This is a genomic window from Mesorhizobium sp. WSM4846 (genome assembly GCF_055811415.1).
Genome location: NZ_JBVVPZ010000040.1, coordinates 1 through 43,818 on the forward strand (window position 1 = coordinate 1; position 43,818 = coordinate 43,818).

Consider the following 43,818-nt stretch of genomic DNA (forward strand, 5'->3'; position numbering starts at 1 on the left):
GGTCGCGTCGACCTTAATCAAGACGCTTCGGTGCGAGTGGATCCACGGCTTCATCGCCGACTTCTTCAACACTATCGGTGGAATGTTGCCATTCGTCTCGTCGACCGGAACGAGCAGGTAGCGCCATTTGTTGACCTTCTTGGTGCTTCCGTAAGCCGACGTTCATGCGCGGCGGGAAGTCTCCCTCAGTGCATGAGTAATTATCGAGAGCCAACAGACGCCGCGCTCCCACGAATCCAGCACTTAGCTTGTGAATCAGCACCCAAGACCTACCCCACTCTATCGGAACGCGACGGACTGCTGCGCGCTCGGCAGGACGCTATTGAGTTGAAGTTGGATAAGCGGCAAGATGATTTCTCGATGATCTGGAGGAAGGTGTGATGAAGGCCGGAACCGCCTGTAAGTCTCGCTCATTTTTCGCCGCCCGCGCCCTCCATGCAGCTATTTTAGCGTTGGCGATTTCGGCAGGCGTCGCTACAGCCCAAGATAGGCGAACTGCGAATGACGTGCGTCTTGACCAAGAGCGGATTGTAAATGGCATACCGACTCATGAATTCCCTGCTGTGGGAGCTCTCTTGAAAGGTGGAGACGCGGCCGTAGCGCATATTTGGTGTACGGGCACACTTATCGCGAGCAACAAGTTCCTGACAGCCGCTCACTGCATTGCAGAAGACCCTACCCCGTCAAACTATACCGTTTTTTTTCAAGCTGCAGGAGCTTTTAATCTCACCGAGATCGATTGGATGGAGGCTGAATACCGTTTTCCGATTGCCGACATTGCTGTGTTGACCCTGAGCACTCCTGTGCTTGGAATTAGTCCAATTGAAATCAACAGAAGTGCCAACCTGCAGATCGGCACGTTCGGAACCATCGTCGGTTTCGGTCGAACTGGTGGCGTGAACTACAACTATGGACTTAAGCGCAAGGGCTATGTTCAAACCTCGGATTGCGCGGAACCTAACCCAAATAACGCGCTTGTGTGTTGGGAATTTTCTCAGTTGGAAGAAGGCGGTTCAGTTCGCTCCAATACATGTAACGCGGACTCCGGTGGGCCGATGCTAGTCGAGCAAGCATCCAACACCGGCTCAACTTATATTCTGGCGGGTGTCACGTCTGGAGGACGGCAGGAAGACTGCTTGGTGGGTGACAATAGCTTCGACGCAAACGTCTTCACTTACCTGAGCTTCATAGACGCTGCACTGGCAGACGCGCCGGCCGTTGAACCAAGTAGTGAGCCAGAGCTTTTTAGCAACAACATCGGCCTCAGTGATATGCTCGTAAGCGAGCGCACCACTATTTCCGTCCCTCCAGACGCTCGCGCTTTCTCGGTCGCAATGAACGGGGAATTTAATTCTGACGACAAGCAAGATTTCGATCTGTCCGTTACACGAGGGCAAGAATCCATCTTAAGTAATCCTGATTGCAAGCGCGACGACGACGGACAATTTGCATTCTGCCGGTTCGACGGAGATGTTAGCGGCGACTATTCAGTTCGCGTGACAAGAAAGTCGGGAACCGGGGCAGCCCAGGTCGTGATGTCGATATTTAGGTAGGCCGTCTAGAGGATGCTGAAATGGTTCGCCTGTGGCTCCAGAAATTCCTTCTTCTTACATTCATCGCGTTTTTAAGCGGAACGACTGTATGCTTGTCTCAGGATGCTCCGTCACCTGCACCAAGTCGGCTTAAGACGTTCGAATCGGCGCTCAACACGCTCTTTGCAAACGACATTACATCAGACGAGCAGCTACTGGGGCGGCAGCTCGAAGAGCTGTCCAGAGCATTCAATGAAATTGCGATCAACCTAAGCGGTACGGATTTCTATTCTGTGCCGTTGGATATCGCAGAATCTTTAAGCGCGCTGGGTGACAGCCAAGCACAAGAGGATACCTCGTCCCTGCTCTATGAAAAGGCGGCCACATTCTACGGATTAGCTGTTAGTAAAGCGGATTCGGACGACGCGCGACGGGACGCGCTTGACGGGCAAATCCGAGCTTTGGCAGCCTCAAAGGGTGCGGAGCGTGGTCAGTTTACCTACTATGGCGATGCCGACGTTCTCCGCTTACTCATCCCGCTACTCGAACAGCATCTTAGGCTGACCGACTCTATTGATGGTCCGGATTCCATCCCAAGTGCCGTAATTAAGCAGACAATTGGTCACCTGTATCAACAAACAAGTCGCGCCCACATTGCCATTCCGTTCTACCGCGAAGCGGCTCGGGTTCTCACTGAAAGCTGGACGGACCCAACCAATCAATCTGAGATTCGAGAGGGAATGCGGCAGTACGCCTGGGATGCCAAACTGGCGCTCTACGACGCTCTAATGATGCAACTGGCGACAGGTGCGGCGCTGAAGGAGCTTCAGGCCTTTGTCGAAACTGTCGCTAGCGTAGACGACCAATTCGGTGTCGCTGAGATATACAATCGAATCGGCATGCACTTCTACTACGCTGGCGAGTCGGAAAATGCGATTGCCTACCTAAACCGAGCCTACCTCATCGCCCGCCAACTTGCAGATAGCGAGCAACTGACGGCAGTGATCCTGGACAACTTGGCCGCCGCTTATTCGGGTCGCAATGACATCCCGAACGCAATCAAGGCAAACCGGAAGGCCCATGAGATTCTCGCAGCGCTGGATCAAACTGATCCCGCGATTCGAGGAGATGTTCTTAAGGTTCAGAATAATTATTCGAGCTTTCTCTTGAAGCTTGAAAAATATGAGGAGGCAATTGCAATATATGAAGAAGTACTCAGCGAGAAACTATCGTCAGAAGCTTTTTGCCTCTCCTGCGGAATCCAGTTTTACAATATAGCTGAGGCCTATTTGTCTTGGTCTGAGGAGCCCTCTGAAAATAAACGCGTCGACGGGGCAATGACTTATGCCAAAAAGTCATTGCAGGTGAATCTCAACGGTGTCGGAGACCTGGCTGGGCAAACAGGTGATGCGTTCGCGCTTTTGAGCCGGGCCCAGTTGCGCGCCAAGGATTATGAGGGCTCGCTCACCAGCATTGAGTCAGCGCTAGATATCTACAACCGTCTGTTTGTTCTCTCTCAAATCGGCCGAAGCGAGTTCGCAGACCATATGCGTTCGGCAGGTATCCAAAAACTCGATGTTTTGTGGGAGCTGCGAGATAGCAGGAAAGACGCGTTCTCCGAGAGCTTGTCTGTAGGACAGACTGTTTCTTGGAGCGCAACGGCTGAAGCGAACGCGTTGTTCGCTGATCGCCTTCTGGTAAGTGACCCGTCTGCCGCCGCGCTGTTGCGAGAAAGACAGGACTCCTCTGGTAAGCTTGAAGAACTCAGGATGCTACTTACCCAGATGGTCGTGAACACGCCTAACGCTGGTCAAGATCCGGAGATCGCAGCAATCAGGGCCCAAATCGCGGCTCTTGAGGCGCACATTGAAGAAGTCGTGAGGGAACTGCGAAGCCTAGGGTCGGAGATTGACGAAGCCCAATTCTCCCATATTGACGTTGAAACCGTCAGGGCCAAGCTACGGCCGTCTGAAGCGCTTGTATTTTTTGTCGTCGGCGAGTCCAAAACATATCAGTGGCTGATAACGACCACCTCATTCAGGTGGCTTCGTATCGATATCAATGAAGAACGATTGAAGCAGAGCGTGCAAGCATTACGGTGCGGACTCGACCGCTATGAGTGGGCACGCCGGAGCTGTAGAAGTCTTCTCAACGTTCAATGGAATGATGGCGAGCCGCTTCCATTCAGTTTAGCGATCGCTAACGAGCTTTATGAAAAATTGTTCGGCCAAATCGAGAAGGACATCGGCGGCAAACAGCTCATTGTGGCAGGCTCTGGACCTTTAACGAGCCTGCCCTTCTCAACCTTGGTAACAAAGCCTTCTGCAGAAAAGGTGTTGACTGCTAATGTAGACGCGGCCGCTCAGCCGTGGTTGATCCTAACACATGCTATTAGTGTCATTCCGTCACCTGCGAGCTTGAATACCCTTGAGCGCTTCTCGCTCGCAGCCGAACCAGCAGGCTATCTTGGAATTGGAAATCCAACGCTTTCGGGTTCGGGGAGTTGCCGCTCAGGTGACGCGAACCGTGTCTCTTGTGAAGAACTGGCGGGCATTGGCATTGACCAAACGAATGGCAAGGGCGTGAACGCCTCGCGTGAATTAAGCGGCACAGCTGGCACCGGGTTCGCGGATCTCTATCGATCTGGTGGTGACTCCCTCAGCGTACTGTCTACAGTGCGGGCAATGTGTCCGCTTCCTGAAACTGAGATCGAGCTGACGTGCGTCTCCGAGATACTCGGGGCATCCAAAAGTGTTATTAAAGTGGGGCCAAACGCGTCTGAAAAAGTGCTCTTCGACCTCGATGCTAGCGGAGAGCTTTCGCAGTTCAAGGTCATACATTTTGCAACCCATGGTTTGATCGCGGGTGATGTTCAGTATTTGACGAAAATGAGGGGTGAACCGGCGTTGGTTCTAACCCCACCCGAAACTTCCACGTTCCAGGGAGAGGATGGCCTTCTCACGTCGTCTGAGATCGCTCGTCTTCATCTGAACGCCGATTGGGTAGTTTTATCGGCGTGTAGCACCGCGGCCGGCGAAGATGTTGGAGCCGAAGGTCTGACAGGCTTGGTAAGAGCTTTCCTGTACGCGGGGAACCGTGCATTTGTGGTCTCCCATTGGCCCGTTTTGACCGACGTGGCTGTGCGCGTCACAACACAAACCTTCGCAAACTTGGCACGCACGCCAGATTTGGGACGCTCTGAAGCACTGCGTCTTGCGATGATCACGTTACTACGCGACAGCGACAATAAGTCGAACGCGTCGCCTTCGGTATGGGCACCACTATTTCTCATCGGCATCTGATCCCGTCACGGATTAGGTCGACTCGCGCGGCATCAGCAATGTGAACTTCACTCATACTTCAGTGATTTCGACCATCAACAACTGCGGGAACTAAGAGCCACGGGTTCCACGGGTAGCGCAATGGGTTGATGAAGATCGGCTCGGGTCATGAGTGCTGGTTCGGCTGAACGTCCGTTTCCGCGATGCCGATTGGCGGCAGGAAGGTCCGGTCAGGGTCATGGGCGTGAATTCAGCCGGGGGCGAACGAGCTTCCGCTTAGGGTCGGATCGCGACACTCGCGAAGTTGGCCGTCAACATCGGGAAATGGCGCAATCGAGGCGACCCTTCCTGGGGTCACGAGTGTATGAGCAGCGCCAAAGACCGGCTCTCGTTCGTTGAGTTTCAATCGCCCACGCTGGTCGACAAAGCTCCGGAAGGCCGTGCATGGCTTCACGAGATCAAATACGACGGCTACCGGACCCAGCTGATCGTCGAGGGCAACACAGCCCGAGCCTTCACACGGCGCGGCTACGATTGGTCTCACCGATACAAAAGAATTGTCCAGGCGGCGGCGGGCCTGCCGGTGAAATCCGCTATCATCGACGGCGAAGCTGTAGTCCTCGGCGACACTGGTTTGCCGGACTTTCAGGCCCTGGAGCGGGAGCTGGGCAATCCAAATTCGCCGATGCTTACCTTCTATGCCTTCGACCTTCTGCACCTTAACGGCCGGGAATCTTCGGCAGAAACCATTGGTGAAGCGCAAGACGGCACTGCAGAAGGTGCTGAAGGAAGCGGCACCGACGCTAATCTACGCCGAGCATCTGGAGGTGACCGGCAAGGCTGTCTTCGAACATGCCGGTTTGCTGGGGCTCGTCGAGATGGATGCCGTGGAACTCCATCCTTGGAACGCCACAGTCGACGATATCGAGCATGCCGACCAAATCGTTCTGGACCTTGACCCCGGTGAAGGCGTCGAATGGAATGAAGTGACCGAGACCGCCTTAGCGCTTCGCGACATCATGGAAGCGGCAGGCCTGAAGAGCTGGCCGAAGGTTACGGGCGGCAAGGGCATCCATTTAACGGCACCGCTAGAGACAAAGATGACCCACGACTGTGCGCGACAATTGGCGAAGTCGCTTGCCCAGTGCCTCGTTGATGCAGATCCTGATCGTTACCTGCTGTCCTCCGCACCCGCGGTCCGAAAAGGCAGGATCTTCATTGACTATCTGCGTAACGGACGCGGCAACACGGCCGTGAGAGCGTTCTCGCCAAGAGCGCGGCTCGGCTTACCAATCGCGCATCCGGTGACCTGGATGCAGATCGAGCGCGGAATCCGGCCGGACTCCTTCACGATTGGCAACCCGTTCAAACCAGTCGCAAAAAAGGCCGCATAGGCGGGCTTGGAACTCCATGTGGCTCGCACACGTGGCTGTGGCCTATTGCAGTTGTCGGGCGGGATGTCGTGCAGGCACGGGTCCACTGGCGTATGGCTTCTTGCAACGTAGTGATGTTGTAGCGATTGCACATGCGCCAAGCGTCGCGGACTTGGCTTGTCTCTCGTTTGTAGACCGATTTGCCCGAAAATCAGACCTTAGAAACTCGCCGCTCTTGCAGGCCTGTTCGTTCTCTTGGCAAAACCAATATCCACAGCAATTCACCTGTTACTCCAAATCGAATAGGATCCATCCTAAAAGCGTAGCTTCCCGGGTAGCCACTCCCGATACAACCCTGCCCTCGTCATTTCGCGGTGAAATTTTCTACGCAAATAGGTTGTGGATCAACACGCATGCTGGTATTTTTGATGGTATATAGCTATCTAATATATTGATATTGCACATATTTATGTTCCTCGACAAGAAGAACGCGCTGATCGCGGACGAGGTGCAGCAGGTCGGCACCGTCGACCACACGCCGGTCTACCCGCGCGAAGTGGTCAAGCGCGCGCTCGAACTCTCCGCCACCGCGATCATTCTGGCGCACAACCATCCGTCAGGCGACCCGACGCCGTCGCGCGCCGACATCGAGATGACCAAGCTGGTCATCGAGACGGCCAAACCGCTCGGCATCGCCGTCCACGATCACATCATCATCGGCAAGAAGGGTCATGCCAGCATGAAGGGCCTGGCGCTGATCTGACGCCCTGGACAAGCATCGGCCCCAAAAGCGCCCTGTCTCGTGTCATGACACGCCAGGCAGCGACGGGCGTGCCGCGACAGCGCGACCTCCGACCGCGACGGCGAGCGCGACGACAATCAGTATTGCCGCGACCGCAAACGTGATCCGCATACCGGTGGCGACGGCGTCGGGCCGCGCTTTTGCGATGTCGATGGCCTCTGAGGCGAATGCGAACACGGCGCCCATGACGGATGCGCCGGTGATGAGCCCGAGATTCCGCGACAAATTGAGCAAGCCGGAAATGACGCCCCGCTGGTCCGGGCGGATATCCGACAGGACAGCGGTGTTGTTTGCCGTTTGAAACAGCGCATAGCCAGATGTGATGACGGCGATCGGGGCGATGTAGCCAGGGATGCCCGATATTGCCGGCATCACGGATAGAATGAAGCAACCGGCGGCTATCGCGATAAGCCCAATGACGGTCATGCGCCCAGCGCCAAAACGGTCGGCTATGCGACCAGCCGGCATACCTGTCAGCGCGGCGACAAGCGGACCGACCGACATGACGATGCCAACAACAGCGGCGTCGAGCCCGAGCGCACGAGACAGATAGAACGGCCCGACCACCAGTGTCGCCATCATCACCGTCGCAACGAGCGCGCTCGTGGCGAGGCTCGCGCTCAACGTCGTATTGCCGAAAGCGGCCAATCGGATCAAAGGCGACGCCACTCTCGCCTCGACAAGCACAAACAAACCGGCCGCGAAGACTGCAGCCACGAATAGAGCCAGGTTGAGCTGACCAAAACTGCCACGCCCGATCGTCATCGCGAGCGCATAGGCGCCAAGCGTCAGGGCAAGCAGCAGCGTGCCGACAACGTCGAAGCCGGCCCGACCCGTCTTCGGCTCCCGGCGATCAGCCGGCAGATAGCGGTAGGCGAGACAAAATGCCAGGAAGCCCAGTGGCACGTTGACGAGGAAGATCGCCCGCCAACCGGCTCCGGCAATCAGCAGACCGCCGAGCGAGGGACCGAGAGCGGTGCCGATCGCCGACATCGTTCCGAGCAGCCCCATCGCGCTGCCGGTCCTTGCCTTCGGCACCGTCTCACCGACAAAAGCCATGGTCAGGGTCATCATGATGGCCGCCGCCAAGCCCTGGGCCGCCCGGGCTGCAATCAGCAGCCAGAGCGTCGGCGCGACGCCACACAGGACCGAGGCCACCGTAAACAGGAACAGCCCGGCCAGCAACAGCCGCCGGCGACCGGTGATGTCACCTAGTCGCCCGACGCTGACGATCAGGGTGGTGATGGCGAGGAGGTAAGCCAGCACGATCCACTTGACCTCCTGGAACGAGGCGTCGAACGCCTGCGTCAACGTCGGCAAGGCGACATTGGCGATGCTGATGCCGAGGGAGGACAGCAACATCGATAGCGAAAGGCCGGCGAGCGCCCACCGAACCGCAGGTGCCCGTTCTGGATTTTCGGCGACTGCCCGTCCTGCATCGATTGGCTTCAACATGAACTCCGTTTTCTGGCGCGACTCCCGAAACGGAGCTGGCAGACAGGTAGTCCTTTGCTTGAGATGGCGGAAGGCGCATCATTTGCACGTAATCATTGCGTTTGACGCCATGTCAGATCGTGCCGGCCATGCTAAGATCATCATATGTCGCATCCCGACCTCAATCTGCTTGTCACGCTTGACGTGTTGTTGACGGAAGGCAGCGTGGCGCGCGCCGCCAGAAGGCTGCGGCTGAGCCCGTCGGCGATGAGCCGGGCGCTGGCGCGATTACGAGAGACGACGGGCGATCCGCTGCTGGTCAGGGCTGGACGCGGCCTCGTTCCGACGCCTCGGGCCCTCGAGCTCCGCGAGCGCGTCGGTTGGCTTGTGCAGGACGCCGAAGCCGTTTTGCGCCCTGTTGAGATGCTCGACCTGAAACGGCTTGTGCGGACCTTCACGCTCAGAAACCAGGACGGCTTTGTCGAGAATTTCGGGCCGGATCTCATTGCGCGCGTCGGCGAACAGGCACCGGGCGTGCGGCTGCGTTTTGTGCTGAAGCCGGACAAGGACAGCACGCCTCTGCGCGACGGCAGCGTAGACCTGGAAACCGGCGTTGTCGGAAAGGCCACGGGACCGGAGATTCGCGCGCAAGCGCTGTTCCGTGATCGTTTCGTCGGCGTCGTGCGAATTGGACATCCATTGTGCGAGGTGATGATGACCCCTGCCCGCTTCGCAGCCGGACGGCACATCCTGATCTCCCGTCGCGGGCTCGACAGGGGACCGATTGACGATGCCCTTGCGCCTTTAGGGTTGAAACGGGAGGTCGCGACGGTCGTCGGCGGCTTTTCGGAAGCTCTGGCTCTGGCGCGTGCCTCAGACCTGATCGCCAGCGTTCCCGAACGCTATACGGGAAACCTGCGCGATGGAATGTTCTGTTTCCCTCTGCCGGTTCCCCTGCCGGAAATCTCGGTCTCACTTTTGTGGCACCCGCGGCTGGATGCCGATCAGGCGCACCGCTGGCTGCGCGGCTGCGTTCGAGACGTTTGCGCCGGAATAACCCGCTGGATCTCTTAAAGCGCAGCGGTCAAGGCGAGCGTTGCTGATCCGATCGCGGCAACTCGGCGTTGCAGCTGCGGCGATTCCGGCCGACCGCCTCGCTGAACCCGGTTAGGTCGAAATCGGCCTTGCCTCGCCCCGACAGCAGCCCGAACCGTCAGGACAGCAGGAGCCGGTCTGCTCAAAAACCAATCGCCTGATCCCGTCGGCACCATCCCGAACCAGCCTCAGCCCACGCGAGGGGGCGGCCTTTCACGATCCGGCAGAACGCCGTGTTGTTCGGTGGGCCAGCAGGTTTTTTCTTCGCCGCAGCCGTCTTCATCTTGGGTTCTTCCACATCATCGCCATTGCGTTTTCCGCTGACGGGAAGACCGCACTAGAATTTCGACCGGAAATCGAGCTATGATGCATTTGGCATTTCCTGGGACGGCTTCGCGCCCTTGGAATGCCGGGAGGAACGGGATATGGCCATAGCGCTTGTACTCGTTTTGGTAGTTGTGGGCTCAGTGTTGTTCCACTTCCTGAGCCCATGGTGGTGGACGCCGATTGCCTCTAACTGGGACTATATCGACAACACCATCATCATCACCTTCTGGATCACCGGCGTCGTCTTCGCCGCCGTCGTCCTATTCATGGCTTATTGCGTCTTCCGCTTCCGTCATCGGGAAGGCAATCAGGCGGCATACGAACCCGAGAACAAGCGGCTCGAATGGTGGCTGACGATCGTCACCGCAATCGGCGTCACCGCCATGCTGGTTCCCGGCCTGTTCGTCTGGAACCAGTTCGTCAGCGTCCCAAGCGACGCAACAGTGGTCGAAGTCGTCGGCCAGCAATGGCAATGGAGTTTTCGCTTGCCCGGCAAGGACGGCAAGCTCGGCACGTCCGACACCCGCAACGTCAGCCCTGAAAATCCCCTCGGCGTGAACGCCAGTGATGCCAACGGCCAGGACGATGTCGTCGTCGAAGCCGCCGATCTGCATCTGCCGGTCGGCAAGCCGGTCAAGATGCTGCTCCGCTCGATCGACGTGCTGCACGATTTCTACGTGCCGGAATTCCGCGCCAAGATGGACATGATCCCGGGCTCGGTCACCTATTTCTGGTTCACCCCGACCAAGACCGGAACTTTTCAGGTCCTGTGTGCCGAGCTTTGTGGCCAGGGGCACCCGTTGATGAATGGCATGGTGATGGTCGACACGCCGGAAGACTATCTGGCCTGGCTCGGCGAACAGCAGACTTTTGCGCAATTGTCGGCCCCCCAGCAGGTGGGCTCGGCAGATTAGACGCCGGCAAAGACGGCGATTTGGATTGAAATTGCGGCAGGGCTCGAAACTGTCGAACCTGGCCGAAAAGGACACGGAGGTGTTCCTATATGGTCGATGTCACACCTGCAGATGCGGTACCGCCAGCCGAAGTCGCGGAGATGGAACTCTATCATCCGCACAGTTGGTGGACGAAATACGTCTTTTCGCAGGACGCCAAGGTCATCGCCATCCAGTATTCGGCGACGGCGACGGCAATCGGCATGGTGGCGCTGGTGCTGTCTTGGATGATGCGGCTGCAGCTCGGCTTCCCCGGCACGTTCGACTTCATCACCCCGGAAGCCTACTATCAGTTCATCACCATGCACGGCATGATCATGGTGATCTACCTGCTCACGGCGCTCTTCCTGGGCGGCTTCGGCAACTACCTGATCCCGCTGATGGTCGGCGCGCGCGACATGGTCTTTCCCTATGTCAACATGCTGAGCTACTGGATCTACCTGCTCGCCGTGCTGGTTTTGGTCTCGAGCTTCTTTGCGCCCGGCGGACCGACCGGCGCCGGCTGGACGCTCTACCCGCCGCAGGCGATCATGACCGGCACACCAGGCGGCCAGGACTGGGGCATCATCCTGATGCTCGTCTCGCTGATCCTGTTCATCATCGGCTTCACCATGGGTGGCTTGAACTACGTCGTGACGGTGCTGCAGGCCCGCACACGCGGCATGACGCTGATGCGCCTGCCGCTGACCGTCTGGGGTATCTTCACCGCGACAGTCATGGCGCTGCTCGCCTTCCCGGCGCTGTTTGTCGCCTGCGTGATGATGCTGTTCGACCGTGCGCTCGGCACCAGCTTCTTTATGCCGGCCATCGTCGAGATGGGCGAACAACTGCAGCACGGCGGCGGCAGCCCGATCCTGTTCCAGCATCTGTTCTGGTTCTTCGGCCACCCCGAGGTCTACATCGTGGCGCTGCCGGCCTTCGGCATCGTGTCCGACCTGATCAGCACCCATGCGCGCAAGAACATCTTCGGCTACCGGATGATGGTCTGGGCCATCGTCGGCATCGGCGCGCTGAGCTTCGTGGTCTGGGCGCACCACATGTATGTCAGCGGCATGCATCCCTATTTCGGCTTCTTCTTCGCCACCACGACACTGATCATTGCCGTCCCGACCGCGATCAAGGTCTACAATTGGGTGCTGACACTGTGGCGCGGCGATATCCACCTCACAGTGCCGATGCTTTTTGCGCTGGCCTTCATCGTCACTTTCGTCAATGGCGGGCTGACCGGACTGTTTCTCGGCAACGTCGTCGTCGACGTTCCGCTGTCGGACACGATGTTCGTCGTTGCCCATTTCCATATGGTCATGGGCGTTGCCCCGATCCTGGTGATCTTCGGGGCGATCTATCACTGGTACCCGAAGGTCACTGGCCGGATGCTGAACGAGGCGATGGGCCAGTTCCATTTCTGGGTCACCTTCCTCGGGGCCTATCTGATTTTCTTTCCCATGCACTACATCGGCCTGATGGGCGTGCCGCGCCGCTACCACGAACTGACCAACACGACGGTGATGACCGAGTCGGCCCACGATCTGAACGCGTTCATCAGCATCATGGCGTTCCTCGTCGGCTTTGCCCAAATCGTGTTCCTGTTCAATCTGATCTGGAGCATCCGCCACGGCCGCGAGGCCGGCGGCAATCCGTGGCGCGCCACGACGCTCGAATGGCAGACGTCGGAAACACCGCCCGCCCATGGCAATTTCGGCAAGGAACTGCCAATCGTCTATCGCTGGGCCTATGACTACAGCGTGCCTGGCGCCAAGGAGGATTTTATCCCGCAGAACGTGCCGGGCTCCTTCGGATCCTCCAGGGAGCCGGCATGAGCGTCATTCTGGTCTTCCTCCTCGTCATCGCCGGCTTTGTCGGATGGTGGCTTTCCCACCAGCGGCTGATGGCCAAGCCATGGCTCGAGCAAGGTGTGATCGGGGATATTGTCGGCCTGGAAGGATCGCCGCTGCCGACCGCCAAGATCGGCCTCGGCGTCTTCCTCGCCGTCGTCGGCTGCCTGTTTGCGCTTTTCACCAGCGCCTACTTCATGCGCATGGCGCTGTCGGACTGGCAGGCGCTGCCGCTGCCGCGCGTGCTCTGGTTCAACACCGGCGTGCTGGTCCTGAGCAGCATCGCGCTGCAATGCGCCTCGGTCGCTGCGCGCCGGGGCGAGATCGACGCGGTCAGGCTCGGCCTCGTCACGGCTGGGCTCACCGCGCTTGCCTTCCTGGTTGGACAGCTTGTGGCTTGGCGGGAACTGACCGCCGACGGCTACTTGCTGACCGCCAATCCGGCCAACAGTTTTTTCTACCTGATAACCGGGATGCATGGGCTGCACATACTGGGCGGGCTGGTGGGCCTGGGCAGAACAACTGCCGTCGCCTGGAACGGAGCACGGCCGGAGCGGCTTCGCCTCAGTGTCGAACTGTGCGCCATGTACTGGCATTTCCTCCTTTTCGTCTGGCTCGCCATTTTTGCACTTCTGGCCGGCTGGGCCGCGACTTTTATCGAAATTTGCCGACAGCTGCTGACCTAGGAGGGCGGACGGATGGCAGACACGACCGTGACGCATACCGGCCAAGCACAGGCGCGGCCACCTGGTTTGCAAGGCGTCGCCGCCGACTGGTCCTCGGATCAGCGGGCGTTCAAGAACGTGTCCTGGGGCAAGGCCATGATGTGGATCTTCCTGCTCAGCGACACCTTCGTCTTCGGCTGCTTCCTGCTCTCCTACATGACCGCCCGCATGTCCACCCGGGTGCCGTGGCCCAATCCGAGCGAGGTCTTTTCGCTTCACATCGGCGGCTCCGATATTCCACTGATCCTTATCGCCATCATGACTTTCGTGCTGATCTCAAGCAGCGGAACGATGGCCATGGCGGTGAATTTCGGCTACCGCCACGACCGCCGCAAGACAGCGATCCTGATGCTTTTGACCGCAGCACTCGGCGCAACTTTCGTCGGCATGCAGGCCTTCGAATGGACCAAGCTGATCTCCGAGGGGGTACGGCCCTGGGGCAATCCGTGGGGTGCGGCGCAGTTCGGGTCATCCTTCTTCATGATCACCGGCTTTCACGGCACCCATGTGACGTTCGGGGTGATCTTCCTGATCATCGTGGCGCGAAAGGTCTGGCGCGGAGACTACGAAACCGGCCGGCCCGGGTTCTTCACCAGTCGCAGGGGCCGCTACGAGCACGTCGAGATCATGGGGCTCTACTGGCATTTCGTCGACCTGGTCTGGGTGTTCATTTTCGCATTCTTCTATCTTTGGTGAGAGGCAGACATGGCTTTGGTGAGAGGCAGATATGGCTGAAGCAACCGCAAACGGTCTGGGGCAACATACGCTGCACGGAACCCAAGCGCATGATGCGGGAGCAACCGGCATCGCCCCTGCGGAGGTTCATCAGGAGCACCCGATCAAGCTCTATCTGGTGGTCTGGGTATGGCTGTTCATCCTCAGCGCCTGCTCCTATCTGGTCGATTATGTCGGCCTCCAGGGCTATCTCAGATGGTCGCTGATCCTGATCTTCATGATGCTCAAGGCCGGCCTGATCGTCGCGGTCTTCATGCACATGGCCTGGGAGCGGCTGGCGCTGACCTATGCGATCATATTGCCGCCGATCCTGGTGCTGGTGTTCGTGGCAATGATGGTCTTCGAATCGGAGTACACGCTTATTACCCGGACGCTGTTTTTTGGGACCGAGCCCTGACGCGCAATTCGGGTCGGGCAGCATTTCCCGTCGAGGGGCTGTTCACGGCCCGCTCTGCGTTGCCTTGAAACGGTCGACAGCTGGCCCATTTTTGTCACCACCGGAAAACGACAGAAGGAGAACGATTTTCGTCGTTTCTCCGTCGCGAACTCCAGGAAGGGAGGCTCAAGATGACGATCGCAAACAGATTGAAGGACTTTATCGACGAGAAAGGAATTTCCTACGATACCGTCGAGCACCACCGCACGTCGACAAGCAGGCAGTCCGCCTTAGCGGCGCATGTGCCCGGCAGCATAATGGCCAAATCGGTGGTGGTTCACCACGACGGTGGCTATGCGCTGGCCGTGGTCCCCAGTACGCACAGGATCGAGCTCGGCACGTTGCAGGACGTCATGCACCAGCGTATCGGGCTCGCCTCCGAGGACGAGGTGGTTTCGCTTTTCGAGGATTGCGACACCGGCGCCATCCCGCCGATCGGCGCGGCCTACGATGTGCCGGTGATTGTCGATGAAAGCCTCGGCAATGCCGGCGATATCTATTTCGAGGGTGGCGACCACAGGACGCTCGTGCATGTCAGCGGCAAGGATTTCCGCAACCTGACCAGCGAAGCACGGCAAGCCCGCTTTAGCTACCCGGCTTACTAAGCACTCTTGCCAACCTGCCGCAGCGGCCTCTCGCCGGTGCGGCAGGCAGGATTTTTTCAGCCCGCCGGTCTGGTGGAGGCCGGCGATTCCACGACTTTCCGATAGACGTGCCAGGTGGCGTGACCGAGGATCGGCAGCACCACCGCCAGCCCGGCGAACACCGGCAGCGAGCCTATGATCAGGGCGACGGCGACAATCAGCCCCCAGACAGCCATCACGATCGGGTTCGCCAGGACCACCCGCACCGAGGTATGGATGGCTTCGTAGGCGCCGACGTCGCGGTCGAGCAACAACGGGAACGCGACGACCGTGGTGCACAACACGACCGCAGCAAAGACGAAGCCGATCGCGTGGCCAACGATAATCAGCGTCCAGCCACGTCCGGTGGCGAATATTTCACTGATGAAGCTGGACAGTGATTCCGGCGGGGCCGAACCGAACACCTGCTGATAAAATATCTGCGCGGTCAACAGCCAGGCGATGAAGATCGCAAGCAGCATGATCCCGACCGCCGCGATGGCCGGCAGCGCTGGAGAATTCCTGACCTCGAAAGCGTGGCTCCATGAGGCGTCGAGCCCGGCCTCTCTCCGCCGGCTGATCTCATAAAGGCCGAGCGCCGCGAATGGACCGATCAGCGCAAAACCAGATACCAGCGGAAACAACAGCGGCAACGCGTTGTTGCCCGACGTCCAGACAGCGAGCACCACGCCAACAAGCGGATAAATCAGGCAGAGGAAAACGATGTGCGACGGTTTGACCATGAAATCGTCGACGCCACGCTTGAGCGCGTCGAAAAGGTCGGAAACGCCTATCTTTCGAATTCTGGTGTGCTCCAGCGTCTCGCTGGCGCCTGCAATCACGTGAAAACTTGCCATGACCATTCCTCCAGACCAGGTCCGGTAAAGGTCGCGATTACACGGTGCTGTCGTTCAGCGTGACTGGCCACGCAAAACCGCGACCTGCACCATGACCAACATACGCTCTTGCATGGCATTTGTCGCCGCCCTTTGTCTGCGGGGACGGCTCCGGTGATCCCGCTAGCTCTAACGGCCTTTCTTCGCTAGTCTCAAAGCTGGGTTGAAGGGTGAAGGTCATGGATGGAAAGACCGTTCTTATACTCGGCCTTGGCATAGTTATTCTGCTGGTGCTGGGATTCTGCGCAGTGCCAACGTGAGGTTTGAGCAGGTTCGGGCGCACCTCGTTCAGCAATCGCCGATTCTCAACCCGGCAAAAAATCCGAGAACATCAGGATTCAATGCAGCCACGAGGCAGGTCATGCCGTCAATTTCCGGCTGACATGACGACACGCATTGCAACGGTATCGGCAAGCAGCACGGCAAAGATCGCGAAAAGATAGAGAATCGAATAGGCAAACAGCGCCTTTGCGCGTTTCATCTCCCATCCTTCAGCCCATCTTTTGTCGACCAGAAGCTTCCAGGCATGCCAGATGAAACCCGCGCCCAATGCGGCCGAAACAATCCCGTACAATCCACTCGCGAATCCGAAAGCCCAAGGGAGCACGCCGATTGGTGCCAGGATCAGCGAATAGACGAAGATTTGCTTTCTGGTCGAAACCTGGCCGGCCACGTTCGGCATCATCGGAATGCCGGCCGCGGCATAGTCGCCGATCTTGAACAGCGCGAGCGCCCAGAAATGCGGCGGCGTCCAGAGGAAAATGATCAGAAACAGGACGAGACTTTCAACCCCGACGGCGCCGGTGGCGGCCGCCCACCCGATGACCGGAGGAAGGGCACCCGCGGCGCCACCTATGACGATGTTCTGCGGCGTCGAGCGTTTCAGCCACATCGTGTAGATGACTACGTAGAAGAAGATGGTGAAGGCCAGCAGCGATGCGGCGAGCCACCCCACCAGCACGCCGAGCGTCATGATCGAAAGTACGGAAAGCACCATGCCGAAGCCGAGCGCTTCGCCGGGCGTGACCCGGCCTGACGGGACCGGCCGCTTTGACGTACGCGACATCAACGCGTCAATATCGGCATCGTACCACATGTTGAGTGCCCCGGCCGCGCCCGCTCCAACCGCAATTGCACCGATTGCAATCACGGCGATGACCGGATTCATCGCCCCGGGCGCCACCATCAGCCCGACGAAAGCGGTAAAAACAGCAAGCGCCATGACGCGTGGTTTCAGAAGCGCGAAGAAATCACTGACCGTCGCTTCAGAGATCTGGATACCGGTATCCTTGAGGCCGCTTTCCCGAGCCGACATTTCAGGCGACTACCGGTTGGCACACGCAATCGGGCCGACCCCTCGGCCGACGGAAGAACCGGGTTTCTTCCTGGTGGAAGAACCGGGTCACTTCCTGGCGGAAGAACCGGGTCACTTCCTGGCGGAAGAACCGGCTCATTTGGAGAATTGCTTCAGATAGGCGATGACGTTGGCGAGATCCTCGTCCTTTTTGAGGCCGGGAAACGCCATCTTCCCACCTTTGATCATGGCCTTGGGATCGCGAAGATAATTCGTCAGCGTGGCGTCGTCCCATTTGACGCCGGATGCGCCCGCCTCGGTCATGGCTTTGGAATACTTGAACCCGGGATGCGTGCCGGCCGTCCGGCCGATGACGCCGCTCAGCGACGGACCGACCTTGTTCTGGTCCTTGTCAACGACGTGACAAACCTTGCATTTGGCGAAGACCTTCTCACCGGCGGCGGCATCCTGTGCCTGGGATTGGCTCGTGACAAAGGTCGCAACGGACACGACTGCGAAAAACGCGATTGCACGCATGGCATATCCTCCCGATCGCCAAATCTGCCTTGGACGATCAGCGCGTGCCGACACGGCATGCGCCCCTTCACGACAGAGCGGAATATCCGCGTCTCCCGCATGGAATTGCGGCATCTACATACCACAGAATCCGGCCGGCAGATAGAAGAAGTCGACCCGCGGGATCGCCGCAGAGGCGACGAGGCAGGCCGATCGGCGTCGAGCGCAATCGGAACGCATACCGGGTAATGGCGTTAGACCAGCTACGGTTAAACATCTGGAAGATCAAAAGATCAGAGAAGTGTCTATGAACGACAGGAGCGACCTGGAGGTGCGCCACGGCACCCGCACGATCGACGGCGAGACCGTCTTTTACAGAGAAGCAGGTCCTGAAACCGCGCCGGTGTTGCTGCTTCCGCATGGCTATCCCTGCTCATCCTTCCAATATCGCCGGCTGATGCCGGCGCTCGCCGACCGGTGGCGGACGGTCGCGCCGGATTTCCCCGGCTTTGGCTACAGTGGCGATCCGGCACGGTTCGGTTATGATTTTGATGCCTATGCAAAGTTCCTGGAGCGGTTCACCGACGCGCTGGAGCTCGGCAGCTACGCGCTATGGCTGCACGACTACGGCTCGCAGATCGGCCTGCGCCACGCCATAGCGCACCCATCGCGGATCAGGGCCCTGGTCATACAGAATGGCGACATCTACGCCGATGCTCTTGGCCCGAAGTATGAAACGATCCGGCGTTTCTGGCATGATCGTTCGCCAGCGAACCGTGCGCCGCTCGAACAGGCGGTGAGCGAAGACGGCTTTCGCGCCGAGTTCGTAGGCGAAGTCGATGACGACGTCGCTCGACGTGTCCCGCCCGATCTGTGGAAGTTGCATTGGCCGCTGATGGATACGCCTGTGCGGCGTGCGCTTTCCGTCGGACTGATGGAGAAGCTCAAGGCTAATCTCGACTGGTTCGCTCGTTACCAGGCATACCTGCGCGAGCACCGGCCACCGGCAATGATCCTTTGGGGACCGAAGGACGAATACATGCCCGAGCCGGCAGCGCGCGCCTATCTGCGCGATCTCCCCGAGGCCGAGCTGCATTTGCTGGACGACGCAGGGCACTGGCTGCTGGAGACACACTTCGAGGTCGCCCTGCCACTGGTGCGACGGTTTCTGGGCAAGGTCCTGCATTAATCGCCCGCACAACACCGCAGCGGATTCCGCCATCGCTGCCCCATCCTCATGACAATCCATCAAGAGGAGCGCACTCCATGATCGACAATGCCACAATCGCCCGGATCTGGCGGGGAACGACACGCCGTGATCTGGCAGCCGTCTACGAGCCCTATCTACGTCGCGAAGGCATTCCGCCGCTTCAGGAGAAGGCACTTGGCGTGCAGTTGTTTCGCGAGGATCGTAAAGAAGAAACAGAGTTCGTGACAATCTCGTACTGGCCTGACGTCGAAGCCATGGCGAGCTTCACCGGCGGTGACCCGCATAAGATCCATCACCTGCCGCGCGACGAAGAGTTCCTCGTCGAGCTGCCCGAACGGGTCACGGTGATGCGAATCCTCGTCAATCAGTCGTCTCGCGATTAGGGCGGCGGCGGCCTTGCGACGTCGGCGGCATCGAAAAGAAGGCCGCCTCGAGGGCGGCCTTTCACATCCAGCAGAATGTTGTGCTATTCGGCGTCCTTGGCAGCTTTCTTCTTCGGCGCGGCCTTCTTCTTGGGTTCTTCCGCATCGTCGGCCTTATCGGCGTCGGACTTGTTGGCGTCGGCCTTCGTCGCTGCGGCTTTCTTCGCCGGCTTCGCCTTGGCCGTCTCGCTGTCCTCGTCGTCGGCCATCAGTTCTTCCTTGCTGACCTTGACGTCGGTGACCGAAATCTGGCTGAGCAGATGGTCGACCACCTTCTCCTCGAACAGCGGCGCGCGCAACGTGTTCAGCGCTTCGGGATTGCTGCGGTAGAATTCGAAGGCTTCCTGCTGCTGGTTGGCCGGATAGCGGCGCACCTGCTCGAGCAAGCCGCGCTGCAATTCCTCGTCCGACACGGTGACGCCGGCCTTCTCGCCGATTTCGGCGAGAACCAGGCCGAGACGCACACGGCGCTCGGCAAGCCGCATATATTCGGCGCGCGCCTCTTCTTCCGTCGTCTCCTCGTCGGCGAAGGTGCGGCCGGCGGCTTCCAGATCGCGGTTGACCTGGTTCCAGATGTTGTTGAACTCGGCCTCGACAAGCTTCGACGGCGCCTCGAACGAGTAGGCGGCATCGAGCTGGTCGAGCAGCTGGCGCTTGATCTTCTGGCGCGTCATCGAGCCGAACTGGTTCTCGATCTGGCCGCGCACCACCTCACGCAGGCGCTCCAGCGACTCCAGGCCGAGATTCTTGGCCATTTCGTCGTTGATCTCCAACGCACCGGGCTGGGACACTTCCTTGACGGTGACGTCGAAGGTGGCTTCCTTGCCGGCAAGATGCGCCGCCTGGTAGTTTTCCGGGAATATGACCGTGACCTGCCTCTCGTGGCCGGCCTTGCTGCCGACGAGCTGATCCTCGAAGCCGGGAATGAATTCCTTGGAGCCGAGCACCAGCGGCTGGTCCGTGCCGGCGCCGCCGCTGAAGGCTTCGCCGTCGATCTTTCCGACATAGTCGATCGTCACGCGGTCGCCATCGGCGGCCTTGCCGGTCTTCGGTTCGTAGGTGCGCGCCGATTCGGCGACACGCTTGACCTGCTCGTCGATTTCCGAATCCGGCACGTCAAACACCTGACGCGTCACCTTGATGTCGGAGAAATCCTTGATCTCGATCGGCGGAATGATCTCGTAGTTCAGGCGGAACTCGAAGTCGGCGCCGCCGGCCAGGATCTTCTCGGCCTCCTTCTCGTCCTCGGTCATGATCACTTCGGGCTGCATGGCAGCCTTTTCGCCACGGCCGGTAATGATCGAACGGGTCGAATCGTTGAGGATCTCGTTGACCACTTCAGCCATGAACGACTTGCCATAGACCTTGCGCAGGTGCTGCACCGGCACCTTGCCGGGGCGAAAGCCGTTGATGCGGACCTTGCTCCTGGCATCTGAAAGCCGCGCCATCAGCTTGGCTTCCATGTCACCGGCCGGCACGGTGATCTTGATCTCGCGCTTGAGACCGGAGTTGAGCGTTTCGGTGACCTGCATCATAGAACCTTCGTTTCCGCAGCCAAACGGCTCTTGCCGTTTACAGCCTGCCGGTATGATCTTGCCGGGAATGGCTTTTGGTGCGGGACTTGGCGATCTGTCCACTCAACGCGGCTCAAAATCGTCCAGAAACACGCTCCAAAATGTGAATAAGTCTTTGTTTTTCCGACTTCTTATCACATTCTGCAGAAGTGGATCGTCGCATCCCGTCACATTCGACACGCCTTTTGTCACAGGCGCGGCCGATTTTCAACCATCTTCGCGTCTACAGCGCCGCGCGTCATCTTGGACGCGCACAGGAAGCTGGAGCACCTTGATTTTGGCGCATGATCCCCAAAAATACGATTTTTCGTTTTTCGGGATCATGCGCCGGCGAACGGCCGCTATTTTGACCGCGACATTGACAGAATGATGGCTGCCTGCCGGCCACGCGGATGTGGCGGAATTGGTGGCCGCGCTGGATTTAGGTTCCACTCCGACTTGGCTCCCGCTGGTGTAGCTACCCGAAGTCGGCAGCCGCTCAGCGCAGCGGTCCTGACGCAGAGAAGCCCGCCACCTTGCGAGTGGCGGGCCCGGCCGCGAGGCCAGGAGAGTGTTGTCAAAGCCTGTACGGCCGATGCGACACTCCCGTTTGCGCAACAGTCTTCTCAGCGGCGGGCGATCAGCAAGCAAAGCTCACGCAGGTCGCGATCGTATGTGCCGCCGCTCCCGAGCACATCGACGCAGCGCTTCTTCATCCGTATCAACTGGCTGCTGGACATCTGCGCGACCACGCTCACGCCAAGAGTCCCGGGTGTTCCAGGAGTCCCGGGTGTGCCAGCAAGGGTCCCATCGCCGACGCCTACACCGACGCCGACCCCGGTCGTCCCACCAACATTGGCACTCACACCCGCTGCAACGAGGCCGGTGCCGCCTACATCTGCGCCTGCGCCAGCAGTGATACCACTGGTGCCACCGGCATCGGCGCCCAGGCCGGCCGTGACGCCACGAGTGCCGCCGAGATTGGCACCCAGGCCAGCCGTGACGCCACGAGTGCCACCGACATTGGCGCCGGCACCAGCGCCAACGCCCCTGCTGCCGCCGATCGATGCACCGGCGCCGGCATTCACCCCGCTTCGGCCGCCGATCGAAGCGCCGACACCCGCGATAATGCGTTTCTTGCCGCCGATCGAGGCGCCGGCTCCCGTATTTACCCCGGGGCTACCGCCGATCGAAGCGCCGACTCCCGCATTGACGCCGCCACTGCCGCCGATCGAGGCGCCAAGACCGGCGTTTACACCGCCTCGGCCGCCAACCGATGCGCCGAGACCGGCGTTTACGCCGCCACGGCCGCCAACCGATGCGCCGGCGCCGACGCTAATGCCGCCTGCGCTGGCGGGAAAAGAAAGAGATAAAACAAGTGCACTACAGGCCAGAGCTGCGGCGAAGCTGTTAACGACGTTTGCCATGACACTCTCCTTTGGTAATTACCCCACAGCAGCAGTTTCAAATTTGCTACTTTAGCAATAACGAACCCAGAGAGTGTTTGAATCGCTAACACGAAACAATGTTTGCGGTCGTGACTTACGGGTAGAAAAATATCCCGAATCAATTTGAAAGAATTTGAATACATCCTTGGGCAGGAAGACCCGGCCGCCGACGAGTTCGTTCGCGACGCCGTCGCCTACTTTGGACAGAAAGTCCGCGCCTTGCCCGCCGGACACCAACGCGAGGCCCAAAAACCTCGAAAATCTAAGTGTTGAACTTGTGACATGGGTTGTGACATAGACATGTCACGGTGAACGAAGCCAGCGGGTATGGCGGAATTGGTAGACGCACCAGATTTAGGTTCTGGCGTGAGAACGTGGGGGTTCGAGTCCCTCTACCCGCACCACTGCTCCCCTCGAACAGTGGATCAAGGTTCCAGTACCGGAAGGCGTTGGGGTCGAGACCGCCTGCGAGGCGATCACCGCCAGCATCGCCATCGCGGCAGCGGCCGGCGCGTGCTTCCGTCGTCCATATGTCTTCTCGTCTCGTCACGAAATCGTCATGTTTGATGCTGTCCGAGCCGGCCACGCTTTGCCAATTCAATCCGGGCCAATTCTAATAGAGCGGTTCCTCGAACAGCGTCTTGTCGCCGTCCATCAGCGCCTTGATCTGCGCGGCGCCATCGGCCGCGATTGCGACGCGGACGCCAAACGGCCGCACCCGCATGTCGTTCTGAATCGCCATCCCCTCGCCTTCCGGCAGATAGAAGCGCTCGATGCCGTAATCCGGCGCGATCGTCGTGGCTACGCTGAGATCCCAGCCTTCTGACACATGCCCGACGATATCGACTGCATCGGATGCTGCCGGCGCAGGCGCTTGCCCGAACCAGGCCGTGGTTGCGCCCCAATAGCCGTCGGCGCCCTGTCTCAGCCTGACCACGATCGGCGTATCGTCGCTCACCAGCTTGCCGGTCGGAATGTTGGCGATCAGCTTCACCGGTAGGCGCGAAATATCATAGCTGAGCATAATGTAGTCGCCGCGCAGGAGATCGCGCGGATCGATCGGTTCGACCCTCAGCAGCACGTGCTTGCCGTCGCGCATCATCGCCGCCCGGCCGGCGATGATCCAGCCCAGGAAGCCGATCTGGACGAGTGCCAGCACCAGCGCTGAAATGATCAGTTTCTTGCCGGTCATCATGCCGCTGCTCCTTCTACGCTCGGGAGCCTCATGCGCTTCTCCACGCGGAGGATGACAAGGGCAAGCAGGCCAAGAAGCACAGCGGCTGCAAGGAAGAAGCCTGCCGTGTCGAGCATCGACTGCAGCATCACCACATAGATGATGGCGAGTTCGAAGGCGAAGCCGGCATAGGCAACCCAGCGCAAGCCCCTGCTCTCGCGGCCGCCCAGCACGATTGCCGCGACAATGCCGGCAAGCGCAATGGCCGAGGCAATGCCGAAGCCGCTGTTATTGCTGTCACCGGCCAGTTCGAACTGGATCATCGCCAGGCCGGTGAGAAACCCGATCAGCGCGTGTAACGTCAACCTGCCACCGAGTTGCAAGACCCCGTCGACGGGCTCGGCAGCGAAGATCGCAGCCGCGAAAAGCAGCGCCGACACGACAATGAGCGGGACGGCGACCTGCAGCGTTTCGTATTCCGTAAACAACAGCACGAGATAAAAGATGACCGACAGGATGATCAGATGCCGCGCCGCCTGGCTGCGGGTCCAGAACGAAATGGCGAACAACACGATCGCCATGACGACGAAGAGGTGCGGAAATTCCGTGCGCCTGAAATAGTCGAAGCCTCTCAGGAACAGCCATGCGTCGGCAATGCCGACAGAAGCGACGGTCAGCGGGTTCGAGCGCAGCGCAACTGCCGCCAGGGCGGTGCCCGCGCCCCAGGTGATCAAGGCCGACGCTTCGTCGCCTGACAAATAGTACATCTGGCCGATCAGCGCGATCGATCCGCCGAATGCCGCCGCGGCGACGATCCAGAGTGCCTCGCCGATTGCAGCATGGTCGCGTGTCTTCAGAACGGCGCCGCCGACATAGCCGGCGAAGATGATGGCGAAGAGCGCTGCCACCCGCGCCAGTCGCGGGATGGCTTCCCAGTTGGCGGCGACGAAGATCAGCACGGCCGCACCAAAAAGCAGCGCCGCCATCATCGCCAGGATCGAGCCGAAGCTCAGTGATTTGCGCTCATTGGCCTCGACGTCGCGCGTCAGCGCGTCGGCCGTCGAGGCGTCGATCAGGCCAGCCTGCAGCCATCGTGCGATATCGGCCCTGACCCGCGACGAATAGCTCGCCATGCCTTTCCCTCCAGCTTGGTCGTTTCTTCAGCCGACCCGGACAAACCGTTGACGCTACGGCATTTTCCGATTCGGGCCTATCTCTGTCGAAGACGAGAATTGCCGGGGGATTGTGCATTGCACAATTTGCATTGCTGCTATGCACCAATAGCGCTTTTAAATCGATATGACCCGACCTATCTTCATGGCGTACACAAAGACGGAATGATCCGGAAGAAAGACGAAACGAGAATACCATGAACCTGATCCGCAACTACCGCAACTGGCGCCGCTACCGGGACACCGTTTCCGAGCTGAGCCGCCTGAGCAACCGTGAACTGACCGACCTCGGCATCAGCCGCAGCGACATCCACTACGTCGCCCGCAAGGCGGTCTAATCCTCTTCGGACCGCAAATGGTCCGAACCAGTTTGACTTGAAAAGAGAACGACAATGAACCTGATCCGCAACTATCGTAACTGGCGCGTTTATCGCTCGACGGTTACCGAGCTGGGTCGCCTTTCGAACCGCCAGCTGCATGATCTCGGCATCGTCCGCGAAGAGATCAAGAGCATCGCCCGCAAGGCGATCTAGTCAGAATTTCGCCAGGGTCGACCTCCTCCCCGACCCTGACGGATACGGTCAGCCTTCACCTCCTCCCGAGGGTTGACCACAAAAACGGCGCCCGCCGCACCTTCCTCCCGCGGCGGGCGCTGTTTCCCCAAGGCGAAGCGATTTCGTCCAAAAGGGTTTCGCCCCCTTTCATCAGGCGAAAGGAATTTCGTCAAAGCCGACCTCCTCCCCGGCGATGGCGAATACGGTCGATCTTCACCTCCTCCCGAGGATCGACCAGCAAAACGACACCCGCCGGATCCTCCCCCGGCGGGTGTTGTTGTTTTTCAGGGTCGACGCACACTCTGAGAATCGTTCTGGGAATTCGTCCTGGCGGGGAAGTCCCTGTCGTCAGTCGAGCGCACCGCTTTCCAGCACGCCCCTCTTCTTCCACTGGCTGAGCGGAAAAATGTCCGGTGCGCCGCCCATCGGCGCATACCAGGAATCCACCACCCACTCGGTGCCTCTGCGGTCGCTGATCACCGCCGTCCAATGGGGATAGCGCCCGTCGACAAACAAGCCTCGCGAGGCCTTGTCCTCGACCTTGTGGAACCTGAGCAATTTTCGCTCGGCAAGATAGACCAGCAGCGCATGGGTATTGGTCGATTCGTCGACACAATCCATCTGGCCCCTGATGCGCGATGCGCCGAATTCCGACTGCGGCAGATCGCGAATGCCGGTGGCCCGGAAAATGCGCTGCTCGAAATAGCGAACAGCCTTCGAAATAGCCGCACGCTCGGCTTGGGGCGAACCGGCGCCGGCACGCAGGATAGAGCGGAAACGCGCGCCGTCACCGGGGCCAAGCGCCAGCATCGTGCGATAGTTGCAGCTGTAGCCGTGGCAGATGGGGATCCGCTTGGAAGCCGTCGCAGCCAGTTCGCCGGCGGCCGCTGATCCGCCCACGGCGATCACGACTGTCAGAAATGTCGCTCTGGCAAAGATCCCAAGCATCCCGTCCATTCTCCGACAGTAGACGATTGCAGCACTTGGCGGCAACAACGCGGCCGGCTCGTGTAATTGCAATCGCAGCTACAAAGGATTATTTCGGCGCTCATGAACAAGAATCCCATTCACGTCATCGGCGGTGGCCTGGCCGGTTCTGAAGCCGCCTGGCAGGCGGCCGAAGCCGGCGTTCCCGTCGTGCTGCATGAAATGCGTCCCATCCGCGGCACCGATGCGCACAAGACGGATGGATTGGCCGAACTCGTCTGTTCCAATTCCTTCCGCTCCGACGATGCGCAGACCAACGCCGTCGGCCTGCTGCACGCCGAAATGCGGCTGGCCGGTTCGCTGATCATGAGCGCCGGCGACGCGCACCAGGTGCCGGCCGGCGGAGCGCTGGCTGTCGACCGCGACGCGTTTTCCGGAGCGGTGACAAGAAAGCTCGAAGCGCACCCGCTCATCACCATCCAGCGCGAGGAAGTGCCAGGCCTGCCGCCGGCGGATTGGGACCAGGCGATCATCGCCACCGGCCCGCTGACCGCACCTGGGCTCGCCCAATCGATCGCGGAAGTGACAGGCGCCGATGCGCTCGCCTTCTTCGACGCCATCGCGCCGATCGTCCATTTCGACACGATCGACATGGACATCTGCTGGTTCCAGTCGCGCTACGACAAGGTCGGACCTGGCGGCACCGGCAAGGATTACATCAACTGTCCGATGGACAAGGAGCAATATCTTGCCTTCGTGCAGGCGCTTGTCGACGGCCAAAAGACCGAATTCAAGCAATGGGAAGGCACGCCCTATTTCGACGGCTGCCTGCCGATCGAGATCATGGCCGAGCGCGGCGTCGAGACGCTGCGCCATGGGCCGATGAAGCCGATGGGGCTGACCAATGCGCACAATCCGTCGGTAAAGGCCTATGCCGTCGTGCAGCTTCGCCAGGACAATGCGTTGGGCACGCTCTACAACATGGTCGGTTTCCAGACCAAGCTGAAGCACGCCGAGCAGGTTCGCGTGTTCCGCACCATCCCGGGCCTCGAAAACGCCGAGTTTGCCCGCCTCGGCGGCCTGCACCGCAACACCTATATCAATTCGCCGACGTTGCTTGACCAATCGCTGCAGTTGAAATCACGGCCCGGCCTGCGCTTCGCCGGCCAGATCACCGGCTGCGAGGGTTATGTCGAAAGTGCCGCCATCGGCCTGCTCGCCGGGCGCTTTGCCGCCGCCGAGCGGTTGGGCCACGCGCCGGCGCTGCCGCCGATGATCACAGCCTTTGGCGCGCTGCTCAACCATATTACCGGCGGTCACGTCGTTTCCGACGACGAGCCGGGAAAGCGCTCATTCCAGCCGATGAACATCAATTTCGGCTTGTTCCCTCCGGTGGAAGCGCCGAAAGCCGAGGGAAAACGCCTGCGCGGCAAGGACAAGACCGTCGCCAAGCGGCGTGCGGTGACATCGCGCGCGCTGGCCGCCTGCCGCGAATGGCTGGGGCTGCCTTCCCAGGCGGAAGCGGCGGAGTAGCCCGCCTGTCTGTTCTTGTCGATCGGTCGACAGGAGAGTAGGATAATATCCCACTTATAGGGAGCAATTCCATGGAACCCGCCGAGAAACTGTCCGTCACTGTCACGCCCGCCATGGCGCGCATGATCCGCGAAAAAGTCGCGGATGGCACCTTTGGATCGGCGAGCGAGGTCATCCGTGCAGCCCTTCGCGCCTTCCAGCGCGAGGAGGAAGAGCATGCCGAGCGCATGGCCTCGATCAGGGCGCGCGTGAAGGCATCGATCGAGGATAGAAGGCCGGGCTATTCAGGAGAAGAGGTTCGCGCTCACCATCGGGGATTCGTCGCCCGACTTTCGAGCCGTTCTGATGATTCAGCGGCTTGAAGTCGAGCTCGAGAAACCGCCAGGAATGATCTGGCCGACATTTTCAGGAACATCATAGAGGCTGGCGGAAGTCCGGAAGTTGCGCTGAAATTCCCGCTGCCAAAGCATCGGCAACGCGCCTCGCGGCGGCCGGTCGCGCGATGACATTGCGCCGGGATCGCGAACAGTGCCGTTCGAGCACTCTGCCATCATCGCTTACGTTGTCGATGACGATGCCGTCCGCATCGTCAACAGCTTCTATGGCGGTCGCGACTATGAGGCGCTGATGCGCGATGGCGGATCGAGCGAGGCATCGTGACAGACGTCTACGGCTGCCGTGATAGTTCCGGCTTTCCGGATTCCTTCATGCTTGGCAGCCCTCAGGCGTCCGGCCAGCCCCGCGTCGCGCGGCGCAACAACAGAAAATGCCGGCGCCAGGCCGAGAGCCGCGCCACCTCGTTGAGAGGTGACTGACGAGAACTTTCCATCTTGTCGAGATAGGCGCGCGACAAGGCCAGCGGCAAAAATGCTGGTCTGAGCGAATCCGGCAACGACGATGCCCCGCTTTCGAAAGCTGCAAGATGTTCTTGCGCCAGCGCGATCATTGCGGCGACGGCGCGTTGTGCTCCAGGCCCGTCATCGCCCGCAACGAACTCTTCGGACGACGATCCTGCCGCGGCCAGAATGTCGGCCGGGACAAAGCACTGCCCACGCTTGCGATGCAATGGCAGCAGCAGCAAAAGGCCGGTCATCGCTTGTGCGCAACCTGCCCTGCCCGCAAGTTCGGCAAACTGCGGTGCTGCGACTGGATCGAGCACCATGGCTGCAAGCTGGATGAGCGCCGCTGCTGTCTCGCCGCAATAGCCTTCCAGATCGGTCCGCGACGGCATGGGGTCGTCATAGAGATCGAAAATACGGGCTTCGAGCATGTTCTCGAAGGCGGGCTTCGGCAGGTGATGGGCGGAAATCGTCGCCTTCAACGCGTCGGCGACGGGATGGCCTGTGCCTACCCCGGCGTCCTCGGCGGCGATGACATCGCGCCACCATTGCAGTCGCACCTCGCCGGGCAGTGCCTCGCGGATACGGTCGCGAATGCCAGATATCTCGGCATTGAAGGCATAGAGCGAAAACAGCGCGTCCCGCTTGTCCTCGGGCGCATAGAGCGCGCAAACATAGCGATCATGGTCGGCGGCGCGCACCGTTTCCATGACGATTTTGGCGTTTTCGCTCACGTCACTCGACGGCAATCAGCGCGGCGGCCACGGCACGGTTTTCCGCCAGGAGAACATTGTAGGTCCGCACGGCAGCACCAGTCGACATCGGATCGGCTGCAATGCCCGCCGCCTTCAGCACAGCACCCAGCGCCGCCGGCAACGGCCTGAGATCCTTGCCGGCGCCGACCAGCAGGATCTCGACCTGGTCAGCCTCGTTGAGCAGCTTGGCGAAATCCGCCGCCGTCAGTGCCAAGGGATCAGCCGGCTCCCAGCCATAGATGCCCGACGGCAGGCACAGGAGCGAGCCGCGATGCGACATGTCGGCGAAACGAAACCCGCCATTGCCATAGGCCTCGATCGGCGCACGGCCGGGGAAATGCGCTTCACGGATGACAATGCCTTTGGTCATCCCGTTGGCCGCCCGTCAGGTTGCTATGGCTTTGCCGCCGCTCACCGGCTTCTCCACCTCGGCCGTCGCGGTCTCCGGCCGCAGCTTGAACAGGATGAGCAATGGCGCGGCGATGAAGATCGACGAATAGGTTCCGAAGACGACGCCGAACAGCATCGCCAGCGTGAACGAGCGGATCACCTCGCCGCCGAACAGCACCAGCGCCAGCAGCGCGAGCATCGTCGTCACCGAGGTGAGCGTCGTTCGCGACAGCGTCTCGTTGATGGCGTTGTTCAACAAATGCGGCAGCGGCATCCGCTTGTATTTTCGCAAGTCTTCGCGAACACGGTCATAGACGACGATCGTGTCATTGAGCGAATAGCCGATGATGGTGAGTATCGCTGCAAGCGACGATTGGTTGAATTCGAGACCGGTGATGACGAAGAAGCCGATCGTCATGACCACATCGTGGACTGTGGCGATAATGGCGCCGACCGCGAACTGCCATTCGAAGCGGAACCAGACATAGACCAGGATTCCGAGCAGCGCGATCAGCATGGCGATGGTGCCTTGCTTGGCGAGCTCGCCGGAGACCGTCGGTCCCACCACCTCGACGCGGCGGAAATCGTAATGGTCCTGCAACTCGCCACGCACCTTGTCGATGACGGTCTGTTCGGCGTTCTCGCCACCCTCCTGCGTGCCGACGCGAATCAAGACGTCATTCGGGTCGCCGAACTGCTGCACCTGCACTTCGCCGATATTGAGTTCAGAAAGCCTGCCGCGGATGTCGGCAATATCGGCGGTGCCATCCTTGGCCTGGACCTCGATCAGCGAACCGCCCTTGAAGTCGATGCCGTAATTGATGTCGACGGTCATGAACAGCACGACCGCCAGGATCGACAGCATGCTGGACAGCGCGAATGTCCAGCGGCGGATGCCCATGAACGGAATTCGCGTGCCCGCCGGGACGAAGGTCACCGGCGCGCGCGGCAATTCCTTCGGGCGGGCGCGGCGAAGCCAGATCGACACCAGCAGGCGGGTGAAAGTGAAGGCGGTGAAGACGGTGGTCAGAATCCCGATGGCGAAGGTTACGGCAAAACCCTTCACCGGGCCGGTCCCGAGCCAGAACAGCACCACGGTCGCGATCAGCGAGGTGACGTTCGAATCGACGATGGTCGCCAGCGCTTTGGAAAAGCCCGTGTCGATCGCCTGGATCACCGAGCGACCGTTTCGTCTCTCCTCGCGGATGCGCTCGTAGATGAGAACGTTTGAATCGACCGCCATGCCGATGGTCAGCACGATGCCGGCGATGCCGGGCAATGTCAGTGTCGCGCCAAGCAACGACAACAACGCGATGATCATCGCCACATGCACCGTCAGCGCGATGTTGGCGATGAAGCCGAGAAAGCCATAGGCCACGAACATGAACACGACGACGAGTATGGAGCCGATCACGCCGGCGACCTTGCCGGCGTGAATGGAATCCTCGCCGAGCCCAGGGCCTACCGTGCGCTCTTCGATCACCGTCAGCGTCGCCGGCAGCGCGCCGGCACGCAACAGCACGGCGAGGTCGTTGGCACTCTCGGCGGTGAAATTGCCTGAGATCTGGCCGCTGCCGCCAAGGATCGGTTCGCGGATCTGCGGCGCCGAAATCACCTGATTGTCGAGGATGATGGCAAACAACTTGCCGACATTCTGCGAGGTGGCCTGGCCGAAACGCGCCGCCCCCTTGGAATCGAAGGTGAACGAAACCACCGGCTCATTGGTCTGGGAATTGTACGTCGCCTGCGCATCGACGAGATTTTCGCCAGAAACGATGACGCGATTCTCGATCAGATAGGGAACCGGCGGATCATCCTGCGAATACAACACCGACGATCCGGCCGGCGGACGACCGTTGAGCGCGTCCTGCACCGGCATGGACTGGTCGACCATCTGGAAGGTCAGCTTGGCGGTCTGGCCTAGAATGTCCTTCAGCCGTTGTGGATCCTGCAGGCCCGGCACCTGGACCAGAATACGGTCGTCGCCTTGGCGTTGCACGATCGGCTCGGTGGTGCCGAGTTCGTTGACGCGGCGCTCGACGACTTCGAGCGACTGCGCCAGCGCCGTCGATGTGCGATATTTGATGCCGGCATCGGTGAAGGCAAATTTGAGCAGACCGGGCTCGGAATCATCCAGCGACATTTCCTGGACGGAGCCGCCGCTGAACAGGCCAGCGGCCACCGGGTCGGTCAATGTTTTCAGCGCCGTCTTGGCGGCTTCGACCTGACCGGGATCGGTGATGCGGACCTGCACGGCCCGGCCTGAACCGGCAAGGCCGGTATAGCCGATCTTGGCATCGCGCAGCCGCGTCCTGATTTCGTCGCGCGTCGTCTCCAGCCGATCCTTGATCAGATCGTTCGGATCCATCCTGAGCAGGATATGCGAGCCGCCCTGCAGATCGAGGCCGAGCGTCATCTGGCGCTTCGGAACCCAGTCGGGAAGCTTGGCGAGCGTGCTTGCCGAAAAAAGATTGGGCGCAGCCAGGATCACTGTCGCGGCCACGGCCAGCCAGATCAGGATCATCTTGAAGCGCGAGAAATAGAGCATATGGCGTCGTCCGTCACGGCATTCGGGCGGATCGTTCCGCCTGGAATCGGGTTATTTCTAGGCGCTCTGGTTCGCCACTGGCTCGCCGTGGTCCGCACAAAGGTTGATGTCGAGCACAAGGCAGTTCACTTTGATGCTGCCATCGGGCTTTCTTCAACTATTGTCAATCTTGCCGGCATGGGACCAGCGCGCAATGGCATCACGAGATCGTTGGCGCCCCGTGATACGTTGGCCGGCCATATCAGAGTCGTCCTGAAGCGCAAAAATACAGCAAATGGCGTTTGTCGGTCTGGGTGTATCCGCAGATCGTTCGCCGACAATCCGTCTATTTCTTGGCGTTCTGGTTCGCCACTGGCTCGCCCTTGACGCGCACATCGGCGATCGTCGAGCGCAGCGCCGTTACCTTGGTGCCACCGCCGAGATCGATCTCGAGCTCGTTGTCGTCGATGACCTTGGTCACCTTGCCGACGAAACCGCCGCCAGTGACGACCGTGTCGCCGCGGCGGACCGCCGCCAGCATCTCGCCGCGCTTCTTCAACTGCGTGCGCTGCGGCCGGATGATCAGAAAATACATGATCACGAAAATCAGGACAAACGGCAAAATGCTGATGAACATATCCGGGGAGGTGCCGACGCCTTGGGCATATGCCGGTGTCACGAACATCGAAGTACTCCTGAATTTTGAAAAACAGCCGCCAAACGGGTAATTTGGCGGCCCCGTGAAATTTGGCCGGAATATAGTCGGTAAAGTTGCCAATGCAACTGCGGCCGAGCATTTCAGCTGCTTTTCCGGCTGGTGGAGCCGTGTTAGAGCATGGTCCCGAATGATGGAGCGCGGTTCTCGAAAAAGATCGTGCCCTAACAAAAGGTTGGAGCCGGTTCCGAAACCGCCGGAATCAATAGGTTCCGTTGCTTCGTGAATGCAAAAACAAAAGACAAGAATGACCGACAGCACCATCGAAGCCCTGAACAGGAAGCTCGACCGCCTGATCGAGGCGGTCGCCCGCCTCGCCCCGCCTCCGGTGCCGGAAACCGATCTCGGCGGCGCCGACTGCTTTGTCTGGCAGGCTGATCCCGGCTATCTGGAGCCGGTGCGCAAGGTCAACCGCGTCGACATCGGTTTGATCCGCGGCGTCGACCGCGTCCGCGACATACTGGTCGACAACACCGAGCGTTTCGCCTCCGGTTACGCAGCCAACAACGTGCTGTTGTGGGGCGCACGCGGCATGGGAAAATCCTCGCTGGTCAAGGCCGTGCATGCGGCGGTCAACGCATCGGCAAAGCTGGACCTGCCACTCAAGCTCATCGAGATCCACCGCGAGGACATCGACACGCTGCCGAAGCTGATGGCGCTGCTGAAGGCAGCGCCTTACCGTTTTATCCTGTTTTGCGACGACCTCTCATTCGACCACGACGACACGTCCTACAAGTCGCTGAAGGCGGCGCTCGAAGGCGGAGTCGAGGGTCGCCCGGCCAATGTGATCTTCTACGCCACGTCGAACCGGCGCCACCTTTTGCCGCGCGACATGATCGACAATGAGCGCTCGACCGCCATCAACCCGTCGGAAGCGGTCGAGGAAAAAGTCTCGCTCTCCGACCGTTTCGGCCTCTGGCTCGGCTTTCACAAATGCTCGCAGGACGAGTATCTCGACATGATCGACGGATATGTCCGCCATCACGGACTTGCCATCGATCCCGAGACGCTGCGCGCCGAGGCGCTGGAATGGGCGACGACGCGCGGCAGCCGTTCGGGCCGCGTCGCTTGGCAGTACACCCAGGATCTGGCAGGCCGGCTCGGCAAGTCGCTCCAGGATTAGACCATGATCCCGAAACGTGGAGCCCGGTTTTCGGACAAGATCATGGTCCGGAAAAGCCCCTGAAAAAGCCCGCCCCTTGCGGAGCGGGCTGAGCCGGCGGGCCGGACTGGAGGTCAGGGGGCCCGCAATCGCTTTTCTTGTTCTATTCAAGATAGGTCGAAGGATCGACTTTCTTTATTCAAGATAGGTCGAAGGATCGACCGGCGCCGAATTCTTGCGCACTTCGAAATGCAGTTTCGGCGAGTCGGTGGTGCCGCTCATGCCGGACTGCGCGATTTCCTGGCCGCGCTTGACCTTCTGGCCGCGCTGGACCTCTATCGAACGGGCGTGACCATAGACTGTGACCAAACCGTTCTCGTGGCGCACCAGCACCGTATTGCCGAATTCCTTGAGGCCATCGCCGGCATAGATGACGACGCCGTTCTCGGCCGCCTTGACTGGCGTTCCTTCCGGCACGGCGATGTCGACACCGTCCTTGCCGCCGCCGAAACTGGAGATCACGCGGCCGCGCACCGGCCAGCGCATCTTGCCGATACCGGTGGCATTCGGCGCGACCGCGTCGTCGTCCTCGGCCTGCTGGATGACCTTTTCCTTCTTCGGCGGCGTGTAGGCGGCGAGCGTTTCCGACGGCGTCGTCTTCGCCGCAGGCGGGGTGGTGGCAGTCGTTACCGGATCGACCTTTGCCGGCTTGGCGTTGGCAACTGTCGCGGTTCCGCCGGCCGGCACCTTCAATGTCTGGCCGATCTTGAGCAGACCGTCCTGCATGCCGTTCGCCTGCTTCAACGCAACCACGCCGACGCCGGTCTTCCTGGCGATGGCCGACAGCGTATCGCCCTGCTGGACGGTGTAGGAGCCACCGGCACCAGCCGCCTTGGGTGCGGCGTCCTTCGGCTGGCTTGCTGCGGCCGATGCATCCACCTGCGCGGTGGACTTGCCCTCCTTGAGCTTGGGCTGCTGCGGCAGCACGGCGACCATCTCCGGCGCCTTGGCCGGCACATCGTGCTTGGTGTCGTTCGCAGGCTTGGTGTCGGCAAGCTTCGGCGCCGGTTTCTTGCCCGAATAGGCATAGGCCGGGATGACGATCTTCTGGCCGGTCTTCAGCCCGTTGGTCGCGCTTAGCCCATTGACCTTCATCAGGGCGTCGGCGGGCACGCCGTAGCGCCGCGACAGACCGGAAATGGTCTCGCCGTCCTTGACGATGATCTCGGCTGCACGCGGTTCGCCGCCCGCCGTCGCCATGCGCGGAGCATCGGGCTGTGACGCTTTGAACGGCTTTGCCACGGTTCCGGTCGCAGTCCGGTCGACCCTGGGAGCGGCTGGCGCCGAAGCGGTGCGAGCCGGACTGGCGGCGGGCGCCGACGCGGTAGCCGGCTGCGACTGCTCGACTGGCGGCAATTGCTGCGTCGTGACCGGTTCGAGGCTTGAACGGCTTACCGACTGGGTGTGGCTGCCGTCGAGCGGCGCGGCCGAAACCGCGGCGGCATCGCCGGGATAGGGCTGGGCGGAGTCCTGCTTGTCGATGATGGCGCGCTGGTTGTTTGTCGACGACGTGAAGACATCGTCGACGCTGTTGAACCGCGAGACTTGGGAACTGCATCCCGCCGCGGTGCCCGCAACCATCAGGACGGCGATACCCCGCGCCAGGTTGCGTCCGTTTGCCTTCAAAATACTGAATTGCATCGCATTTACCCGCAGATACCCGGTACAGACTGACCGTGATTAAAGCGCGTTAATGTTACCGGCCGGTTAAACCTCTAGAATCAGGCGCAAATTTTCTTAAAATATTTAAAGCTGCCTGTTGGGGTATGTCGAGATTCAGGTCAGGCCGCGCCGGAGTCGAAGAATTGGCCGAAGGCCTTTCCCCAAGCGCGATGCGTCGGATAATCAGATGATGGCGGCTACGCTGCGCAGGATCGGCTGCAGGCGTACGAGACCGATGTCCTCGCGTTCGAAGCGGCTGCCGACCTTGGTCAGCTTGGCCAGCACCTGCTCGCCCTCCTCGGGTCCGATCGGGGCGATGACGATGCCGCCGCTCGACAATTGATCGAGCAGGAAGCGCGGCAGGCTGTCGAAGGCCGCCCATGCGACGATACGGTCGAACGGCGCTTCATTGGCCAGTCCGTTGGAGCCGTCCGCCTGGCGCACGATGACATTGCCGATGCCGAGCGCCTCGAAGCGCTGTTTGGCCTGCTCGACCAGCGTCTTGTAGCGATCGATGGTGACGACGCGCGCGGCGAGCCGCGACATCACCGCGGCCGTGTAGCCCGACCCGGTGCCGATCTCGAGCACCCGGTTGCCCGGCTCGATGGCAAGTGCTGCGATCACCGCAGCCTGCAGATCGGCGCCCTCGATCGCCTCGCCGCATTCGATCGGCAGCATGCGGTCCGACCAGGCGATCGGATGGAACGGTGCGGAAAGGAAGCCGCGCCGCGGCGTCGCCTCGAAGGCGGCGATCAGCGCCTTCGGCACCACGCCCTTGCCACGCAGGCGGAGCAGGAAAGCGGCGAAACCTTCGCGGTCATCGACCGTCGGACCATGGTTCAGGTTCATGCGAGCGCCTTGGTCAGTTGATCGCGGATTTCATGCGCTGTGAGATCGAGCTGCAGCGGCGTCACCGACACCAGCCGGTTGCGCATGGCATAGAGATCAGTGCCTTGCTTGCCCTCGACCGGCTCGCGGCCGAAGCGCAGCCAATAATAGGGAAGCCCGCGGCCGTCGCGGCGCTCATCGACCCACAGGCTGTGGACGAGCTTGCCTTGCGAGGTGACCACCGTGCCGGCGATCTCTTCGGGAAGGCAATTCGGAAAATTGACGTTGAGCAGCACGCCATCCGGCAACGGCAGGGCGACCAGTTTTTTGAGCAGCGCCGGCGCCAGCGCCTCGGTGGTCTCGTAAGGGACGAGGCGATCCTCGCCGACATAGGAATAAGCCTGGCTGAGCGCGATCGAGCGCACACCGAGCAGCGCGCCTTCCATGGCGCCGGCAACGGTGCCCGAATAGGTGACGTCGTCGGCGATGTTGGCGCCGGAATTGACCCCGGACAGGATCAGGTCTGGTGCTGCGGGCAGGATTTTTTTTACGCCCATGATGACGCAGTCGGTCGGCGTGCCGCGCACGGCAAAGTGCTTTTCGCCGATCTTTCTCAGGCGCAGCGGCTCCGAGATCGACAGCGAATGCGCATAGCCGGACTGATCCTGCTCCGGCGCCACCACCCAGACATCGTCCGACAGCGTGCGGGCGATGCGTTCGAGCGATGCAAGGCCCTCGGCATGGATGCCGTCATCATTGGTCAGGAGGATGCGCATTATCTCGATTCGATCTTTTCCAGACCGCCCATGTAAGGCCGAAGCGCTTCAGGAATGGTTACGCTGCCATCCTCATGCTGGTAGTTTTCGATGACGGCAATAAGAGCGCGGCCGACGGCGGTGCCGGAACCGTTCAGCGTGTGGACGAAGCGGTTGCCCTTGCCGTCGTTATCCTTGTAGCGGGCATCCATGCGCCGCGCCTGGAAATCGCCACAGACCGAGCAGGACGAAATCTCGCGATAGGCGTTCTGGCCCGGCAGCCAGACCTCGATGTCATAGGTCTTGCGCGCGCCAAAGCCCATGTCGCCGGTGCACAGCGTCACGGTGCGGAATGGCAGGCCGAGCCGCTTCAGCACTTCCTCAGCGCATTCGGTCATCCGATCGTGCTCGGCAAGCGAGGTGTCCTGGTCAGTGATCGACACCAGTTCGACCTTGTAGAACTGGTGCTGGCGCAGCATGCCGCGCGTATCGCGCCCGGCCGAGCCCGCTTCCGAACGGAAGCACGGCGTCAGCGCCGTATAGCGCAGCGGCAGTTTTTCATGCGGCGTGATGTCTTCGCGCACGAGATTTGTCAGCGGCACTTCGGCGGTGGGAATGAGGCCAAGCCTGCCGTCCCCATGCGGGGCGAAGAACAGATCCTCCTCGAACTTCGGCAGTTGCCCGGTGCCGAAAAGAGCTTCGTCGCGCACCATCAGTGGCGGCTGGATCTCCTCGTAGCCATGATCGGTCGTATGCAGGTCCAGCATGAACTGGCCGAGCGCGCGCTCCATCCGTGCCAGTCCGCCCTTGAGCACCGTGAACCGCGAACCGGACAGTTTCGCCGCCCGCTCAAAATCCATCATGCCGAGCGCTTCGCCGATCTCGAAATGCTCCTTCACCCAGTTCGGGCGGCTCGGCACCTTGCCGACGGTGCGCTTGACGACGTTGTCGTGCTCGTCCTTGCCGACCGGCACGTCGTCGAGCGGCACGTTGGGCAGCACCGCCAATGCGTCGTTCAGCGCCTTGTCGAGCTCGCGTTCGCGCGCCTCGCCGTTCTGGATGAAGGCCTTGATCTCGCCGACCTCGGCCTTCAGTCTTTCGGCAAGGGCGGCGTCGCCCGAGCGCATGGCGTTGCCGATTTCTCTCGAGGCGGCGTTGCGGCGCTCCTGCCTGGTCTGCAGCTCGGTCAGATGTTCGCGCCGCGCCTCGTCCCTGGCGATCAGATCATCGACCGTGGACTGCGCCTCCGCAGCCGGCCACGAGCGCTTCTGGAGCGCCTCGACAAGGGCCTTCGGATGGTCGCGAATCCATTTGATGTCAAGCATGGTCTGTTCGTCCTCAAGTAGGCTAGAGGGGGCGTAAACCGCATCCTTGACCGATGCAAGATGTGAAGATCGAGTTCCCTCGCGCCCCGCGCTGTCCCGCAAACCTGAAGATAACGGCGATGCCGCTAGGTCGACGACGCGTCCGCCGGCTTTTCGGCCGCCGCTTCCGCAGCCTCCCGCTTCTCGCGCGCCAGACGTTCCCGTTCCTTGCTGCGCTCGATCAGCCGGGCCGACCAGATCGAGACCTCGTAGAGAAGGATCGTAGGAACGGCCAGGCCGATCTGGCTTATCGGGTCGGGCGGCGTCAGAATAGCCGCGACGACGAAGGCGATGACGATTGCCCATTTGCGCTTTTCGACCAGCGCCTCGGACGACAGCATGCCCACCCGCGTCATCAGGCTGGTCACCACCGGCAACTGGAACACCAGCCCGAAGGAGAAGATCAGCGTCATGATCAGGCTGAGATATTCCGACACTTTCGGCAGCAGCGAAATTTGCACCTGGTCGTCGGTGCCCGCCTGCTGCATGGCGAGGAAGAACCACATCACCATCGGCGTGAAGAAGAAATAGACCAGCGACGCGCCCATCAGGAACAGGATCGGCGAAGCGATCAGGAACGGCAGGAAGGCGTTGCGTTCATTCTTGTAGAGGCCGGGCGCGATGAATTTGTAGATCTGGGTGGCGATCAGCGGAAAGGCGATCACCATGCCGCCGAACATCGCCAGCTTGACCTGGGTGAAGAAGAATTCCTGCGGCGCCGTGTAGATCAGCTCGACCTTGTGCGGGTCGAGCCCTGCCCATTGCGTCGCCCATTTGAACGGGATGACCAGCAGGTTGAACAACTGCTTGGCGAAGAAGAAGCAGAACAGGAAGGCGACGAAGAACCCGCCAATCGACCACATCAGCCGCCGGCGCAACTCGATCAGATGCTCCATCAGCGGAGCCGCTGACTTGTCGATCTCGTCCTTTTCCGAAATGCTCACTTGGCGGCTCCCGCCGTCTTTTTGGCGGCTGCGGCCGGCTTCTTCACCGTTCCTGGAGCGGGCTTCGGCTCGGCCTTTTTAGCCGCGGTCTTTGTCACAGCAGGTTTTGCCGCTGGCTTCGCTGCGGCCTTGGAGGCCGGCATCGCTTTCGCTGGCGCGGCCTTCGTCTTCGCCGCCGAGGCCTTTTGCGATGCGGCCGGCGCCGCCGTCGTGACAGGCGGGGTCACCGAACCATCGGTCATCGCCGGAAAGGTCGGCGCCGCCGGCGCCGCTTCCGGGGCATCGACGCCCGGCAGCACCGTCGCGCCATTGTTCAGCGCGGTATCCTGCGGCGTCGAAGCAGCCGGCGCGACCGGGTCTGCGGCCGGCTTCGGCTTCATCACCGCGTCGACGCCTGAACGGACGTCGGCCGCCGCCTGCTCGAACGGGTTGAGTTGTTTCCTGATCTCGGCGGCCGGGTTGAGGCTTCTGAGTGAATCGACCGACTTCTTGACGTCGTCAAGCTCGGCCTCCTTCAGCGCATCGTTGAACTGTTTCTGGAAGTCGGCTGCCATGCCGCGCATCTTCGCCGTCGTGCGGCCAAAAGTGCGCAGCATCTTGGGCAAATCCTTGGGCCCGACGACCACGATCATGACGATCGCGATCACCAGCATCTCGGTCCAGCCGATGTCGAACATGGCGATACGTTCCGACTAAAGTTTTGGGCTCAGCTCTTGCTGGCCTTTTCCTTCGCTGCCGAAACGGTTTCGTCGGCACGGTGCTCGACGGTGCGCTTGTCCTCGGCAACCTCGTCGTCGGCGATGCCCTTCTTGAAGCTCTTGATACCCTTGGCCATGTCACCCATCAGCTCGGGAATCTTGCCGCGACCGAACACCAGCAGCACGATCACCAGCACGATCAGCCAATGCCAAATCGAAAATGAACCCATAACAATCTCTCTCGAAAGTTTTCTCTGACGATGATCTATGCGCTTTCGCGCCGGGATTCAAACACAACCGCGACAGAGTTTATAAATGAGTGACCGAAGTCACGCAGTTTTGGCGCCTCAGCCCGCTACCTATCGGCGCAGCCGTCAAATACCATCGCTTTCGGCACGTCGCTTGCGGTCAATCTTCCTCGACGCGCGGCGTCAACAGGCCGAGTTCCTCAAGGTCGATGTCGGTCAGCGGATCCTCGTCATCGGTCAGCACATCCGGGTCGGCCGGAGGCATCGGAATGGAAAAATTCGACGGCATGCGGCCCGAAAGCAGCCCGGCACCCTTCAATTCCTCCATGCCGGGAAGATCGCGGATCTCCTCCAACGCGAAATGGTCGAGGAAGATGTCGGTGGTGCCGTAGGTGACGGGACGGCCGGGCGTGCGGCGCCGGCCGCGCATCTTCACCCATTCGGTCTCCATCAGCGTGTCCAGCGTGCCCTTCGAGGTCTCGACGCCTCTGATATCCTCGATCTCGGCGCGCGTCACCGGCTGGTGGTAGGCGATGATCGCCAGCACTTCGAGCGCCGCACGGGAAAGCTTCTTCTGCTGCACCGTGTCGCGGCTCATCAGGAAAGCGAGATCGCCGGCGGTGCGGAACGCCCAGGCATCGCCAACGCGCACCAGATTGACGCCGCGCCGCGCATAAATCTGCTGCAGTTCAGCCATCGCCGCGGCAATATTGATGCCGTCGGGCAGGCGCCCGGTAAGCTGCTTTTCGCTGACCGGTTCGGCGCTGGCGAAAACGATCGCCTCGGCCATGCGCACGGCCTCCGCCATATGCAGCCGCTCGCCAGGATTCTGGGACAAGTTCTGGGCCTGACTTTCTGCCGGCACCTCGGCGAGCACGCCGTCTTCGGTCTCGTCGTCGACCTTGAACGGAATGACCGAAGCGTTGGTGCGCTCGCTCATGATGCCACCTCAACTGCCCTGATGCCTTGCGCGCGGCCGCGCAGATAGAGCGGCGCGAACACCTCGTCCTGCCGCATTTCCATTTTGCCTTCGCGCACCAGTTCCAGCGTCGCCGCAAACGAACTGGCAACCGCGGTACGCCGCTCGTCCGGGTCGGTCAGATATTCGACCAGGAAACTGTCCAGCGCCGTCCAGTCGGCAAGCGTGCCGATCAGCCTGTTCAGGATGTCGCGCGCATCCTTGAGCGACCACACTCCGCGCCTGGCGATCGTCACATTGGTGATCGCCTGCTTCTGGCGTTGCGCCGCATAGGCGGTCAGCAGATCGTAGAGCGAGGCCGAATAGGCGTTGCGTTTCTCGATGATGACCATTTCCGGCATGCCGCGGGCGAACACGTCGCGCCCGAGCCGATTGCGGTTGACCAGGCGTGCCGCCGCGTCGCGCATCGCTTCCAGTCGCTTCAACCGGAATTGCAGCACCGCCGCCAGTTCCTCGCCGCTTTCACCGTCGTCGCCGGGTTGCTTGGGGATCAAAAGCTTCGACTTGAGAAACGCCAGCCACGCCGCCATCACCAGATAGTCGGCGGCAAGCTCCAGCCTGAGCGCCCTCACCTTTTCGACGAAGGCCAGATATTGCTCGGCAAGCGCCAGGATCGAGATGCGCGACAAATCGACCTTCTGGTTGCGGGCAAGATGCAGCAGAAGATCGAGCGGGCCCTCGAAACCGTCGACATCGACGACCAGCGCGGGATCGCCGGTCAGCCGCGAATCGTCGTTCTCGGCCCAAAGACGGTCCATCGGTGCGGCCTTGCCGGCCTTGCTGTCCAACGTTTCCGCCACTTCCTGTCGCGTCCTTTGCTTCTATCTTCTTGTTTGACCGTGATCTGTTCCGAAAAACCGGCTCCCACTTTTCGGGATCATGGTCTAGGCCACCGCATCGAAATAGGTGGCGAATTCGGCGCGTATCTCGGCTTCATCAGCCCGATCGCGGTTCTTGATATAGGTCAGCGCCCGTTGCGCACGTTGCAGCGACGTGCCTTCGAGTCCCGTTGTGCGCGACGCAATGCCGACCATCTCCTCGAAAACGCCGTTGCAGTGAAGGACCAGATCGCAGCCCGCCGCAAGGATCGCCGCCGCCTTTGTCGGGAAATCCCCAGAAAGTGCCTTCATCGAGGTGTCGTCGCTCATCAGCAGCCCGTCGAAACCGATTTCGCCGCGGATGATCTCGTCGATGACCTTGCCGGAGGTGGTGGCCGGGTTCTTCGGATCGATCGCGCTGTAGACGACATGCGCCGTCATCGCCATCGGCAAATGATTGAGCTCCCTGAACGGGGCGAAATCATGCCGCTGCAAGTCGCTCATCGAGGCATCGACGGTCGGCAGTTCGAAATGCGTGTCGGCAAAGGCCCGTCCATGCCCGGGAATATGCTTCATCACCGGCAGCACGCCTCCCGACATCAGGCCCTCCGCCGCGGCGCGGCCCAGTTCGATGACGGCACGAGGCTCCTTGCCATAGGCGCGCGCGCCGATGACGTCGCTGGCGCCCTCGATCGGCACGTCGAGCACCGGCAGGCAATCAGCCGTGATGCCGTAGCGCAGCAGGTCGAAAGCATGCAGCCGCGCCATCAGCCATGCTGCGCGGTTGCCGGCATCGTGGTCGTTGCGCCACAAGGCGCCGAGCGCGCCACCGGCCGGATAATTCGGTGCCAGCGGCGGCCGCAGGCGCTGCACGCGGCCGCCTTCCTGGTCGATGAACACCGGGGCGTCCGGGCGCTCGACACAATCGCGCATCGCGGCGACCAGATCTCGGATCTGCTCGGCCTCGCCGATGTTGCGGGCAAACAGGATGAATCCCCACGGGCATTCGCTGCGATAGAAACTGATTTCATCGCGTGTGAGCGATTTCCCGGCGCAGCCAAGGATCATGGATTTTGATTCGGTCATGGGCGGGAGTTTAGAGCTTCACGCAGACAAAGGGAATCGCATCGAGCCACATCGCTCGAGCCGGAATCCCTTTCATACAAGGAACTCCTTCCACCATAGAAAACCGGGGGGGGGGGGGGGGCGCCCCCCGGGGGGGGGGGGGGGGGGGGGGGTTTTTATAATTTTTTTGGGGGCCCCAAAAAATTTGGCCCCGGGGCG

The 43,818-nt window shown here is 60.7% G+C and carries 42 protein-coding genes, 1 tRNA gene and 2 pseudogenes; 22 read left to right on the plus strand and 23 right to left on the minus strand.

The window, feature by feature from the left end; all coding sequences use genetic code 11:
• The first annotated feature begins 380 nt into the window (after positions 1-380).
• The 5 genes and pseudogenes from AC0L15_RS25925 to AC0L15_RS25945 all read left to right on the plus strand — a co-directional run.
• On the plus strand, positions 381-1,553 hold the full coding sequence (locus AC0L15_RS25925; RefSeq protein ID WP_473497542.1) for a S1 family peptidase: 1,173 nt from the start codon (positions 381-383) through the stop codon (positions 1,551-1,553).
• Between the two features lie 20 nt (positions 1,554-1,573).
• Positions 1,574-4,834, plus strand: a complete 3,261-nt coding sequence (locus tag AC0L15_RS25930) for a CHAT domain-containing protein (RefSeq protein ID WP_473497544.1) — start codon at positions 1,574-1,576, stop codon at positions 4,832-4,834.
• Between the two features lie 343 nt (positions 4,835-5,177).
• Entirely contained in the window at positions 5,178-5,771 is a 594-nt protein-coding gene (locus AC0L15_RS25935) for an ATP-dependent DNA ligase (protein ID WP_473497546.1), read from the plus strand.
• A pseudogene (ligD, locus tag AC0L15_RS25940) lies at positions 5,668-6,207 on the plus strand (non-homologous end-joining DNA ligase LigD); the annotation flags it as partial. The gene AC0L15_RS25935 and the pseudogene ligD, both read left to right, overlap by 104 nt.
• A gap of 448 nt (positions 6,208-6,655) precedes the next feature.
• A pseudogene (locus AC0L15_RS25945) lies at positions 6,656-6,949 on the plus strand (JAB domain-containing protein); the annotation flags it as partial.
• A 42-nt stretch (positions 6,950-6,991) separates the two neighbouring features.
• Here AC0L15_RS25945 and AC0L15_RS25950 read toward each other — a convergent pair.
• Positions 6,992-8,443, minus strand: a complete 1,452-nt coding sequence (locus AC0L15_RS25950) for an MFS transporter (protein WP_473497548.1) — start codon at positions 8,441-8,443, stop codon at positions 6,992-6,994.
• A gap of 144 nt (positions 8,444-8,587) precedes the next feature.
• Here AC0L15_RS25950 and AC0L15_RS25955 point away from each other — a divergent pair, with 144 nt between their 5' ends.
• The 7 genes from AC0L15_RS25955 to AC0L15_RS25985 all read left to right on the plus strand — a co-directional run bounded on the left by AC0L15_RS25955 (position 8,588) and on the right by AC0L15_RS25985 (position 15,133).
• Positions 8,588-9,496 (plus strand): LysR family transcriptional regulator, encoded by a 909-nt coding sequence (locus tag AC0L15_RS25955; RefSeq protein WP_287248853.1) that lies wholly within the window; start codon positions 8,588-8,590, stop codon positions 9,494-9,496.
• A gap of 446 nt (positions 9,497-9,942) precedes the next feature.
• On the plus strand, positions 9,943-10,758 hold the full coding sequence (gene coxB / locus AC0L15_RS25960; RefSeq protein ID WP_287229340.1) for a cytochrome c oxidase subunit II: 816 nt from the start codon (positions 9,943-9,945) through the stop codon (positions 10,756-10,758).
• An 89-nt stretch (positions 10,759-10,847) separates the two neighbouring features.
• Positions 10,848-12,617, plus strand: coding sequence for a cytochrome c oxidase subunit I (gene ctaD / locus AC0L15_RS25965; RefSeq protein WP_287223187.1), 1,770 nt, complete (start codon positions 10,848-10,850; stop codon positions 12,615-12,617).
• On the plus strand, positions 12,614-13,318 hold the full coding sequence (locus AC0L15_RS25970; RefSeq protein WP_128246762.1) for a cytochrome c oxidase subunit 3: 705 nt from the start codon (positions 12,614-12,616) through the stop codon (positions 13,316-13,318). Before ctaD ends, AC0L15_RS25970 begins: the two co-directional genes overlap by 4 nt.
• A gap of 12 nt (positions 13,319-13,330) precedes the next feature.
• Complete coding sequence (locus AC0L15_RS25975; protein ID WP_473497550.1) at positions 13,331-14,053, plus strand: heme-copper oxidase subunit III family protein; 723 nt, start codon at positions 13,331-13,333, stop codon at positions 14,051-14,053.
• A 31-nt stretch (positions 14,054-14,084) separates the two neighbouring features.
• Complete coding sequence (locus AC0L15_RS25980) at positions 14,085-14,489, plus strand: cytochrome C oxidase subunit IV family protein (RefSeq protein ID WP_128246764.1); 405 nt, start codon at positions 14,085-14,087, stop codon at positions 14,487-14,489.
• A 170-nt stretch (positions 14,490-14,659) separates the two neighbouring features.
• Entirely contained in the window at positions 14,660-15,133 is a 474-nt protein-coding gene (locus tag AC0L15_RS25985) for an aminoacyl-tRNA deacylase (RefSeq protein ID WP_287248859.1), read from the plus strand.
• 56 nt (positions 15,134-15,189) lie between these two features.
• On the opposite strand, the gene AC0L15_RS25990 is transcribed toward AC0L15_RS25985, so the two are convergent.
• The 3 genes from AC0L15_RS25990 to AC0L15_RS26000 all read right to left on the minus strand — a co-directional run bounded on the left by AC0L15_RS25990 (position 15,190) and on the right by AC0L15_RS26000 (position 17,878).
• Positions 15,190-16,008, minus strand: a complete 819-nt coding sequence (locus AC0L15_RS25990) for a DUF2189 domain-containing protein (RefSeq protein ID WP_128246765.1) — start codon at positions 16,006-16,008, stop codon at positions 15,190-15,192.
• A 406-nt stretch (positions 16,009-16,414) separates the two neighbouring features.
• Positions 16,415-17,362: a heme o synthase gene (locus AC0L15_RS25995; protein WP_287284500.1), complete on the minus strand. Its 948-nt coding sequence runs from the start codon at positions 17,360-17,362 to the stop codon at positions 16,415-16,417.
• 135 nt (positions 17,363-17,497) lie between these two features.
• Positions 17,498-17,878 (minus strand): c-type cytochrome, encoded by a 381-nt coding sequence (locus tag AC0L15_RS26000; RefSeq protein WP_091596987.1) that lies wholly within the window; start codon positions 17,876-17,878, stop codon positions 17,498-17,500.
• Between the two features lie 286 nt (positions 17,879-18,164).
• Between AC0L15_RS26000 and AC0L15_RS26005 the strand changes: the two genes are divergently transcribed.
• Entirely contained in the window at positions 18,165-19,046 is an 882-nt protein-coding gene (locus AC0L15_RS26005) for an alpha/beta fold hydrolase (protein WP_473497553.1), read from the plus strand.
• A gap of 77 nt (positions 19,047-19,123) precedes the next feature.
• A complete protein-coding gene (locus AC0L15_RS26010) occupies positions 19,124-19,450 on the plus strand; it encodes an antibiotic biosynthesis monooxygenase family protein (RefSeq protein WP_287248867.1) in 327 nt (108 codons plus the stop codon).
• Positions 19,451-19,533: 83 nt separating this feature from the next.
• Here the strand turns inward: AC0L15_RS26010 and tig are convergent, their stop codons facing one another.
• The gene (tig, locus tag AC0L15_RS26015) at positions 19,534-21,021 is read right to left on the minus strand and encodes a trigger factor (protein ID WP_287249130.1); all 1,488 of its coding nucleotides are present in this window, start codon (positions 21,019-21,021) and stop codon (positions 19,534-19,536) included.
• On the opposite strand from tig, the gene AC0L15_RS26020 reads away from it, so the two are divergent.
• Entirely contained in the window at positions 20,999-21,433 is a 435-nt protein-coding gene (locus AC0L15_RS26020; RefSeq protein WP_139172655.1) for a hypothetical protein, read from the plus strand. The genes tig and AC0L15_RS26020 overlap by 23 nt on opposite strands.
• Before the next feature lie 235 nt (positions 21,434-21,668).
• On the opposite strand, the gene AC0L15_RS26025 is transcribed toward AC0L15_RS26020, so the two are convergent.
• The gene (locus AC0L15_RS26025) at positions 21,669-22,469 is read right to left on the minus strand and encodes a hypothetical protein (protein WP_287248870.1); all 801 of its coding nucleotides are present in this window, start codon (positions 22,467-22,469) and stop codon (positions 21,669-21,671) included.
• Positions 22,470-22,811: 342 nt separating this feature from the next.
• Here AC0L15_RS26025 and AC0L15_RS26030 point away from each other — a divergent pair.
• Positions 22,812-22,894 (plus strand) — tRNA-Leu (locus AC0L15_RS26030).
• A gap of 209 nt (positions 22,895-23,103) precedes the next feature.
• Here AC0L15_RS26030 and AC0L15_RS26035 read toward each other — a convergent pair.
• Together AC0L15_RS26035 and AC0L15_RS26040 are read right to left on the minus strand one after the other, a co-directional pair.
• Complete coding sequence (locus AC0L15_RS26035; RefSeq protein ID WP_473497555.1) at positions 23,104-23,685, minus strand: GDYXXLXY domain-containing protein; 582 nt, start codon at positions 23,683-23,685, stop codon at positions 23,104-23,106.
• Positions 23,682-24,797, minus strand: coding sequence for a DUF2157 domain-containing protein (locus AC0L15_RS26040; RefSeq protein WP_473497557.1), 1,116 nt, complete (start codon positions 24,795-24,797; stop codon positions 23,682-23,684). The genes AC0L15_RS26035 and AC0L15_RS26040 overlap by 4 nt, the downstream gene beginning before the upstream one ends.
• 236 nt (positions 24,798-25,033) lie before the next feature.
• On the opposite strand from AC0L15_RS26040, the gene AC0L15_RS26045 reads away from it, so the two are divergent.
• Positions 25,034-25,174 carry a DUF1127 domain-containing protein gene (locus AC0L15_RS26045; protein ID WP_006335194.1) on the plus strand — a complete coding sequence of 47 codons (141 nt, stop codon included), beginning with the start codon at positions 25,034-25,036 and terminating at the stop codon, positions 25,172-25,174.
• A 54-nt stretch (positions 25,175-25,228) separates the two neighbouring features.
• Positions 25,229-25,369 (plus strand): DUF1127 domain-containing protein, encoded by a 141-nt coding sequence (locus tag AC0L15_RS26050; RefSeq protein WP_023802557.1) that lies wholly within the window; start codon positions 25,229-25,231, stop codon positions 25,367-25,369.
• Positions 25,370-25,738: 369 nt separating this feature from the next.
• Here the strand turns inward: AC0L15_RS26050 and AC0L15_RS26055 are convergent, their stop codons facing one another.
• Positions 25,739-26,338 carry a hypothetical protein gene (locus AC0L15_RS26055; protein WP_027156227.1) on the minus strand — a complete coding sequence of 200 codons (600 nt, stop codon included), beginning with the start codon at positions 26,336-26,338 and terminating at the stop codon, positions 25,739-25,741.
• 102 nt (positions 26,339-26,440) lie between these two features.
• Between AC0L15_RS26055 and trmFO the strand changes: the two genes are divergently transcribed.
• From trmFO to AC0L15_RS26070, 3 genes are all read left to right on the plus strand, one after another.
• Positions 26,441-27,850 carry a methylenetetrahydrofolate--tRNA-(uracil(54)-C(5))-methyltransferase (FADH(2)-oxidizing) TrmFO gene (gene trmFO / locus AC0L15_RS26060; RefSeq protein WP_473497559.1) on the plus strand — a complete coding sequence of 470 codons (1,410 nt, stop codon included), beginning with the start codon at positions 26,441-26,443 and terminating at the stop codon, positions 27,848-27,850.
• Between the two features lie 71 nt (positions 27,851-27,921).
• On the plus strand, positions 27,922-28,212 hold the full coding sequence (locus tag AC0L15_RS26065) for a type II toxin-antitoxin system ParD family antitoxin (RefSeq protein ID WP_473497561.1): 291 nt from the start codon (positions 27,922-27,924) through the stop codon (positions 28,210-28,212).
• Between the two features lie 166 nt (positions 28,213-28,378).
• Positions 28,379-28,510: a hypothetical protein gene (locus AC0L15_RS26070; protein ID WP_287248979.1), complete on the plus strand. Its 132-nt coding sequence runs from the start codon at positions 28,379-28,381 to the stop codon at positions 28,508-28,510.
• A 61-nt stretch (positions 28,511-28,571) separates the two neighbouring features.
• On the opposite strand, the gene AC0L15_RS26075 is transcribed toward AC0L15_RS26070, so the two are convergent.
• The 4 genes from AC0L15_RS26075 to yajC form a co-directional block, all read right to left on the minus strand.
• Positions 28,572-29,423 carry a phytoene/squalene synthase family protein gene (locus AC0L15_RS26075; RefSeq protein WP_287248981.1) on the minus strand — a complete coding sequence of 284 codons (852 nt, stop codon included), beginning with the start codon at positions 29,421-29,423 and terminating at the stop codon, positions 28,572-28,574.
• Position 29,424: 1 nt separating this feature from the next.
• The gene (locus AC0L15_RS26080) at positions 29,425-29,814 is read right to left on the minus strand and encodes an Mth938-like domain-containing protein (protein WP_287248983.1); all 390 of its coding nucleotides are present in this window, start codon (positions 29,812-29,814) and stop codon (positions 29,425-29,427) included.
• Between the two features lie 15 nt (positions 29,815-29,829).
• The gene (gene secDF / locus AC0L15_RS26085) at positions 29,830-32,382 is read right to left on the minus strand and encodes a protein translocase subunit SecDF (RefSeq protein WP_473497564.1); all 2,553 of its coding nucleotides are present in this window, start codon (positions 32,380-32,382) and stop codon (positions 29,830-29,832) included.
• A 325-nt stretch (positions 32,383-32,707) separates the two neighbouring features.
• Positions 32,708-33,046, minus strand: a complete 339-nt coding sequence (gene yajC / locus AC0L15_RS26090) for a preprotein translocase subunit YajC (RefSeq protein ID WP_023802565.1) — start codon at positions 33,044-33,046, stop codon at positions 32,708-32,710.
• Positions 33,047-33,323: 277 nt separating this feature from the next.
• Between yajC and AC0L15_RS26095 the strand changes: the two genes are divergently transcribed.
• Positions 33,324-34,199: an ATP-binding protein gene (locus AC0L15_RS26095; protein WP_287207575.1), complete on the plus strand. Its 876-nt coding sequence runs from the start codon at positions 33,324-33,326 to the stop codon at positions 34,197-34,199.
• 174 nt (positions 34,200-34,373) lie between these two features.
• On the opposite strand, the gene AC0L15_RS26100 is transcribed toward AC0L15_RS26095, so the two are convergent.
• The 10 genes from AC0L15_RS26100 to nagZ form a co-directional block, all read right to left on the minus strand.
• Complete coding sequence (locus tag AC0L15_RS26100; protein WP_287248986.1) at positions 34,374-35,879, minus strand: peptidoglycan DD-metalloendopeptidase family protein; 1,506 nt, start codon at positions 35,877-35,879, stop codon at positions 34,374-34,376.
• 204 nt (positions 35,880-36,083) lie between these two features.
• On the minus strand, positions 36,084-36,749 hold the full coding sequence (locus tag AC0L15_RS26105) for a protein-L-isoaspartate(D-aspartate) O-methyltransferase (protein WP_287248988.1): 666 nt from the start codon (positions 36,747-36,749) through the stop codon (positions 36,084-36,086).
• Positions 36,746-37,504 (minus strand): 5'/3'-nucleotidase SurE, encoded by a 759-nt coding sequence (surE, locus tag AC0L15_RS26110; RefSeq protein WP_473497566.1) that lies wholly within the window; start codon positions 37,502-37,504, stop codon positions 36,746-36,748. Before surE ends, AC0L15_RS26105 begins: the two co-directional genes overlap by 4 nt.
• Entirely contained in the window at positions 37,504-38,808 is a 1,305-nt protein-coding gene (gene serS / locus AC0L15_RS26115; protein ID WP_287248991.1) for a serine--tRNA ligase, read from the minus strand. The genes surE and serS overlap by 1 nt, the downstream gene beginning before the upstream one ends.
• A 125-nt stretch (positions 38,809-38,933) precedes the next feature.
• Complete coding sequence (gene tatC / locus AC0L15_RS26120; RefSeq protein WP_051407946.1) at positions 38,934-39,743, minus strand: twin-arginine translocase subunit TatC; 810 nt, start codon at positions 39,741-39,743, stop codon at positions 38,934-38,936.
• Positions 39,744-39,787: 44 nt separating this feature from the next.
• Entirely contained in the window at positions 39,788-40,468 is a 681-nt protein-coding gene (gene tatB, locus AC0L15_RS26125) for a Sec-independent protein translocase protein TatB (RefSeq protein WP_473497568.1), read from the minus strand.
• Between the two features lie 29 nt (positions 40,469-40,497).
• Positions 40,498-40,719 carry a twin-arginine translocase TatA/TatE family subunit gene (locus AC0L15_RS26130; RefSeq protein WP_023802572.1) on the minus strand — a complete coding sequence of 74 codons (222 nt, stop codon included), beginning with the start codon at positions 40,717-40,719 and terminating at the stop codon, positions 40,498-40,500.
• 178 nt (positions 40,720-40,897) lie between these two features.
• Positions 40,898-41,677: an SMC-Scp complex subunit ScpB gene (gene scpB, locus AC0L15_RS26135; RefSeq protein WP_287176332.1), complete on the minus strand. Its 780-nt coding sequence runs from the start codon at positions 41,675-41,677 to the stop codon at positions 40,898-40,900.
• A complete protein-coding gene (locus tag AC0L15_RS26140) occupies positions 41,674-42,474 on the minus strand; it encodes a segregation and condensation protein A (protein ID WP_287249132.1) in 801 nt (266 codons plus the stop codon). The genes scpB and AC0L15_RS26140 overlap by 4 nt, the downstream gene beginning before the upstream one ends.
• Before the next feature lie 126 nt (positions 42,475-42,600).
• On the minus strand, positions 42,601-43,620 hold the full coding sequence (gene nagZ, locus AC0L15_RS26145) for a beta-N-acetylhexosaminidase (protein ID WP_236388649.1): 1,020 nt from the start codon (positions 43,618-43,620) through the stop codon (positions 42,601-42,603).
• Positions 43,621-43,818 lie beyond the last annotated feature (198 nt).

What these genes read in the sequence shown, in the direction of transcription:
- AC0L15_RS25925 (WP_473497542.1), top strand. Translation starts at nt 381, where the DNA reads ATGAAGGCCGGAACCGCCTGTAAGTCTCGCTCATTTTTCGCCGCCCGC.
- AC0L15_RS25930 (WP_473497544.1), top strand. Translation starts at nt 1,574, where the DNA reads ATGGTTCGCCTGTGGCTCCAGAAATTCCTTCTTCTTACATTCATCGCG.
- AC0L15_RS25935 (WP_473497546.1), top strand. Translation starts at nt 5,178, where the DNA reads ATGAGCAGCGCCAAAGACCGGCTCTCGTTCGTTGAGTTTCAATCGCCC.
- AC0L15_RS25950 (WP_473497548.1), bottom strand. Translation starts at nt 8,443, where the DNA reads ATGTTGAAGCCAATCGATGCAGGACGGGCAGTCGCCGAAAATCCAGAA.
- AC0L15_RS25955 (WP_287248853.1), top strand. Translation starts at nt 8,588, where the DNA reads ATGTCGCATCCCGACCTCAATCTGCTTGTCACGCTTGACGTGTTGTTG.
- coxB (WP_287229340.1), top strand. Translation starts at nt 9,943, where the DNA reads ATGGCCATAGCGCTTGTACTCGTTTTGGTAGTTGTGGGCTCAGTGTTG.
- ctaD (WP_287223187.1), top strand. Translation starts at nt 10,848, where the DNA reads ATGGTCGATGTCACACCTGCAGATGCGGTACCGCCAGCCGAAGTCGCG.
- AC0L15_RS25970 (WP_128246762.1), top strand. Translation starts at nt 12,614, where the DNA reads ATGAGCGTCATTCTGGTCTTCCTCCTCGTCATCGCCGGCTTTGTCGGA.
- AC0L15_RS25975 (WP_473497550.1), top strand. Translation starts at nt 13,331, where the DNA reads ATGGCAGACACGACCGTGACGCATACCGGCCAAGCACAGGCGCGGCCA.
- AC0L15_RS25980 (WP_128246764.1), top strand. Translation starts at nt 14,085, where the DNA reads ATGGCTGAAGCAACCGCAAACGGTCTGGGGCAACATACGCTGCACGGA.
- AC0L15_RS25985 (WP_287248859.1), top strand. Translation starts at nt 14,660, where the DNA reads ATGACGATCGCAAACAGATTGAAGGACTTTATCGACGAGAAAGGAATT.
- AC0L15_RS25990 (WP_128246765.1), bottom strand. Translation starts at nt 16,008, where the DNA reads ATGGCAAGTTTTCACGTGATTGCAGGCGCCAGCGAGACGCTGGAGCAC.
- AC0L15_RS25995 (WP_287284500.1), bottom strand. Translation starts at nt 17,362, where the DNA reads ATGTCGGCTCGGGAAAGCGGCCTCAAGGATACCGGTATCCAGATCTCT.
- AC0L15_RS26000 (WP_091596987.1), bottom strand. Translation starts at nt 17,878, where the DNA reads ATGCGTGCAATCGCGTTTTTCGCAGTCGTGTCCGTTGCGACCTTTGTC.
- AC0L15_RS26005 (WP_473497553.1), top strand. Translation starts at nt 18,165, where the DNA reads ATGAACGACAGGAGCGACCTGGAGGTGCGCCACGGCACCCGCACGATC.
- AC0L15_RS26010 (WP_287248867.1), top strand. Translation starts at nt 19,124, where the DNA reads ATGATCGACAATGCCACAATCGCCCGGATCTGGCGGGGAACGACACGC.
- tig (WP_287249130.1), bottom strand. Translation starts at nt 21,021, where the DNA reads ATGCAGGTCACCGAAACGCTCAACTCCGGTCTCAAGCGCGAGATCAAG.
- AC0L15_RS26025 (WP_287248870.1), bottom strand. Translation starts at nt 22,469, where the DNA reads ATGGCAAACGTCGTTAACAGCTTCGCCGCAGCTCTGGCCTGTAGTGCA.
- AC0L15_RS26035 (WP_473497555.1), bottom strand. Translation starts at nt 23,685, where the DNA reads ATGATGACCGGCAAGAAACTGATCATTTCAGCGCTGGTGCTGGCACTC.
- AC0L15_RS26040 (WP_473497557.1), bottom strand. Translation starts at nt 24,797, where the DNA reads ATGGCGAGCTATTCGTCGCGGGTCAGGGCCGATATCGCACGATGGCTG.
- AC0L15_RS26045 (WP_006335194.1), top strand. Translation starts at nt 25,034, where the DNA reads ATGAACCTGATCCGCAACTACCGCAACTGGCGCCGCTACCGGGACACC.
- AC0L15_RS26050 (WP_023802557.1), top strand. Translation starts at nt 25,229, where the DNA reads ATGAACCTGATCCGCAACTATCGTAACTGGCGCGTTTATCGCTCGACG.
- AC0L15_RS26055 (WP_027156227.1), bottom strand. Translation starts at nt 26,338, where the DNA reads ATGCTTGGGATCTTTGCCAGAGCGACATTTCTGACAGTCGTGATCGCC.
- trmFO (WP_473497559.1), top strand. Translation starts at nt 26,441, where the DNA reads ATGAACAAGAATCCCATTCACGTCATCGGCGGTGGCCTGGCCGGTTCT.
- AC0L15_RS26065 (WP_473497561.1), top strand. Translation starts at nt 27,922, where the DNA reads ATGGAACCCGCCGAGAAACTGTCCGTCACTGTCACGCCCGCCATGGCG.
- AC0L15_RS26080 (WP_287248983.1), bottom strand. Translation starts at nt 29,814, where the DNA reads ATGACCAAAGGCATTGTCATCCGTGAAGCGCATTTCCCCGGCCGTGCG.
- secDF (WP_473497564.1), bottom strand. Translation starts at nt 32,382, where the DNA reads ATGCTCTATTTCTCGCGCTTCAAGATGATCCTGATCTGGCTGGCCGTG.
- yajC (WP_023802565.1), bottom strand. Translation starts at nt 33,046, where the DNA reads ATGTTCGTGACACCGGCATATGCCCAAGGCGTCGGCACCTCCCCGGAT.
- AC0L15_RS26095 (WP_287207575.1), top strand. Translation starts at nt 33,324, where the DNA reads ATGACCGACAGCACCATCGAAGCCCTGAACAGGAAGCTCGACCGCCTG.
- AC0L15_RS26100 (WP_287248986.1), bottom strand. Translation starts at nt 35,879, where the DNA reads ATGCAATTCAGTATTTTGAAGGCAAACGGACGCAACCTGGCGCGGGGT.
- AC0L15_RS26105 (WP_287248988.1), bottom strand. Translation starts at nt 36,749, where the DNA reads ATGAACCTGAACCATGGTCCGACGGTCGATGACCGCGAAGGTTTCGCC.
- surE (WP_473497566.1), bottom strand. Translation starts at nt 37,504, where the DNA reads ATGCGCATCCTCCTGACCAATGATGACGGCATCCATGCCGAGGGCCTT.
- serS (WP_287248991.1), bottom strand. Translation starts at nt 38,808, where the DNA reads ATGCTTGACATCAAATGGATTCGCGACCATCCGAAGGCCCTTGTCGAG.
- tatC (WP_051407946.1), bottom strand. Translation starts at nt 39,743, where the DNA reads ATGGAGCATCTGATCGAGTTGCGCCGGCGGCTGATGTGGTCGATTGGC.
- tatB (WP_473497568.1), bottom strand. Translation starts at nt 40,468, where the DNA reads ATGTTCGACATCGGCTGGACCGAGATGCTGGTGATCGCGATCGTCATG.
- AC0L15_RS26130 (WP_023802572.1), bottom strand. Translation starts at nt 40,719, where the DNA reads ATGGGTTCATTTTCGATTTGGCATTGGCTGATCGTGCTGGTGATCGTG.
- scpB (WP_287176332.1), bottom strand. Translation starts at nt 41,677, where the DNA reads ATGAGCGAGCGCACCAACGCTTCGGTCATTCCGTTCAAGGTCGACGAC.
- AC0L15_RS26140 (WP_287249132.1), bottom strand. Translation starts at nt 42,474, where the DNA reads ATGGACCGTCTTTGGGCCGAGAACGACGATTCGCGGCTGACCGGCGAT.
- nagZ (WP_236388649.1), bottom strand. Translation starts at nt 43,620, where the DNA reads ATGACCGAATCAAAATCCATGATCCTTGGCTGCGCCGGGAAATCGCTC.